Here is a 52,896-nt window from a genome sequence, read left to right as displayed (position 1 = left end):
GCCGGCTCGCCGGCGGCCGGGCTCAGGGTCATCGCGACGACGCCGCCGGGCAGCGCACGCGCGGTGGTGGCGAACGTCGAGGGTGCCGACCCGGCCGGGACCAGTAGCCACCGAGCAGGCCGTAGCTCGTACGGCCGAAAAGAAAGGCCCCGGCCTCGCGGAACCACCCCTCGACGACCTCGCTGGTGTGCGCCGAGGCGAACGGGACGACCCACCCGCCGCGGTCGAAGCCGTCCGAACGGTCCTCGTCCGGGTTTCCCGGTCCTTGCATGACGCCGTCGAGGCTGACGAAGACGTTGACGCTGAGCAGCACGAGGTCCTCCGGATGGCTGACGTGGCGATCGGAGGCTAGTGAAGGGGTGAGCCTGGTGGAAGTGTACGAAGCGGTGAGCAGCCGCCGGACGGTGCGGGCGTTCAGCGATCGGCCGGTGCCCCGCGAGGTGCTCGAACGGGTGCTGGCCGCGGCGGCGCGGGCGCCGTCGAGCGGAAACCTTCAACCCTGGCACCTGTACGTGGTGACCGGCGCTCCCCTGGCCGAGCTGAAGCGGCGGGCGACGGCGCGGGCACTGGCGCGGGATCCGGGTGACGAGCGGGAGTACCCGATGTACCCGGCGGAGCTGGTGCCGCCGTACCTGGATCGTTTCTCCGCCGCCGCCACGCAGCGCTACGCCGCACTCGGCATCGACCGCGACGACCCGGACCGGCCCATGCGGATCGCCGCCCTGAACACGGGCGCGTTCGGTGCCCCGGCCGTCCTGTTCTGTTACCTCGACCGGAGCATGGGGCCCGGCCAGTGGGCCGACGCGGGGATGTACCTGCAGACGGTCATGCTGCTGCTCCGGGCGGAAGGCTTGCACAGCTGCCCTCAGGTGATGTGGACCATGTACCGCCGGACCGTCAGCGAGGCGGTCGGGGCCGGCGACGACCGGGTGCTGCTCTGCGGCGTCTCGGTGGGTTACGAGCGGGCGGGCGCGCCGGCGGTGCGCACCGGCCGGGCGGACCTGGCCGAGACGGTCACCTTCATCGAGGCGTGACGCGGGTGTCGACCGGGGTGCCGAGTTCGACCGTACGCGAGACGGTGCAGAGCCGGTCGTGCGACATCTTCGCGGCGCGGGGCAGGGCTTCGCGCGCCGCGTCGCCGGCGGCACCCTCGGGGAACGCCACGTCCAGCTCGATGGCCAGGTCGACCAGGCGGTTGGCGCCCCGCTCGTCGCGGAACTTCTCGCCGCTCACCTCGACGGTGAAGCTGTCCGGCTCGGCCCGCTTGCTGGTGATGTAGTCGACGTCGGCGCCCGTGCAGCCGCCGAGCGCGGCGAGCAGCAACTCCACCGGAGTGAAGTCGGCGCCGTCCCCGGTGCCGATGGTGATCGTGCCTCCGCGCGCGTTGCGCACCTCGTACCGGCCCAGGCTCGTGCGCCGCAGGGTCACCGAACGCAGGTTCTCATCCGCCATGCCGGCAAACCTATCCCAGGCTGATCACATGCCACGCGGGTGCCGTGTTCTAGCCTTTCGCTCGATGACTGACATGCATACCGACAAGGCCTGGGCCAGATTGGCACCGGCCGACGGCCTCGACCGGCGACTGGCCCTCGCCTGGCTTTTCGGGCTCGGATTCAACCGCTCGGCGCCCGAAGACGTGCTTCTCGGCCTGTTGGACGCCGGCGAGACCAGCCTTCTTCACCGGCAGGACGTTCCGGCCGGGGTCCTGGACGCCGCGATCGTCCACGACGCGGCGCAGGTGCGGGCCGCCGCCGCGGAGTCCGCCCATCTGTCGGCTGAGCAGTGGGACAGACTCGTCGCCGGCACGCCGGATCCGCGCCAGCGAGACATGTTCGCGGAGCTGGCGGCCGAACAACTGGCCGCTCGGCGGCGCTCCCGCGGTGGCCGGGGCGTCGGCCTCGCCCCGCACCCTGACGCCGCACCACCCGGGACGCCGCGGGAGATCGAGGCGATGGCAGCCGAGGTCCCCGACATCGACCCCGCTGACGTCACGACCGCGCTCTGGTGGATCGGCGCCCTCCACGGGAACGCGGAGGCCATGCGCCAGCTCGCCGCCTCGCCGAAACTGCTGGTCCGGCGCAGCGTCGCCCGGGCGCCCCGGCTGCCCGCCGATGTGGTGGCGGCGCTCTCCCGCGACGAGGACCGAATCGTGCGGCTCTTCCTCGCCGAGTCGTGCGACGACGCTCCGCCGGACATGCTCCTGGAGGTGGCCGCGTGGTGGGAGGGAAGCCTGTCTTTTCCCGGCCGGCCGCACACCCATCCCCGCTTCCCGCGGGACGGGCTGCTGCGCTACGCGGACGATCCGAACCCCCGGATGCGGATCCTCGCCCTCGCCGACCCGGCCTCCACCAGCGCGGTCGTGGAGGAGTTCAGCCACGACCCCGACCCGATCGTGCGCCGGGCCGCGGCCGCTGACCACCGTCTCTCGCCGGGGTCACTGCGCAGGCTCGCCGCCGACACCGATCAGCGGGTCCGCCTGCGCGCCTGGCTCAACCCGTCGCTGTCGGCCGGCACCCTGGTGACGCTGCTGCTCAACGCGGGCAGCGCCAAACACGCCGCCCGCAATCCCGGCATCCCGGTCCCCGTCCTGCGCCAGATGGTCACCACCGCGAGGCTGTCACGGCAATAGCAGCGACCCACGCTGCTGGACGGCGCGGGCGCCCACCTCGACGGCGGCGGTGACCGCGTCCGGGAGGGGGCGGTTGCGGGTCAGGGCGAGGGTGAGGGCGGCCAGGAAGGCGTCGCCCGCGCCGCTCGTGTCGACGGCCCGGACGTGGGGTGCGCTCACCGTGCCGGTTCCGGTGCTTCGGCCGTACGCGGCGCCGCGCGGGCCGGCGGTGACGACGACGGCCGGGATGCCCAGGTCGAGCAGGCCGTCCACGGCCTCGGCGGCGTCCACGCGGGTCGTGTCCAGGACGGCCGCCGCCTCGTGCTCGTTGACCACGTACAGGTCCAGGGTCGCCAGGAAGGCGCGGTCGAGGCCGGGGCCGGGGACGAGGTTGCCGATCAGCAGCGGCGGCCGGGGCAGCGCCCGTACCGCCGCGGCGGGGATGTCGAGCTGGGTGACCACGGTCTCGGCGCGGATCCCGGCCGCGTCCGCCGCGGTCGGGTCGGTCTCCGGTGAACGGGCGAACGTCACGTACGACTCGCCGTCCGGGGTCACCTCGATGATGGCGGCGCCGGTCGGCGTGGCGGGCAGCAGGCGGAAACCCGTACCGTCCACCCCGAACCCGGCCAGGGTGCGGGCCAGCATGCGGCCCCAGTCGTCGTCGCCGGCGTTCGCCACCAGGGCCGCCCGGCCGCCCAGCCGGGCCACCGCGCAGGCCTGGTTGAACGCCTTGCCGCCGGGGGTCACGGCCAGCGGCGAGCCGAACGCGGTGCGGCCCACCGACGCCCGGTGCGGGACCCGGACGGTCAGGTCGGCGTTGGCGCGGCCGAGGACCGCTATCTGTTCCGTCATGGCCTTCCCTCGGAGAGCTCGATGTAGCGCTTGCGCAACCCGGCGGCCTCCGGGCCGGTCAGCGCCAGGGTGTCATGGCCGACGCCGAGCGACGCCGGCAGGATCCAGGTGAGCAACCGCTGACCGCAGGCCTCGGCGATGCGCCGGGGCACGGTGACGGCGGCCACCGGGTCGACCACGCCGTCGGTCTCGCTGATCGCGACCGCGATCGAGCGCAGGCGGGTGCGCCGCGGCGGATCGGGCAGGCGGTGCACGATCGTCAGGTAGCGCGTGACCGCGGCCAGCGAATAGCCGCGCGACGTGATGCGGTCGGGCAGCAGTCCACGCCCGTACAGGAAAGTGAGAGGCCGGACCGCCCAGGCCGGCACGGACGAGGGGCCGAAGAACGGCGAGAGCAGCAGCAGACGGCGGACGGTGTCGCCGCGGTTCTGAGCCAGCCAGGCGGCCAGGACCGCGCCGCCGGAGATGCCGGCCACTGTCACCTCCTCACCCAGGCCGGCCACGACGTCAAGGGCTTGCGAGGCGTACGCCACGAGGGAAGCGGCTGTGACGCGATGATGCGCCAGCGGGTCGGTCGTGCCGTGGAACGGCGCGCGCGGCACCCAGACGTTGTAGCCGCGCTCGAAGTAGTCGCGGGCGAGGTCGTCGTACTGGCCGGGGCCGAGGGTGTAGCCGTGCAGCAGCAGGACGGCGCGGGGGGTGCGGCGGCCGTGGCTCAGCAGGCGGCTACGCGCCCCGGGCCGCACGGTCGCGTCGAGAAGCTCCATATCTCCCTACGAACGGACCCGGCGGCGCGGTGTTCATGTCGGCTGCCTCACACGGGCCCGCGCCGCCCACCGGCCGTCCTCGTGGGCCACGCTGATCGGGTGGCCGAAGGCGGCCGAGACGTGCTCGGTCGTGATGGTGGCCGCGGCCGAGCCGGCGGCGACCACGCTGCCGCCGCGCAGCAGCAGGGCGTGGCTGGTCGCGGTCGGCAGTTCCTCGAGGTGGTGGGTGACCACGACCGAGGCGAGCTCGGGCCGCACCGCGAAGAGCACGTCCAGGGTCTCGAGAAGTTGCTCGCGGGCGGCCACGTCGAGGCCGGTCGACGGCTCGTCGAGCAGCAGCAGGCGCGGCTGGGCGACCAGCGCCCGGGCGATCAGGGCCCGGCCGCGCTCGCCCTGCGACAGGGTCGGCCAGCGTTCCCCGGCGACCCCGGCCAGGCCCAGGTCGGCGATCAGCCCGTCGGCCCGGGCCTGTTCGGAGGGGCTGGGGCGCCACCGGTTGGGCGATTCGACCGAGCCGGTGAGGCCGGTCAGCACGACCTCGCGCACGGTCAGCGGGGAGCGCAGCGGGTGGCGCGGGTCGACGTGCCCGATGCCGCGGCGCAGGGTCTGCAGGTCCACGCGGCCGAGCCGGTGGCCGAGGATCTCCACCGTGCCCGAGGTCGGGTGGGTCTGCGCGCCGCAGAAGCCGAGGATCGTGCTCTTGCCGGCGCCGTTCGGGCCGAGAAGCGCCCAGTGCTCGCCGGCGCGGACCGTCAGGTCGATCCCGTGCAGGATCTCCTTGCCCTGCCGGCGGAACCGCACCTCCCGCAACTTCACGATGTCGATCACGCCTGAACGCTACTCACCGGCGTGGGCGGCCGGCCGGGCGGCCGCCGCGCGGGCGCTCGTTGTCCGGGCCGGCCATCGAGCGGCGCAGCGACTGCAGGGCGTAGAAGGCGCGCGACTTGACCGTGCCGACCGGCACGCCCAGGCGCTGGGCGGTCTCCCGGGTGGAGCGGCCCTCGAAGTAGAGCTCGGTGAGGATGCGCTGGTGCATCAGGCTCAGCGAGCCGAGCGCCGAGCGCAGCGACTCCATCGCCACCACCATCTCGGTGATGTCGTCCATACCGGCCGACGGGAACGCGTCGACCAGTTCGACGCCGACCGGGCGGACCCGGGTGCGGCGGATGGCGTCGATGCCGACGTTGCGGGCCACGATGAACAGCCAGCGCCGGGCGTGCTCGGGTTCGGCCGGCAGGTCGTCCAGGTGCCGCCAGACCCGGATCATCGTCTCCTGCAGGAGGTCCTCCGCGCTCTGCCGGCTCGCGGCGGTGAATCCGTTCAGATAGCCGAGCAGGACCTGACCGTACTCGCGGTGAATGTCACCGAGCCGCTGCGCCGGTGTTGCCGCTTCCATGATCGTCGATGCCACGTCAAGCCCCCAATGCGATTGATTGCCTCGGTATCCACCGTCGCTGTCCAGGGGGCCCGGGCGAACCCGTGCGGCACCCTGGTCGGCGTACTGGTGGCCCCGGGGTGTGCCCCGGTGCCCCGGGCCACAGGGAGTGGGCTTGCGGGTCCATTTTCGCGGCGTCACGGTTGCGCCATGAATCACTACTACCTGCTCGGCCGCTCCGGACTCCGCGTCAGCCGCCTGGCCCGCTGTCGACGCGGACCGCGCGGCCGCCGGCCTGATCGCCGGCGTCCAGGGCGGCGTCCTGCTGCTGAGCAACACCGGCCGTACGGATATCTCGGATCCGCCCTCGACCTCGGGGTCGACGCCCTCAGGCGGGCCGCCTGAACGTTCCGTACCACTGAAGCCGGGCCAGCTCCCGCGCGACAGCGCCGTCCTCCTCGGGCGCGCCGGCGGCGACCTGGTGGGCGATGGCCTGCATCCCGCCGTAGATCATGAGCCGGCTCGCCGCGGCCGGCTCGAGGCCGGCCGTCGTGCGCCCGGCCGCCTGCTCGGCCGCGAGGAGCCGGGCGGCCAGCCCGGCGAACTGGTCGAGCTGACCGGCCCACGCGTCACGCACGGCCTCGTCGTAGGCCGTCACCTCGAGCACGGCGGCCAGGGCGGCCGGCCGCTCGCGATAGAACCTGATCACCTCGGCCATCGTGCGCTCGAACGCCGCCAGCGCGTCCGGCGCACCCGGATCCCACTTCTCCATGATCGCGAAAGCCGCGCCCGCGAGGCCACCGGCCAGGCTCAGGGCGAGCTCGCTCTTGTCGCGGAAGTGCAGGTAGAACGTCGAGCGCGCCACCCCGGCCTCGGCCGCGATGCGCTGCACCCCGAGCTCGGTGAAGGTCGCTCCGCCGGCCAGCAGCCGCTCGGTGGCGGCCACGATCCGCGCCTGCACGGCGGCGCGCCGGCCGGGCCCGCCCGAGGGGCGGCGTGTGGTGGACGGCATAACCCGATCCTAGATCGCCGGATGTACGGTTCTCCGCGTCGGACACCGTGTCCGACACAGTGTCTCCGAAAGAGGACCCCATGACGACGGTGATGCTCGTCCACGGCGCCTGGCACCAGCCCAGCACCTGGCGCGAACTCGAGGAAGAGCTGCGCGGGCGGGGGTACGAGACGGTGACGCCGGCCCTGCCCAGCGCCGGCGCCGACCCCACCGGCGACGCGCACGACGACGCGGCCGTCATCCGCGCGGCGCTCGACGCGATCGACGGCGAGGTCGTCGTCGTGGCGCACTCCTACGGGGGCATCCCGGTCACCGAGGCCGCGGCCGGCGTCGAGCGTGTCATCTACCTGGCGGCCTTCGTGCCCGACGTGGGCGAGTCGATGTACACGATGCTCGGCATGCCCCAGCCGGCCGACGGCTCGGGGCTCTTCCCGCTGCCGGAGGACCCCCGGAACGCCCTCTACGCCGACGTCGCGGACGCGGACGCGGCCGTGGCGGATCTCGTCGGCCAGACCCACGCGTCGTTCGCCACCCAGGTCACCCGGGCGGTCTGGCACGACGTCCCGTCCACCTACGTCGTCACGGACCTCGACCGCTCACTCTCGGTCGAGGTGCAGAAAGAGCTCACCAAGCGGGCACAGGACGTACGCCACCTGGCGAGCTCACACTCGCCGCACCTGTCGATGCCCGCCGAGCTGGCGAAGCTCATCGACGAGATCGTCAGTGCGGACTGACCTTGAGCTGGATGTCGCCGAACCACGCGGCCTCGCGGAGGGTGGCCAGCAGCCGCTCGCGCCCGGCCGCGTCCTGACGATCGATGAACAGGACGCCGTCGAGGTGGTCGGTCTCGTGCTGGACGCAGCGCGCCAGCAGACCCGTCCCCACGATCTGCACCGGGTCACCGTGCTCGGTGAAGCCCTTGGCCGCCACGTTCATGCGGCGCTTGGTGTCGAGGTAGACGCCGGGGATCGACAGGCAGCCCTCGGGGCCGTCCTGTTCCTCCTCGTCGGGAAACTCGAGCACCGGGTTGATCAGGTGGTCGAGTCCGGCGTCGTTGCCCGGCAGGTCGGGGTTGATGGCGAAGACGCGCAGTCCCACCCCGATCTGCGGTGCGGCCAGGCCGGCGCCGCGCGAGCCGGCCAGGGTCTCGTTGAGGTCGCGGACGAGCTTGCGCAGCTCGGCGTCGAAACTGGTGACGGGGTCGGCGACCCGGCGCAGCACCGGATCGCCGACCTTCCGAATGGACACAACGGTCATGGAAGAAACGTACCTCTGTCCTGCGAAGGTCATTCGGGAAAGTACTTGCCAAGCAGGAAAGTACTGGCCGATACTTCAAACCATGGATCCCATCGACGCCGAACTCGCCCTGGCCGAGGTCCGCATCCGCCGCGACCAGGTCGTCACCTCCACCCTGGTTCCCACCTGGTTCTGGCCCACCGTCGGCGCCCTCATGCTGCTGTTCGTGGCCGCCGTCGAGAGCGGGGTCCCATGGCTGATCGCCACCGGTTCGGCCCTCTACGGCGCCGGCCTGTCCGCCGTCATCGGCGTGGTCGCCTTCCGCTCCCGCGTCCAGGTCCGCAACGCCCTCCTGGGCCCACGCGGCGCTCTCGCCATCGCCGGGTTCGCCCTCACCCTGGTCGCCCTCGGCCTCGGCCTGGCCTTCACCCTCCAGGCTCTAGGCCTCCCCCACCCGGCCACGATCGCCGCGGTTCCGGTAGCCCTGGGCATGGCCTTCGGCGGCCCGCGCCTGATGGCGTACCTGCGCCGCCTCATGCTCTCCCGCCCACTGGCCGGCGCCCGGTGACCGGCGTCGAGCCGCGCTTCGACGACCTCATCCACGCGCCCACCCGTCTGGCCCTGGTGAGCCTGCTGACCGCCGCCGAGTGGGCCGACTTCAAGTTCCTCCGCGAGCAGACCGGCCTCTCCGACTCGGCCTTGTCGAAGCAACTGACCACCTTGGAGGACGCGGGCTACATCGACATCCGCAAGTCCTTCGTCGGCAAACGCCCGCGCACCTCAGCCCGCCTGACCCCGACCGGCCGCGAGGCGTTCGCCGCCCATGTCGCGGCTCTGCAGGAGATCGTCTCGCGGGCGGGACTCGAGATAACCCCTTAGCGGGTGTTTTCGAGGGGTGCAGCTCGGGCTTGTCGCATGGTGCGGCGTTGCTGTCGCGCGACGGCCGCCCGGCGGCCATCCCGCAGCGCGGAAGATCACCGTGGACACACCCAACAAAAACAGTCACCTAGAGGTACGCCTTCTCGGCCCCCCAACCGCACTGTGGCCAACCCGGGGGCGCGGCGCGACCTCACCGCCGGTCGAGGCCGTGGGGCGTCTTTCGCGTGTATCGGTGGTTTGGGAAGACCGGTCGTCACGCCGTGATCGGCAGCGTGGCGGCGATCGGCCATGCCACCAGCAGCGAGCCGGCCAGCGCGATCGCCCAGCTGGGGGCGGCCAGGCGGTTGAGCAGGGCGCTCCAGCCCGCCTGCAGTACCAGCAGCACGGCCAGCAGGGGGACGACCAGCAGGAGGAACCCGTTGGTCAGGCCCAGTACCGCCGCCGCGGTGAGGGCGGCGACCGTGGCCGCCGCGACCGCGAGGACGCCGAGCGTGCTGCCCCGGGTGAGGCGCTCGGCGGCGTAGGACAGCAGAGCGAAACCCGCCCACACCACCGGCAGCAGCCACCACCGGGCGCCGGCCGGCCAGACGTTCGTGAAGCCCAGCTGCAGCGGGATGACGATCGTCGCCGCCGCGTAGAGCACGAGCGCCACCGCCGCGAGCACGCTTCCCCGTGGCGTCGCCGGGCCTCGGCGCGCCACGATGAGCAGGAGCGTGCCGAGCAGGAACGTGAAGGCGACCGCGTAGTCGCCCGAGTCGAGCGGGAACCACGACGTCGGCAGCACGGCCGCCACCAGGGCCGCCACGACCGCGCCGCCCGCGATGGGCAGCAGCAGGATCGGCCGGAAGCGAGCCCGCGGGGTTGAGCCGCGGAAGAGCAGGCGCGCCAGCGGATACAGGCCTACCAGGAACCCGGCGAACAGCAGGCCGGCGCCCGCCATCCGGTGCAGCGGCGACGGGATCGCCGCCCGTGTGATCGGACCGCCGAAGTGCTGGTCCAGCCAGTCGATGGTCTCCCGGTGCGTCCGGGGCGCGTACAGGATGGAGATGTGTTCCACGCCGGGGATCGTCACGGCCCGGCTGTCCGCGATCCGCGCGGCCGCCTCGGTGGCTGTCGTCCGGAAGCCCGGAAACTCGTTCCCGCCGACCAGCAACAGCAGATTCTTTGGTTGCCCGTCGGGTACCGCGGGCAGCGAGATGGCCGTGGTGGTCACGATTTCCGGATGTGCGGCCGCGTATTCGGTGACCGCCGACGCGCCCATCGAGTGACCCACCAACGCGATCCGCGCGCCGTCCACGTCGGGCAGCCCGCGCAGGTGAGTCACCGCCACCTCGAGTTCCCGCTGCAGGGCCGCGTTACCGGTCCGCGCCGCCGGGTTGACTCCGTGGCCGGCGAAGTCGAGCAGGACCACCACGTATCCGCGGGCGGCCAGCGTGTCCGCGAACGGCATCATCAGCTTCGCCGACCCCGCGTACCCGTGGGCGACGACCACGCCGGGCCGCCGCTCCCCCGGTTTGAGGCCGGCCGGATGCGTCTCGTACAGCGGCACCCCCTCGACCACCTCCCGTCCCGGCGTCGCCGCACCACCGGCCGACGCCACCAGTCCCAGCCCGGTGGCGCCCAGGACCGCCGCGATCAACGCCACCATCAACATCCGCCTGCCTGAAAGCACAAGCGACGGTATCGATCCTCGCCCCTCGCGCACACTCCCGGAAACGTGCCGTCGGATTTTTTCATCAATGAGTCCAACTATTGCGGTCCTGTGAAGTCGCACGTCATGATGACCGTCGATCCGGTTCCCCATCCCCGTCCCCGGATCGCCTGGAGTCCCCATGCCGCTCACTCGTCGTGCCCTCTTGTCGGCGGCCGCCGCCGGCTCCGCCGCCACGCTGCTCACCGACCTCAGCCCCGCGCTCGCCGCCTCCCCCGCCGGCGACGTCGTCGGGAAGATCAGCGTCGGCTATCAGGGCTGGTTCTCCTGTCCGGGCGACGGCGCGCCGATCGGCGGCTGGTGGCACTGGAGCCGCGACCGTTTCCAGCCGCCGTCACCCAGCAACACCACGATCGTGTCCTGGCCCGACCTCCGGGACTTCACCCAGACGTACCCGACGGCCTATCCCCCTCTGGGGAACGGCAGCCCGGCGGCGCTGTTCTCCTCGTACGACCAGCAGACCGTCGACACCCACTTCGCGTGGATGCGCACCTACGGCATCGACACCGCGGCCCTGCAACGGTTCAACCCGGTCGGCGACGAGGGCCCCACCCGCGACGCCATGGCCCGCAAGGTGCGCGCGGCGGCCGAGGCGACCGGCCGCAAGTTCTACATCATGTACGACGTCACCGGCTGGACGAACATGCAGTCCGAGCTCAAGACGGACTGGACCACCAAGATGTCGGCGCACACCGCCTCCCCGGCCTACGCGCGGCAGAACGGCAAGCCGGTCGTCTGCGTCTGGGGTTTCGGCTTCGACGACGACGGCCGCCCGTTCACCCCGGCCGCCTGCCTCGACGTGGTCAACTGGCTCAAGGCCCAGGGCCTGTACGTGATCGGCGGCGTGCCCACCTACTGGCGTGAGGGCAAGAACGACAGCCGCACCGGCTTCCTCGACGTCTACCACGCGTTCCACATGCTGTCGCCGTGGATGGTCGGCCGCACCGGCACCCTCGACGGCCTCGACTGGTTCCTGGCCAACGTGAACACCGGCGACCAGGCCGACTGCAACGCCCACGGCATCGACTACCAGCCGTGCGTGCTGCCCGGCGACCTCTCCTCGGGCCACCGCCGGCACGGCGACTTCTACTGGCGCAGCATCTACAACATGGTGCGCCTGGGCGCCCAGGGCCTGTACGTGTCGATGTTCGACGAGTTCAACGAAGGCAACCAGATCGCCAAGACCGCCGAGACGGCCGCCTCCGTGCCGGCCGGTTCGGGGATCCGCGCGCTGGACGAGGACGGCACCTTCTGCTCGTCCGACTACTACCTGCGCATCACCACCGACGGCGGCCGCATGCTCAAGGGCCAGCTCGCCCTCACCGCCGTACGGCCGACCACGCCGACGCTGACCACCCCACCGCAACCCACCGGCGATCTCGCCGCCGGCAAGGCGGTGAACGCCAGCAGCACCAACGGTTCCTTCGCGGCCGCCAACGCCGTCGACGGCAGCGCCGCCACCTATTGGGAGAGCGGCGGCGCGTTCCCGCAATGGTTCGAAGTGGACCTGGGCGCCGCCTACGCCGTCACCCGCGTGGTGCTGCGCCTGCCGGCCGGCTGGGAACGCCGCACCCAGACCATCGCCGTCCAGGGCGGCGCCGCCACCACGTACACCTTCGATCCGGCGTCCGGAAACGCCGTCACCATCACGCTGTCCGGCGCCGCGGTCCGCAACCTCCGGCTCACCTTCAGCGGCAACTCCGGCTGGCCGGCGGCGCAGATCTCCCAATTGCAGGTGTACGCCGACAGCACGCCCCCGCCCGCGACCGACGTCGCCCGCGGGCGCGCGACCACGGCAAGCGCCTCCGTGCAGAACTACGCCTCCGGCCACGCGGTCGACGGCGACGCCGGCACGTACTGGGAGAGCGCCAACAATGCGTTCCCGCAATGGATACAGGTCGACCTGGGCGCCGCGACGACAGTTTCCCGCGTCGTCCTCAAGCTGCCGCCGTCGTGGGGCGCCCGCACCCAGACCGTGGCCCTCTCGGACGGCTCGACGACCCTGTCCGCCGCCGCCCCGCGCGTCTTCGATCCCGCCTCGGGCAACACGGTGTCCATCACGTGCCCGCCCACTCAGGCCCGCTCGGTCCGCGCGACTTTCACCGGCAACACCGGGTGGCCCGCCGGCCAGCTGTCGGCCTTGGAGGTCTATTCCTCCTGAGCCGCGTTCTTGAGACGGTCCAGGGCACCCGTCCAGTACGCCTCGTACCGCGCCACCCACGGCGCCATGGCCCGCGACATCGCCTCGCCGTCGATGGCATAGAACTGATGGCGTCCCTGCCGGGTGGCGGTCACCAGACCCGCCGCCCGCAGGGCCATCAGATGCTTGGAGATGCCGGAGGTGACCAGCCCCGGGAAGTGGGCGGCGAGCTCGCTGACGCTCAGCCTCCCGTGCTCGGCGAGCAGATCGAGGATGCGGCGCCGGGTCGGGTCGGCCATCGCCCGGAACAGTTCCTCCTCAGACACCGCCGCCCACCGCCGCCGACAGGCGCCGCAACACCTGATGCTTGTCGGCGCCACGCTCGTACGCCTCAAGCGTCCCCTGCCAGTCGGCCTTGCCGATCCCCGCGAACCCGTCGTGCACCAGATCGACCCGCGTCCCGTTCGGCACCGCCTCCAGCGCGACGACGAGCCGGCCCGGATGCGCCCAGCCCGCCCCTTCCTCGAGCCAGGACAGGACCAGCCGCCCCTCGGGGACCAGCTCGAGCACCACTCCGCTGATCCAGGTCTCCCCGTCCCCGCCCGGCATCCGGTAGGCCCCGCCGACCCGCAGGTCGATCTGCACCTCGGGCGAGAGCCACTCGCGCAGGCCGTCCGCTGTGGACAGCAGTCGCCACACCGCGCTCGGCGGACGCGAGATCTCGATGGAACGCACGACTTCCGGCATGTCAGCTCCTTCGTCTTACCGTCTGGTAATGCATTACCGTACGGTAAGACATCCACCGCATGCAACGCCTTCGCGCTCACCGCCCGCGAAGCGTCCTCAGGACTGGGGTGCGCGGCCGGGAGGCTGAAGCACGCAGAACTCGTTGCCGTCCGGATCGGCGAGCACGTGCCAGGTCCAGCCGTCCTCCCGAACCGGGTCGTCCGTGATGCGCCGGGCGCCGGGCGCCACCACTCTGGCCGTTTCCGCGGCGAAGTCGGGTACGCGCAGGTCCAGATGCACTCGGTTCTTGGCGACCTTGGACTCGGCCACCCGCTGGAGCAGCACCTCGGGGCCGGGGCCGTCCAGGGGCGTCAGCGACCGGTACCGGCCGGACGAGTTGGGCTCGGCCCGGTACCCGAGAACGCCGCACCAGAACGTGGCCGACCGATCGAGGTCGGAACAGTCGACAACCACCACCAGCTCCATCTCCAGCAGGCTAGTCCTGGAAGGCGACCAGATGCCGTTCGCGGGCTCGGGTCAGATGCCGGCGCATCGCCTCCTCGGCGGCGTCGGGGTCGGCGCTGTCGATGGCCGCGGCGATCCGCTGATGCTCGTCGTTGGTGACGGCCGTCTGGGCGTACGGGAAATAACGCCTGTGCAAATGCAGGTGGGCGTGCAGCCTGGTGATGCTCTCGCGCAGCAGAGGGCTGCCCGAGGCCTCCGCCACGAGGTCGTGCAGGCGGGCGTCGAGGGCCGTGAACGCCGCGTGCCACTTGCGGTCGTCGCCCGGCTCGATGGTTCTCGCCGCCTCGGCGACCAGCGCGGAGCACTGCTCCGGCGTCGCCCGGGAGGCGGCCCAGCGGGCGGCCGCGCACTCCAGCAGCAGCCGCAGGTCGAACATGTCGGTGAACTCGGCGCGGGTCAGCAGCGGGCTCACCGTGTAGCCGGCCAGGGGGCGCTTGCGGACCAGGCCCTCGGACTCCAGGCGGGCCAGCGCCTCTCGCACGGGCGTGGGTGAGACCTCGAGGTCGCGGGCCAGCGCGTCGATGTTGACCCGGTCGCCGGGCTTCATGACGTGCTCGAGGACGGCCGAGCGGAGCGAGTCGTAGACATCGTCGCCGAGAGTCGAGCGCTTGAGCCTTGGCAGCGTCATGGGAATATCCTATAGGATCTACGAAACCGCGTGCGAGCCGGTCGCGAGCGATTAGGGAGCCCCCGTGCCCGTCATCACCCACGCCGAGGCGTACCTCATCGACATCCCGGTCGAGACGTTACGTACCGACGCCCTTCAGACGTTCCTGGCGCAGGAGACCGTGTTCGTCGAGATCCGCACCGACGACGGCGGCGAGGGCACCGGCTACACGTACACGATCGGCACCGGCGGCACCGCCGTGCTCGCGCTGCTGCGCGACTATCTGCTGCCCCGGCTGCCCGGGCAGGACCCGCGGCGCGTGGAGGCGGTGTGGCGCGACCTGTTCCTGCACACGAAGGCGACCACCGTCGGCGCCATCACGTCCCTGGCGCTGGCCGCTGTCGACACCGCGCTGTGGGACCTGCGGTGCCGGGAGGCCGGGCAGCCGCTGTGGGTGCTGGCCGGCGGGGCCAAGGACCGCATTCCGCTGTACGACACCGAGGGCGGCTGGCTCCAGCTCACCACCGAGGAGCTGGTATCCGGCGCGCTCACCAGTAAGAAGGCGGGGTGGCCGGGCATCAAGATGAAGGTGGGCCGGTCACCCCGCGAGGACGCCGAGCGGGTCGGGGCCGTGCGGGCCGCGGTCGGCGACGACTTCGATGTCATGCTCGATGCCAACCAGGCGCTGACCGCGAGCGACGCCATCCGCCGGGCCAAGCTGCTGGAGCCGTACGACCCGTACTGGTTCGAGGAGCCACTGCCGGCCGAGGACGTCGCCGGGCACGAGGCCCTGTCCGGCAACACGACGATCCCGGTCGCGGTCGGTGAGTCCCTGTACGCGCCCGGCCAGTTCGCCGAGTACGTGCGCCGCGGCGCGGCCGGCGTCATCCAGGTCGACGTGGCCCGGATCGGCGGCATCACGCCGTGGCTGAAGGTGGCGCACCTGGCCGAGGCGGCGAACATCGTGGTCTGCCCGCACTTCCTGATGGAGTTGCACATCAGCCTGTGCTGCGCGGTGCCGAACAGCCGCTACCTCGAGCACATCCCACAGTTGCGGGCCATCACCCGCGACGAGATCGCCGTCGAGGACGGTAACGCCCTGGCCCCGTCGGCGCCCGGGCTCGGCATCGCCTGGGACCGCGACGCGATCGACGACCGGAGGAAGCGATGAACCCGATCGAACGGATCCCCATCGGCAGCACCGGGGTCGAGGTGACCCGGCTGGGACTCGGGCTGGCGCCGATCGGCGGTCTCTACTCGCCGGTGAGCGCGGAGCAGGCGTACGCGACCGTCGAACGCGGCTGGGATCTGGGGATCCGCTACTTCGACGTGGCGCCGCTCTACGGCAACGGGCTGACCGAGTCGCGAGCCGGTCACGTGCTCTCCCGCAAGAAGCGGTCCGACTTCGCGCTGTCCACGAAGGTCGGCCGGCTGCTGCGGCCGGGCGGCGGAGAGGATCAGGGCATCTGGGCCGAGGCGGCCGACGTCTCCCCGGTGTTCGACTTCAGCGCCTCGGGAGTTGTGACGTCGTACGAGGAAAGCCTGGCCCGTCTCGGCCTGGACAGCGCCGACATCGTGCATCTGCACGACCCGGACGACCACTGGGCGGCGGCGTCGGCGGAAGCCCTGCCACAGCTGGTGAAGATGCGGGCGGAGGGCCGGATCGGCGCCGTGTCGGCCGGCATGAACCAGGCCGCGATGCTGGCCGGCTTCGTCCGCACCGGGCAGCTCGACAGCGTGCTGCTGGCCGGCCGGTACACGCTGCTGGACCGCTCCGGCGCCGATGAACTGCTGCCGCTCTGCCTCTCCCGTGGCGTGTCGGTCATCGCGGCCGGCGTCTTCAACTCGGGACTGCTGGCCGACCCTTCCCCGGACGCCACGTTCGACTACGCGCCGGTGGATCGGGAGACCCTGGACCGGGCCCTCGCGATGCAGCGGATCTGCGCCGGGTACCGGGTTCCGCTGCGCGCGGCCGCTCTGCAGTTCCCGTTCCGTCATCCGGCCGTCACCTGCGTGCTCGTGGGCGTCCGTTCGCCGGACGAGGTCGAGGACGCGGTGAAGATGGCGACCCTGCCCATCCCGGAGGAGCTGTGGAAGGAACTCGACGCGTGATCATCGACGCCCACCACCACCTCTGGACCGCCGACTACGCCTGGCTCCAGGACCCTTCGCTGGCCCGGATCCGCCGCGACTACACGGTGGACGATCTGCGGGCGGCGCTCGCAACCGCCGGCGTCGACCGGACCGTGCTGGTCGAGGCCGGCCGGGGCGACGACGCCGAGACCACGGCGTTCCTGGCGATCGCCGACGCGACGCCGGAGATCGCGGGCGTCGTCGGCTGGGCCTCGCTCGCCTCGCCGCGGCTGGCCGCGACCATCGAAAGCCACCGGGCCGGCACCGGCGGGCACCTCCTGGCCGGCATCCGCGACCAGGTGCAGGGCCACGGACCGGAACACCTCGACGGGCTGCACGCCGGGCTGGCCGCGGTCGCCGCCGCCGGCCTGGTGAACGAACTGGTCGTCACCGCCGACCAGCTGCCGTCGGTGGCCCGGGCCGCGGCCGCCTTCCCGGACTCGGTGTTCGTCCTCGACCACCTGGGCAAGCCCGCCATCGCGACCGGCGGGCTCGCCGCCTGGCGCGACCTCATCGCGCCCGTGGCCGCGTGCCCGAACGTCGTGGCCAAGCTCTCCGGCCTGGTCACCGAGGCGGACCACCGGAACTGGACGGCCGGCGACCTCGGACCGTACGTGGAGACCGCCGTCGCCCTGTTCGGCACGGACCGGCTGATGTTCGGCTCGGACTGGCCGGTCTGCGAGCTGGCCGCCACCTACGCCGAGGTGAGGGCCGCCCTGGTGGAAATCCTCGGCGGGACGCCCGAGGACGTCTTCGGCGGCACCGCCGTCCGCACCTACCGCTTGGAGCACCAGCTGTGAAGATCGCCGCAATCGAGACGTACGACGTACGATTCCCCACCTCGCGCGAATTGGACGGCTCCGACGCGATGAACCCCGACCCCGACTACTCGGCCGCCTACGTGGTGCTGCGCACCGAATCGGGCGCCGAAGGCTACGGGTTCACCTTCACCATCGGCCGCGGCAACGAGGTGGTCCGGGCCGCGATCGACGCCCTGGCCCCGTTCGTGGTCGGGCAGGACGCGAGCGACCTCGGTGAGTTCTCCCGCCGGCTGACCCACGACTCGCAGATCCGCTGGCTCGGCCCGGAGAAGGGCGTCACCAGCCTGGCCACGGCCGCCCTCGTCAACGCGGCCTGGGACCTGGCCGCGCGGGCCGCCGGCCTTCCGCTGTGGCGTTACCTGGCCTCGCTGGAACCGGCGCGGATCGTCGACATGGTCGACTGGCGCTACCTCAGCGACGCCCTCACCCCCGCCGAAGCGCTGTCCATCCTCCAGAACGCCCGCGAGGGCCGGGACGACCGCATCGCCTACCTGCAGCGACACGGCTACCCCGCCTACACGACCTCCCCCGGCTGGCTCGGCTACGACGACGCCAAACTCGAACGCCTGGCCCGGGAGGCCGTAGCGGACGGCTACCAGCAGATCAAACTGAAGGTGGGCGCCGACCTCGCCGACGACGTACGGCGGATGCGGCTGGCCCGCTCGGTCGTGGGCGACAGCATCCGCATCGCGGTCGACGCCAACCAGCGCTGGGACGTGACCGAGGCGATCGACTGGATGGCCGCGCTGGCCCCGTACGACCCGTGGTGGATCGAGGAGCCGACCAGCCCCGACGACATCCTCGGGCACGCGGCGATCCGGCGCGGCGCCGGCGTGCCGGTGGCCACCGGCGAACACGTGCAGAACCGCATCGTCTTCAAACAGCTGCTGCAGGCCGAGGCGGTCGACTTCGTGCAGATCGACGCCTGCCGGGTGGCCGGCGTCAACGAGAACCTGGCCATCCTGTTGCTGGCGGCCAAGTTCGGCAAGCCGGTCTGCCCGCACGCCGGCGGCGTCGGCCTCTGCGAGGTCGTCCAGCACCTGTCGATGTTCGACTTCGTGGCCGTCTCGGGCCGCCTCGACAACCGGGTCATCGAGTACGTCGACCACCTCCACGAGCACTTCACCGACCCGGTGGTCATCCGCGACGGCGCCTACCAGGCCCCGTCCGCGCCGGGCTTCTCCGCGCAGATGCTCCCGTCGTCGATCGCCCGGTACTCGTTCCCCGACGGGCCCGAGTGGGCCTGAGCCATGACGCCCTTCGCCCTGCTGTTCGTGTCGTTCCTGGTGACGTTCGTGGCGACGCGCGCCATCACCCGGATGATCCGGGCCGGGGTGGGGCCGTTCCGCAACAACGTCTCGGGCGGCGTCCACATCCATCACGCGGTGCCCGGCATCGTCCTGACGCTGGCCGGCGCCTACCTGTCGGTGGCGGTGGGCGGGCGCCGGCCGTGGGCTGACGTGGCGGCCGTGCTCATCGGGTCCGGGTCGTCGCTGATCCTCGACGAGTTCGCGCTGATCCTGCACCTGCAGGACGTGTACTGGTCGCCGCAGGGGCAGCTGTCCGTACGGATCGTGGCGCTGACGCTGAGCGTGCTCGGCCTGGTGCTGCTCGGCTTGAACCCGCTCGCCGGCGGCACCGGCCACCTGGCGGTGGTACCGGCGGCGCTCGTGCACGTCGGGGCGCTGCTCATCTGCGTACGCAAGGGAAAGTATTCGACAGCGGTCCTGGGCGCCTTCCTGCCCCCGGTGGCCTGGATCGGCGCCGTCCGCCTGGCCCGCCCCACCTCGGCCTGGTCCCGCAAACGCTACGACGCGGCCCGCCGCGCCCGCGCCCAGGCCCGCGCCGACGGCCTGGACGCCCGCTTCGGCCACTGGGGCCTCGGCCTCGCCGACCTGGTCGCCGGCCGCCCCTCGGCCCCTAACCCACCAGCAACGCCGTCAGCGGCCCCCGAACATCGGCCGGGTGAAGGTTGAGCGCCGCAGGGCCGCTTCGGCGGCGCTCTCACCCGCCTCGACGTGGCCACCGGGCAGCACCGCGTAGTGGTGCCCCGGACAGTTCGGCCCTTGCCACCCGGCGTCCGCACACATGGGACAGTCGTCGTCGAGCCGCAGAAACCTTTTGATGACCAGCACCCGGCGCCCGTCGAGAACCACCGCGACCGCCCGGGGAACCCGCTCGCTCTTGTCCCGCACGCGGCCGCCCTTACCGTCGCGTCCGATCCCCGCCAGACCCCACCGCACGCGTCGGCCAGGCTGGGGTCATGGACGAAAAAGTGGCACTCGTGACGGGCGGCGGCCGCGGGATCGGCGCCGCCGTGGCACTGCGGCTGGCCGAGGGCGGTGCCGACATCGCGTTGACATACCACCATGATCAGGACAGTGCCGAAGCCGTGGCCGACCGTATCAAGGCCGTGGGACGGCGGGCCCTCGCCCTGCGAGCGGACAGCGCCGATCCCACAGCGGTGATCGGCGCCGTCGATCGGGCAGCCGGCGAGCTGGGGCGGCTCGACATCCTCGTCAACAACGCGGGCGCCTTCCGGCTGGGCCCGCTCGAAGAGCTGACCCCGGACGACCTCGAACAGACCATCGCGGTCAACATCCGGGCCCCGTTCCTGGCCTGCCAGGCGGCGGCCCGCCACCTGCCGCCCGGCGGCCGCGTCATCAACATCGGCAGCAACATGGCCGAACGCGCCGTCTTCCCCGGCTTCTCCCTCTACGCCATGAGCAAGACGGCCCTGACCGGCCTCACCAAGTCCCTCGGCCGCGAACTCGGCGGCCGCGCCATCACCGTCAACCTGGTCAACCCCGGCCCCACCGACACCGACCTCAACCCGGCCGGCGGCCCGAACGCCGCCGCCGTCACCGCTCTGACCGCCGTCGGCCACTACGCCACCCCACCCGACGTGGCCGCCGCCGTGGCCTTCCTGGCCAGCCCCGAGGCTCGTTACATCACCGGCGCCACCCTCAACGTGGACGGCGGCTTCACCGCCTGACCAGCCCGTCCCCTGTCCGTGCGGCTGCGGAGGGAACGCCATCGCCGGAGGGGTCGCGGTGAGCTCGGCCGAGGTCGCCGCGGTCAGCGAACGCCTCGGCGACCACGCCGAGCGGCCGGGCAGGCGCTCCTGGCCGCTCGGGCGGGAAAGGCCGACGCCCAAGCAGGCATGCTCGGTCTCCCCCGCATCGGCGCGTTCGGTGGTGGGAACGGCGCCACATCAGAGGCGGCGGTCAGGGCAGCAGCGGCGGGCCGACGATCTGGACGCCGTGGGTGGCGGCCAGGCGGGTCAGTTCGGCCGGGGTCGGGGGTGGGGTGGTGGCGCCGACCTCGGCCACGAAGCGGTCGAAGCCGGCCGGTGTGTGCAGGGTCAGGAAGCGGGCCTGCGGGGACGTCACCACGAAGCCGTGGGCGAGGCCGCGAGGGAGCAGGGCCAGGCCGCCCGCCCCGACGTGGTGAACGTCGGGGCCGACCTCGACGCGGAGCGTGCCCTCCAGGACCAGGAAGGTCTCCTCGTCGGCCTCGTGCAGGTGCAGCGGGGACATGTAGCCGCGCTCGCCGTTGTGTTCGAGGACGGCGAAGCCGCCGTCGGTGTCGGCCCAGGTCGCCCGCATGCTGATCAGGCCGCCGAGGAAGTTCACGGCCTCGCGGGTCTGCGGGTCGGTCACGACGGGCTTGGCGAAAGAGCCGGTTACGTAGGTCATGTCACCAGCGAACCTGTCCGGAGGGGCAGACGTCCAAGTCCGATTCGCGATCGGGCCATGCCGCGCCGGCATCGGCGCGGGTAGCTTCGGCGGGGTGACCTCAGACCTCGAACCCCGGCTGCTGCGGTCCTTCCTCGCGGTGGCCGCGGAGGGGCATTTCGGGCGCGCTTCGCAGCGGCTGCGCCTTGCTCAACCCGCCCTCAGCCGCCAGATCCAGCAATTGGAACGCCAGTTGGGGGTCCTTCTCTTCGACCGTACGCCGGCCGGCGCCACCCTGACCGCGGCCGGGCGGGCCGTGGTGCCGGAGGCTGAGCGGGCCCTCGCCCAGAACGAGCGGGTGGTGCGGACGGCGCGGGCGGCCGCCGTCGCCGGGAGCCGGAGCATCACGGTCGCCGCTCCCCTGCCGAGCCCGCCGGGCGGCCTGCTCGCCGAGGCGATCCGGCGGTTGAAGACGGCCCGGCCCGAGGTACGGGTCGTGGTGGTGGACGTGGACGACGACAAGCAGAGCGCCGCGCTGGCCGCCGGCACGATCGACGCGGCGCTCAGCTGGGGGCCGCCGGATTCGGCTGAGGTACGGGGTGAGGTTCTCGCCGACGAGCCGTCGGTGGCCGCGGTCGCGGCCGGGCACCCGTACGCGGAACGCGATCTGATCCCGCTCGGCGCGCTCGCCGGTGATCCGCTGTTGTTCCCGGTGCGGGAGCGGGCGCACTGCTGGGCCAAGCTCGACGCCGCCGCCCGGGCCGCCCTGGTCGAGCTGAGCCCGGTGCCGACCGCGCCGGCCGCCGTGCCCGATCTGGTCGCCGACGGCCTCGGCGTCTCGGTGGTGCCCGCCTCGTTCCGGCTGGGCCGCTACCCGGATCTGCGGTTCGTGCCGGTGCCGGGCGTGAGCGGGCGGATGAGCGTGCTGTGGCGCCGTGACGAGAGCGACCCGGCGGTCCTCGACTTCGTCGACGGCTGCCGGGCCGCGGCCCGTGTCCTGACCGGCCGGCACCCGGAGGTGTGGCGGGCTCAGATGTCGATGAGCACCCGCCCGGCGGCCTGACCGGCGGCCGTCTCGACGGCGGCCGCGGCCTCGGCCAGCGGGAACCGCGTGACCGGCAGCCCGGCCCCGGCGCCGGCCCGCAGCCGGTGCGCGGCCACGGCCGCGCTCACCGACGCCACCGCCTCGTCCCGCTGCTCCTCCGTCATGGACCCGGCCGCGGCCACGTCCACGACGATGTCCGGCGGCTCGGAAAGCCCGCCGCCGCCATCCGGTTCCGGAAGACGGACGTGGTCGGCGCCGGCGGCCCGCGCCAGCTCCGCCTCGGCCGGGGAGGCGACGGTGACCACGACGTGCGCCCCCGCCCACGAGGCGAGCTGGATGGCGGCGTTCTCCACCGCCCCGGCCGCCCCCGGCACCAGGACCACCCGGCCGGTGAGCGCTCCCGGCACCAGCCGCCGCGGCTCGTCGCCGGCCATGGTGAGCGCCCGGTGGGCGGTCAGCGCCGGAACACCGAGCGAGGCGCCCACGTCGAACGAGACGCCCGGGGGCAGCGGCACGACGTGGCGGCGTGGCAGGACCACGTACTCCTGTGCTGTCCCCTGCGCGCCCCAGACCCAGACGAGGTCACCCACCGCCGGCCCGGGCACGTCCGGGCCGACCGCGTCGACCACGCCCGCGCCGTCCTGCCCGGGCACGCCGGTGGTCCGCCCCGAGCCGGCGTCCGCCGGGATCACACCCACGACGTGCATCCGGACCCGGATCTCCCCGGCCCCCGGCATGGGAACGTCCCGTTCCACTACTGATCGCATGCTGAGATGCTTCCCCGCCCGGCGGCCGTTCGACCGGTGGGCGAGACGGAGGTCACGAGGGCCAGGCGGAGTTCTCGATCACGTCCACGAAGTCGATGTGCCGGTAGCCGGGGACGCGGTGTTCGAGGACGTCGCCGTTCACCGTGCCGAACGTGGTGTCCGGCCGGTGGCGGAAGCCCTCGGCGAAGGCGTCGACGATGGCCTTCTTGAAGCCCGGTCGCGGATGGGCCTCGACCACCGCCCGTACGGCCGCCGGGTCGAGCTCGCCCAGCCCGAGGCCCAGCACGTCGGTCTCCACGCCCGCGGTGACCAGGGCGACCTCCGGCTCCAGCCGGTACGGGATCTCGGGCGTGGTGTGCAGCGCCACCGCTTCCCAGACGACGCGGGCCTCGTCCGGCCCGATGCCGTGGGCGAGCAGGAACCGGCGGGCCTCGTCGGCGCCGTCCATCTCGAAACGCTGGTCGTCGCGCCGGTAGCGCGGGGTCAGGCCGAGGTCGTGGAACAGCGCGCCCACGTACAGCAACTCGGGTCGGGCCTGAAGCCCGAGCCGGATCCCCCGCAGCGACCCGAACAGGAAGACCCGGTGGGAGTGGTGGAAGAGCAGGTCGTCGGCGGCCTCGCGGACCAGCGCGGTGGCCTCGCGGGCGAGCGGGGAGTCGGGAATGGCGATTCCGGCGATGTTCATGTGCCCACTCTCACGCGGGGGACGGCCGCGCCGCCGTGTCCTTCCTGCCATGCTTGCCTCGGATCGGGACATGGGAGGCCGCATCGTGCACAGGGTCGTCGCGCTCGTCTTCGACGGCATGAAGATGCTCGACCTGGCCGGGCCGCTGGAGGTGTTCGCCGAGGCCGGCGGCTATGAGCTCGAGGTGCGCTCGCCCGACGGGCGTGACGTGGTGAGCTCGACGGGCGTGCGCGTGCCGGTCGACGGCCCCGCCCACGAGGCGAGGGACGTCGGCACCGCGCTCATCGTCGGCGGCGACGCCCTGCCCGTGACGCCGATCCCGCAACCGCTGATCGATGCCGCCCGGCTGCTCTCGGAAAGTGCGGGAAGAACGGCTTCCGTGTGTACGGGGGCCTTCCTGCTCGCGGCGGCGGGTCTGCTCGACGGCCGCCGCGCGACCACGCACTGGCGTCACGCGCGGCTGCTCGGCGCCGCCTATCCGGGCATCGCCGTCGAGCCGGACGCCCTGTTCGTCGCCGACGGCGCCGTCTACACCTCGGCCGGGGTCTCGGCCGGCATCGACCTGGCCCTCGCCCTGGTCGAGCGGGACAACGGCGAGCAGACCGCCCGTACGGTCGCGCGGGAACTGGTCGTCTTCCTCCAGCGCCCCGGCGGCCAGTCCCAGTTCTCGCCCTCGCTGGCGCTGCCCCGCCCGACCACCCCGAAACTGCGGGAGCTGACCGACGCCGTCGCCGCCGACCCGGCCGGCGACCACGCAATCCCCGCCCTGGCCGCGAGAATCAGTGTCAGCCGGCGTCACCTGTCCCGGCTGTTCCGCGGCGAGCTCGGCACCAGCCCGGCCCGGTACGTCGAATCGGTCCGGGTCGACGCCGCCCTGCGCCTGCTCACCGAGGGCCATTCCGTGACGGCCACCGCCCGGCGCACCGGCATCGGCAGCCCGGAGACGTTGCGGCGGGCCGTCATCGGCCGGATCGGCGTCTCGCCGCGCGCCTATCAACAGCGGTTCCGGTACGGTCGGCGCATGCCGGCGGAACTGCGGCCAGCCCGCGACGAGGACGTTCCCACGATCGCCCGGATCTGGGAATCGGGGTGGCGCGACGGGCACCGGGGTCACGTGCCCGAGGAGCTGATTCCGGTACGTACCGGCGAGTCCTTCCGCACCCGCGCCGCCGCGATGGTCTCCCGGACGACGGTGGCGGTGGCCGACGGCGCCACAGTGGGCTTCGTGACCGTGGACGGCGACGAGGTCGAGCAGGTCTACGTGGCCGCGGCCAGTCGCGGCAGCGGCGTGGCGGCCGACCTCCTCGACGAGGCGGAGCGGCAGGTCGCCGCGGGCGGCCACGCGACGGCCTGGCTCGCCGTGGTGGCCGGCAACGCGCGGGCCCGGCGCTTCTACGAGCGGCGCGGCTGGGCCGACGACGGCCCCTTCACCTACCAGGCCAGGTACCCGGGCGGCACGATCGGCGTGCCCTGCCACCGCTACGTCAAGCCGACTCCGTCCTCGGCCGGGCCCACGTCGTAGGGTCGGTTCATGCTCGAACTGCCCGGTCCCGTCGTCGTCGCGCCGATGGCGGGCGGGCCCACCACGGCGGACCTGGTCGTCGCGGCCGGGAAGGCCGGCGCACTCGGCTTCCTGGCCGCCGGATACAAGACGCCGGAGGCGGTCGAGGCGGAGTTGCGGGCCGTACGCCGCGCCGAAGTCCCGTACGGCCTCAATATCTTCGTTCCGACGCCGTCACCCGCGGACGCGGAACCGATCCGGCGCTACCGGGAGACGCTGGCGGCCGAGGCGGCCCGCTACGGGGTGGAGCTGCCGCCGCCGCGCCTCGCCGATGACGACCATTTCGGCGCCAAGCTGGCCCTCGCCGAGCGGTACGCGGTGCCGTTCGTCAGCTTCACGTTCGGGGTTCCGCCAACCGGGGCGATCGCCGCGCTACGGGACGCCGGGTCCCGGGTGCTGATCACGGTGACCGATCGCGACGAGGCCGCCCGCGCGCTGGCCGGCGAACCGGACGCGCTGATCGCCCAGGCCGGGACGGCCGGCGGGCACGCCTCCACCACCGATCCGGCCGCTTATCTCGGGCACACCACGGCGCCCGAGGTGCTGGCCGACGTGCTCGGGGTGAGCTCGCTGCCGGTCGTCGCGGCCGGTGGCACCGGCTCGGCGGCCGACGTGGCGGCCCTGCTCTCGGCCGGGGCGGCCGCGGTTCAGGCCGGCACCTTCTTCCTGCTGGCCGACGAGGCCGGCACCCGCCCGGCCCAGCAGGCGGCCATGCTCTCCGGCGACTACCGGGAGACGGCCGTGACCAGGGCGTTCACCGGCCACCCGGCCCGGGGGCTGCGTAATCGGTTCATCGACACCTACTCCGAGGTGGCGCCGATCGGCTATCCGGCCGTCCATCACCTCACCGCCCCGATCCGCGCCGCCGCCGCGGCGGCCGGTGACGCGGCGGCCTTGAACCTGTGGGCGGGCACCGGATTCGCGGCCGCCCACCCGGGCCCGGTCGCGGAGCTGATCAGAGCGCTCACGCCGTAACCGGGTCGCCCGGAAGGATTCGGCCGAACGGACCGAATGCCGGTTGTGGACCTTGCCGGGGGCGGGGACGGCCCGTACGGTCGCTGGTCATGGAAATGAGGCAGCGGGTGACCACGGCGGCCTGGCTGGCCCTGGCCCAGTGGTCCCAGCGGCTCGGCGCCGACGGCATGGAGGCCATGCGGTCACGGCCCGGCCTGGCCGCGGCCGTCGATCAGCACATCGCGCAGATCCGCGACACCATCGGGCACCCACAGCCGGAGGCGCTCGCCGCCTACGCCGACGGGGTCGCCGACACGGTCATGGCCAAAGGCTGGTCGGCCGACGAGACCGCGAACGGGTGGGAGGGCGCCTCCTGGCCCTCGCTGCACCTGCTCGCGGTCTGCGTCCTGGCCGCCCGCCTCAGCTGAACCGGCGGTTGTCGCCCTCGCCCGGCAGGTCGGCCTCGATGCGCTCCTTGCGCACCTCGCCGCTGACGGTCTCCTCGTCGGTCACGGTCTCCTTGTTCAGGCGGACCCGCTCGACCGGCACCGTCTCGGTCTCCACGACCGGGCGCTCGGCGTGCAGGGTGACCTCGTGCTCCGACTCGGTGAGGTCGGGGCCGGCGAACGCGGCGTCCCGGTTGGCGTCGGTGATCGGCTCGCGCTCGAGGCGCACCTCCTCGCGCTCGACCGGGATGGTGGCCTGCTGCTGCTCGGTCACCACGTACTTGCGCAGGCGGGCCCGGCCGGCCTCCTCGCGCCGCGTCCCGGCCTCGAGGCGCTCCTCGGAGCGGGTCATCGCCCCGTCGTCGTGCCGGGCCGTGTAGTTGTCGTAGTTGTCGTCCGCACGCACCGTCGCGCCGGTGTAGTTGGCGTTTCCGGCGGCCGCGCCGGCCTCGTACGCCCGGTTGCTGTCCTGCCAGCTGAGCCCGTAGTACTCGTACAGCCGCTCGACGTCGTCGTTGGTCAGCGGCTCGTCGTGCGACGCGTCCACGTTGGGGGCGTCCTTCACCTTGGCCTTGTCGAACGGCAGCACCAGCCGGTCACCCTGAAGGTCGGCCTGGCTCAGCGGCACGAACGACTCCTTGAGGCCGAACAGCCCGGTCTTGACGCTCGCCCACGTGGGCTGCCCGGAGCCGTCCTCCCACACCTGCCCGACACTGCCGATCTTGTCGCCGTCGGGGCCGTACACGTCGTGTCCGCTCAGGGCGCGAACCTGGTCCAGAGTAATCATCAGGGGGTCCTCCTTGGAGCTGGGTATGCCCCAATCCGTACCCGCCGCCTTTGCCGCCATGCATGCGATTTCTAAAGTGTTTTACGCGGTCTCGTGGGTATCACCCGATAATGGCGATCTCACGGGAAGATCTTGACAACCTGAGCGGCGCCGAGGTCTACGACAATGCGGACCGGCGCCTCGGCCCGGTCGGCCAGATCTACCTCGACCCGCACGGCGGCGAGCCACTGTGGGTGACCGTCCGCACCGGAGCGCTGACGTTCCAGGAGTCTTTCGTGCCCCTGCGCGGCGCCCGCCTCGACGCCGGGCGACTGCGGGTGGCGGTCGGCGAAGCCCTGGTCCGGGCCGCGCCCATGGTGGACACCGACGGGCCTTTGGAGTACGCCGACGCGGACCGCCTCCAGGCGCACTACGGCTCCCCGACCAGCGACGACGCCATGACCCGCTCGGAGGAACGGCTGGTCACCGGCGTACGGGAAGAGCCCGTGACCAAGGTCCGTCTCCGCAAGTACGTGGTCACCGAGGAACGTCAGGTGACCGTCCCGGTGACCCGCGAGGAGGTACGGCTGGAGCGCGTGCCGGTCGACGCCCCCGACGCTCCGGCCACCGACACGACCCTCTACGCCGAACGCCCCGTGGTCACCACCGAGAAGGTGCCGGTCGAGCGGGTCCGCCTGCGCAAAGAGACCGTGACCGACGAGGAGACCATTTCCGCTCCGGTCCACAAAGAACAGATCGAATACGAGCCGCCGGCCTGATAAATGATTATCGCAGTTTATTGAGCGCGTCCCCGTAAAGGCGCGCGGGCACGGCTTCCGGATCGATCAGATGTTGCAGCGCCACCCCGATATCGAGCGCCAGCATCAATGCCGCCAACCGCTCGGCCGGCAACGCCTGCACCCGGGCCGGCTGCGCGCCGCCGCCGAATCGCCATCGAGCGCCGTCACCTGAGCCGCGTGGCTCTCCCGGATGGTCCGCAGCCAGCGCGCGACGACGGCCCGGCTCGCCTCGTCGCGCATGCCGTGCAGCCAGAACTCGGCGAACGCCTGAATGAAGCGGCGGTTCTCCGGCTCGTCGATGGTCGCCTCGTACCGCGCCCCCAGAGCCTCGAGCCAGCTCGTCAGCGGCCCGGCCGCCGGCTCCGGGTCGCCGTCACCGGCCAGCTTGCGCTCGAGGATGGCCGCGACCAGGTCGTTCTTGCCGGCGAAGTTGGCGTAGATGGCGCCCTTGGTCAGCCCCGCGTGCCGGGCCACCTCGTCCAGCGACGTGCGATGAATGCCGCGTTCGCCGAAGAGCGTCCTGCTTTCGTACGAGCTGAGCCGTTCCTGCGGGCGACGACCGTCCTCGGCGGCATGGCCAACACCATCGGCGCCGCGACCGTGCTTCTCGCGATCCTGCTCGCGCGGGAGGGCGGTGCCTCGGCCACGAGTATCGGCGTGCTCTCGGCGATGATCGGTGCGGGAGGCCTCGCCGGGGCCGCGCTGACGCCGTACCTACTGCGACGCCTCCCGATGCGGTATGTCTTCGCCGGGGTCGGGTGGTACTGGACGGCAGTGCTTCCGGCGATGGCCCTCACCACGGACCCGTACCTGCTGGGCGCTCTCGGGGCTGTGCTGACCCTGCCGTTCCCGGCCTGGAACGCCGCCGTCCTGGCCAGGACCGTCGCCATCACCCCCGAGCACCTGTTCGGCCGCGTGCAGAGCGTGCGCCAGCTGGTCTCCCGGCTCGCCACCCCGTGCGGCCCGCTGCTCGCCGGCCTCGCCTACGAGTCGTTCGGCGGGCACGCGACCGTCCTCATCCTGCTCGCCGGCGCCCCGCTGACGGCCGTCACCGGCAGCACCCTGCGCGAGCCTCGTCACCGGATCCGCCAGTCAATCGACTGATCCACCCCGATGGTCCTCCGGCGAGCCTGGAGGTGGCAGAAACCACCGATGGAAGGACCACGATGCCGCTCAACCTCTTCGGTATCGCCTTCGGGCTCGCCGGGCTGGCCGGCACCTGGACGGCCTCGGCCGCCGCCGGCCTCGTTCCCGCGGTCGTGGGCGACGTGCTCTGGTGGGCGGTGCTGGTCGTCTGGCTGGCCCTGCTGGCCCGCTACTTCACCAAGGCCTCGCCGGCCGACCTGCGCCATCCCATTCTGGGACCGTTCGCCGCGCTGGTGCCCACCACCGGCCTGCTGATGGGCGGCCGCCTGACCGGCGCCTGGCTCACCGGCGGGCGGGTCGTCATCGCCGTGATGCTGGTACTGGCCACGGTCTTCGCCGGCTGGTTCGTGGCCCACCTGCTCAGCGGCGGCCTCGACATCGACACCCTGCACGCCGGCTACCTGCTGCCGACGGTGGCCGCCTCGCTGGTCGGCGCCCAGTCGGCCGCGCTGGCCGGCTGGCACGCCGTCGCGGTCGGCGCGTTCGGCGTGGGCATCCTGTTCTGGTTCCTGATCGGCGCCCTGCTGCTGGGCCGGCTCGCCCTGCGGCCCGCCCTGCCCGGACCGCTGCTGCCCACGATGGCCATCTTCTCGGCCCCGCCGGCCGTCGCCGGCAACGCCTGGTACGCCATCAACGGCGGCACCCTGGACACCATCGACCTGCTGCTGCTCGGCACGATGGTGCCGCTGCTGCTGGTGCAGCTGTTCCTGACCCCGAACTACCTGCGCCAGCCGTTCGCCCACGGCTTCTGGGCCCTGACCTTCACCATCGCCGCCAGCGGCACCTACACCATCCACTGGCTGTCCGGCGAGCACGCGGCGGCCTGGCGCCCCCTGTCCTGGCTGGTCCTGGCCGTCGTCACGGTCCTGATCGGCCTGATCGCCCTCAAGTCGGCCACCCTGGCCCTGCGCAAGCAGTCCCGCCGCCACGCCGCGACGCCGGTCACGGTCGGCTAAAGACCGGGCGCGAGCAGCACGCAGAACTCGTTGCCGCCCGGGTCGGCCAGGGTCCACCACGGCTCGTCCGCGCTGGGCTCGGCCCGGGCGACGGCGCCCGCGGCGAGCAGGGCGGTCAGGTCGCGGTCGCGGGCTTCCAGGTGCCATCGGGTACGGCTGCGGTAGCGCTCGATTCCCGGAACCGGGTCGAAAACCATGTAGTCCCACGGGAACTCGGGGGCGCCGAGCACCGCCGCCGACTCGCCCTCCTCGACCACGCGGCCGCCGAGCACGCCGGCCCACCAGCGGGCCAAGCCGTGCGCGTCGGAGCATTTGACGACGAGCTCGAACATTCCGGCCGGCCGGTCGTCGACCGCCGGGAACGCGCAGAACTCGGTGCCCTCGGGGTCGGCCAGCACGAACCAGGGGTCGTCGCCGGGCGGCCGGACCATCCGGGCGCCGGCCGTCAGCAGGGGTTCCGGCGTCGCCCCGGCGAGGCGCAGGTCGACGTGCACCCGGGCGTCGTCGGCGGGCGCGACCGCCGGCCGCAACCGGAGGATTTCACGGGCGGGGCGTTCCGGTCCCGGCCGTACGATCGGATTGCCGCCGGCGTCGACGCCGGCCCGCCCGCCGAGGGCGCTCTGCCAGAACGCGGCGGCCTGCCCGGGGTCGGCGGTGTCGAGGACCAGACCGTCGAACTGGGCGATGGGATGCGTCACCTGGCGCAGAGTGTCGGGCAGCATGCCGCCGATTACCGCGCCTCGCCGCCGTTCAAACTCTAACGATCATCCTCGATGGAGTGAACCGTCAGCCGCGACCGTTCGCCGCCGAAGTCCCGCGCGAACGGGCCCGCGTTCCGCTCGTCGGCGAACCACCCGGCCCGGTCGACGTGGACGACCACCCGGTCGTGGCCGTCGACGACCTCGGAGATGCCGCCGCTTTCGACGGTGTCCTGCCAGGCGTCGAGGTTGCGCCCGGCCCAGTCGGGCAGCCCGGCCGGCCCGGCCAGCGCCGCCCAGAAGTCACGCGCCGTCGCGAACACGCGGCCACGCAGGTCGATGACGAGCTCGTTCATTCGTACGCCACGATGTTCACGGCGGCCAGGGCCGCCCCGATCAGCACCGGCCACAACACGACCCCGGTGAACGCCCCGACCGCGTTGTCGGCCCGGGCCCGCCGCTTGTGCCAGACGCCGAGCACCACACACCCGAGAAGCCCGGCGGTCATCGCGGTCAGGGCCACAGCGCTATTGCGTACGGACAAAGCGACGACCACAACCGCAACCCAGATCGCCGCCGTCTGCCCGAGCCCCACGCCCACCGTCCGCACGCACCCAGCCTAGGACCCGGTCTCCACGTCACATCTCCAGGTGGGGTCCGTGGCGATGGCGATGACCTCGTCGAGGCGTACCCGGGCCTCGGTCATCGCGGTGATCTCCGCCTCCAGCCGCTTCCGCTCGGCGTCCAGCAGGGCCCGCGAACGCGGCACGCACGCGGCCTCGAGCAGCGGCAGCAGCTCGGCGATCACCCGGCTGGACAGGCTCGCCGCGAACCCGCGCCGGATCAGCGCCACCCGGGCAACGGCCGCCTCGGCGTAGCGGCGGCGGCCCGCCGAGTCCCGCTCGGCCGTCAGCAGGCCCTGCTCCTCGTAGTAGCGCAGCGACCGCACGCTCGCACCGGTGCGGGCGGCCAGCTCCCCGATGCGCACCTATGACCACCACCACAACGCCGGGACCTCACATCAATGTCAGCTCCTAGCGTAGCCACCGCACCCGTTTCCCTCGCTCAGGAGCAGTCACATGACCGGAACGCTCGGCATCATCGGCAGCGGCACCATCGGCTCCGCCCTCGCCCGCAGCGCGGTCGGCGCCGGCCGGCACGTGGTGATCAGCAATTCGCGCGGGCCGGCGAGCCTCGGCGACCTGATCACCGAGCTCGGCCCGCTGGCCCGGGCCGCCACCCCGGCCGAGGCGGCGCGGGCGGGCGACCTCGTCGTCGCGACCATCCCGCTGGCCAACTACGAGCAACTGCCCCAGGAGGCGCTGGCCGGCAAGACGGTGATCGACACCATGAACTACGCACCGGCCGTGACCGGCTGGGCGCGCCCGGAGCTCGACGCCGACGAGCTGACCTCCAGTGAACTCGTGCAGCGGTTCCTGTCGCGCTCCTCGGTGGTCAAGGCGTTTCACGACGTGAACGGCAGACTGCTGCGCGAACTGGCCCGCCCGGCCGGCGCCCCGGACCGCACCGCCCTGCCCATCACGGGCGACGACGCCGCCGCCAAGGCGAGGGTCGCCGAACTGATCGACGACTTCGGTTTCGACACGGTCGACGTGGGCGGCCTCGCCGAAAGCTGGCGCATCGGGCCCAACACCCCGCTGTACTACGAGGTCTTCACCGGACCGGTTCCGCCCGGCCTGAGCCTGCCGGAGATCTACGCCTGGCTGGCCACCACGCCGCTGATCCCCATCTCGGCCGCCACGGTCGCCGAACTGGCCGCCACCACCGAACGCCAACCGGCCGGCTTCCGGATCACCCCCTCGGCCTGACGGATAGGGTCTGGCAGTGATCGACGAACGGGAATCCCGGGGACCGCTGCTGACCGCTGTCGTGATCGGACTCGGCGGGCTCCTGCTGGCGGCGGCCGCCCTGACGGTGGCCAGTCCGGCCATCACGGTCGGGCTGCTCCCGGACTGGCTCGCCGACCACGACGCCGCCCAGCTGACCATGCGCATCGCCGGCTGGGTGGTGATCGTGGTGGTCGTGCTGTGTCTCGTCGTGGCCGCCCGCTGGACCGCCTCCCACATCGCCGGCCGGATGCCCGCCCGCTCAACGGTGGTCAAGGGGCTCGCCGGCTCCGCCGTCGTGGCGTTCTGGCTGCTCTGCGTGGCGCTTCCCATGATCGCCGACAGGGATCCGGGGCTGCTGCGGGACGCCGCCCCGCAGACCTTCGGCGACTACTCGTCGATCGACCGGACCATGCTCCTCAGCGGCCTGCTGGCCCTGGGCCTGCCGCTGCTGGCCGCCCTGGTGGCCGGGGTTCGTTACCGGGCGCGCGGAACAGCCGGCGTACTCGTCGTCCTGGTCCTGGTGATCTTCTTCCCGGTCGTCACCTCGGTCCGGAACGGTGTCAACCACCTGCAGGACGAGCGCCGCCACCACCGAACCGAATGCGTCTACTTCGTCGGCGGTTACGACTGCCCGGGCGATTAGGGTACGCGGGCCACGAAACCGTTGCAGGCCACATCCTCCGCCGCCGGGCGGGGCTGCGGCTCGTCCGAGGCGTGCCAGTGGGCGACCGACGCCACGCCCGGGTCGACCAGTTCGAGGCCCTCGAACAGGCGCGCGAAATCCGCGCCGTCGCGGGCCTGGAAACGGCCGTCCGGGTTGGCCGCGGTCAGCTTGGCGATCGCCTCGGCCGGCAGGTATTCCCAGGTGGCGTGGGTCGCCGCGACGTAGCTGCCGGGCGGCAGGGCGTCGAGCAGCGTACGGATGACGCCGGTGACGTCCTCGTCGTCGCGGATGAAATGCAGCACCGCGATCAGCAGCAGCCCGACCGGCTCGCTCAGGTCGAGGGTGGCCTTGAGGTCGGCGTGGTCCAGGATGGACCGGGGATCGCGCAGGTCGGCGTCGAGGTACGCCACGGTGCCGGCCGGCGCGCTCGTCAGCAGCGCCCGGGCGTGGCTGAGCACGATCGGATCATTGTCGACGTACACGATCCGGCTGGCCGGGTCGACGGCCTGGACCACCTCGTGGGTGTTGCCGGGCGCCGGGATGCCGGTGCCGATGTCGAGGAACTGCCGCACCCCGCGGTCCGCGATGAGCCTGGCCGCACGGCCCAGGAAACGGCGATTTTCCAAGGCCATCGTACGGATCGACGGCATGGCCGCCTCGATCGCGTCACCGGAGGCCCGGTCGGCCGCGAAGTGGTCCTTGCCGCCCAGCCAATAGTTGTAGCGCCGCGCCGGATGAGCGACCGTGGTGTCCACCCTGTCCAAAGCCGACCCCCGCGTTTAATACATCGACAGTGCACACATCCTAGAGCGATCACAGCCCGGCTTGGTAGGCCAGGACCCCCCGGTTGACCAACTTGATCGCTTCGCGGGCCGTGTCGCGCACGTCGGCCGAGGCCGCCGACGCCTCCCGGATCTGGCCGAGCAGGTCGAGCACCTGACGGGCCCACCGCACGAAGTCGCCGGCCGGCATGTCGGCGTCGAAGTTGTGCCCGCTGGCCAGTACCCGGGCCAGCGGCTCACCCCGGGCCCACCGGTACATCGGCCAGACGAAACCGGGGTCGGGCTCGCGGGTCAGGCTGAGCCCGTGGCCGGACTCGTCGGCCGCGATCTCGCCCCACAACTTCGTGCACGCGTCGACCGCCGAGGTGACCGGCCCCTTCGGCACCGACGCCCGGTCGTCGCCCTCGCGGCGCGACTCGTAGAGCACCATGGACACCGCGGCCGCCAGCTCGTCGGGGGCCAGCCCGTCCCAGACGCCCTGCCGCAGGCACTCGGCGACCAGCAGGTCGGCCTCGGACCAGATACGGCCCAGCATCCGCCCGGCCTGGGTCACCTCGCCGTCCCCGCTCAGGTAGCCGCGCTCGGCCAGCACCGCGCAGACCTGGTCGAACGTGCGGGCGAGCGACCCCGTACGCCCGGCGACCTTGTCCCGCAGCGCCTCGGTGTCACGCTCGAGCCGGTGCCGCCGCTCGGCCCAGCGGGCGTGCTCCTCGCGATCGGGGCAGGCGTGACACGGATGCTGCCGCAGCCGCACCTTGAGCAGGGCGATCTCGGCGTCCTCACCCGGCTGGGCGCCCTTGTTGCGCCGGCGGCCGCTGCCGTGCCGGTCGAGGCCGGTGGCGGCGATCTGGGCGGCCAGGTCACGCCGGGCGCCCGGCGAGCGGTGGTTGAAGTGTTTCGGCACGCGCAGCCGCTCCAGCACCTCGGCCGGCCCGCCGAAGTCGGCCGGGCTGACCCGCCCGGCCCAGCGGTCCTGGGTGAGCACGAGCGGGCGCGGCTCGCCGAAGCCACCGGTCGGCGCCTCGAGCACGACGGCCAGCCCCGCCCGGCGGCCCTGCGGCACCCGGATCACGTCGCCCACCCGCAGTTTCTCCAGCGAGGAGGTCGCGGCCGCGCGGCGCTGCGAGGCGCCCTCGCGGGCCATGGCCCGCTCCCGGTCGGCGATGGCGACGCGAATGGCGAAGTACTCGTCGAAGTCACCGTGGTGGCAGGCGGCGTCATTGCCGTACGTCTGCATGGTGTCGACGTTGCGCTGCACCTGCCGCGCCAGCCCGACCACCGACCGGTCGGCCTGGAACTGCGCGAACGACGACTCGAGCAGCTCCCGCGATTTCTCGGCCCCGACGGTGCCGACGAGATTGACGGCCATGTTGTACGACGGACGGAACGACGACCGCAGCGGGTAGGTCCGCGTGGACGCGAGCCCGGCCACGTGCCGCGGGTCGACCTCGGGGCTCCACAGCACGACCGCGTGACCCTCGACGTCGATGCCCCGCCGGCCGGCCCGGCCGGTGAGCTGCGTGTACTCCCCCGGGGTCAGGTCGACGTGGGCCTCGCCGTTGAACTTGACCAGCCGCTCCAGCACGACACAGCGGGCCGGCATGTTGATGCCCAGCGCCAGCGTCTCAGTGGCGAACACGGCCTTGACCAGGCCCTGCACGAAGCACTCCTCGACCGCCTCCTTGAAGGCGGGCAGCATGCCGGCGTGGTGGGCGGCCAGGCCCCGCTCGAGACCGTCGAGCCACTCCCAGTAGCCCAGCACCGACAGGTCCTCGCGCGGGATGCTGGCCACCTTCGCCTCGGCGATGCGCCGGATCTCGGCCCGCTCCTCGGCGTCGGTGAGCCGCAGCCCCGCGCTCAGGCACTGCTGCACGGCGGCGTCACAGCCGGCCCGGCTGAAGATGAACAGGATCGCCGGAAGCAGGCCGGCCCGCTCCAGGCGGTCGACGACCTCGGCCCGCGGCGGCGGCTGCCACCGCTTCGAGCGGCCACCGCGAGGACCGTACGACCGATCGGTCAATTCGAGGCGGCGTTGCATCTCACGGGTGTAACGCAACAGCTCAGGGTGCACGTCGTGCTTCTTGGCGGCGTCGGCGTCGTGGAACAGGTCGAACATCCGGCGGCCGACCAGCATGTGCTGCCAGAGCGGCACGGGCCGGTGCTCACTGACCACGACCTCGGTCTGCCCGCGCACGGTGACCAGCCAGTCGGCGAACTCCTCGTAGTTGCTGACCGTCGCCGACAGGGAAACAAGAGTGACGGACGCCGGAAGGTGGATGATCACCTCTTCCCAGACGGCGCCCCGGAACCGGTCGGCCAGGTAGTGGACCTCGTCCATCACCACGTACGCCAGGTTCTTGAGCGCCGAGGAGCCCGAGTAGAGCATGTTGCGCAGCACCTCGGTGGTCATGACGACCACCGGCGCGTCCCCGTTGATGGCGTTGTCGCCGGTCAGCAGGCCCACCTTGTCCGGGCCGTACCGCTCGACGAGATCGTGGTACTTCTGGTTGGACAGCGCCTTGATCGGCGTGGTGTAGAAGCACTTGCGCTCGCCGGCCCGCAGAGCGAGGTGCACGGCGAACTCGCCCACCACGGTCTTGCCGGCACCGGTGGGCGCGCAGACCAGCACGCCACTGCCACGCTCGAGCGACTCACAAGCGGCACGCTGGAAGTCGTCGAGGTCGAAACCGACGTCGAGCATGAAATCGTCCAGCGCCGGAAACTCGGCCACCCGGGCCGCCCGCCGCTTCGATTCCGCATACCGTTCGGCGGGACTCGTCATGACCACAAGGCTAGTTCGTGGGTGTGACAACTTGCAGCACGGGCACGATAGGTATGGTGCTCCCGTGCCGGATGTTGAATCGACCGATCACCCTCCCCATCGGCCGCACCGTCAGGTCGACGCCGTGCTGTTCGACTTCCACGGCACGTTGGCGCAGGTAGAGGACCCGGTAACCTGGGTTCTGGCCGCGGCCGCGGCATGCGGTCACAGCCTCGACCGAGGCAAGGCCACCGTCCTGGCCGACCGCCTGGTCATGGCCGGCCGCGCCGGCGGCCCGCTTCCCACCCGCGTACCCCCACACCTGGCCGAACACTGGTCCGACCGCGACCTGTACGCCCACAGCCACCGAGCCGCCTACACCGGCCTGGCCGCCACGGTGGCCACGGACGTGGAGGGTCTGGCCGACGCCCTGTACGACCGTCTGCTGGGCCCCGACGGCTGGCTCCCCTACGCGGACACGGCGTCCACACTGCGCACCCTGCACGAGGCGGGCATCAAGGTGGCGGTGGTGAGCAACATAGGTTTCGACATCCGCCCCCACTTCGACGCGTGGGGCATGTCGCCCTTGGTGGACGCGTTCGCCCTGAGCTACGAGCTGGGCCGCACAAAGCCCGACCCGGCCATCTTCCTGCGCGCGTGCGGCATGGTCGGCGCCGACCCGGAACGCACCCTGATGGTCGGCGACACACCGGCCGACGCGGGCGCGGTCAAGGCGGGCTGCGCGGCCCTGGTCCTCCCCGCAGCCGAACCGGGCCGCCCCAACGGCTTGGCCGCCACGCTGGCACTGGCAGGGTGCGCGGCTTAGCGGTCTGGTCACTTTTGGGCGGTTCGCCGCTTTCGGCGGTACGGAGGTGTGGGGTCGCGCTTCAAAGCCCGCCTCACCTCTCCACTTACCCGCTACCGCGGCTCTCTCGCCTCTCGAGTTACCGGCTTCCACGCCCGGCCTCGCGCCTCCGCTCACCCGCTTCCACGCCGGCTCGCCGTCCGCTTCCACGCCCGCCTCACCGCTCCGCCCCTCGCCTTCCACGCCCGCCTCGCCCCTCCCCTTCCACGCCCACCTCGCCCCTGCGCCCCTCCCCCCATGCCGGCCTCGCCGCTCGGCTCGCCCACTTCCAGGCCGGCCGAGCCCTGCTCCCTCCCCTTCGACGGCTGCCTCGCCGCTCCGCTCGCCCGCCTACCCCTCACTCACCTGCTTCCACGCCCGCCTCGCCGCTCCGCCCAGCCGATTCGACCTCGCCGGCGGCGCCCCCGTCGGCCACAGCGCGAGGCGCCGGGCCGCTCCGATACCCGCCTCACCCCGGCGGCCGGTCGCGCTCCACTTCCACGGAACGGGCGTGCCTGGGCCCACTGCAACACCGACCTCACCCGCAGCGACCGATTGCGCCCACTTCCCATGGCGCCGGCTTCGCCTTTGGAGGGGCGGTTTGTTCGGCTCTCCACGGCACTGGGTGCCGAGTCGCATGGTGGCCCGACTTGCGCTTCGTGCGCTCCGGGCCTCGCGCACCTCGGTCCGCCTTTTTCCATGATTTGATTCATGTAATACCAGGCGCAGAGTGCCGGCACAAGTTGGCATGATCGAGCACCGATTCCGGATGGCCCGCCCTCGCCGATCGCGAGATAATTGGCCATGCGTTACCAGCAGATCGGCCTATTCTCGCGCAAGCAGATGTCCGCGATGAGCGATCGAACACTGTCCCGCAAATGGTCACCCGGAAACGACGCCGAGCGACGCGAACTGGATCGCCGCCGAAAATGGGGCCTAGCTCAGCGTCACGGAATCAAGCTTTTCCGTTTACGAATGGAGGAAAGCCACCACCAGGCCGAGCAAGAAGCCAAGGCGCAACCACAAGCGGCAGCACCGCCCTCACCCCCGCAGCCGCCGGCACCCACGTCGGTTCCACAATCGCCGACATCCGTTCCACAGCCGTCAGCAACAGCCCCAGTTCCAGAGCCATCAACAGCCAGGCCCAGCCCTCAGCCGCAGGCGATCCCACCAACCCCCACGCCCAGCGCTCAGCCGCAGGTGATCCCACCAACCCGCACGCCCAGCCCTCAGCCGCAAGCGATCCCACCAACCCGCACGCCCAGCCCTCAGCCGCAAGCGATCCCACCAACTCCGACACTTGCCCCTCCACCGCCGATGGCCCTTGCGACGCGACCGACTCCCACGCCGAGCCCACGCCCGCCAGCGATCACTGCGCCGACGCCACCGATGACGAATTCTGCCGCAGCCTCAATGCCAGCGAGTTCCGTCCCACATTCGCGTGCCACGATTGCGGTAACGCGGTCGCGACCGACCATGACCAGTCGGAGCTCGCCGAATCAGGCCAGGACAAAAGCTCACGGACACTTCACCACGCCTGCGTTCGAACGGGAGATCCGGTCGCCGCTTGCCGCACTCATCGGCGCAAGCCAACGAAAGCGTGCACTCTGTCGCACTCGCGCAAATATAGTCGATATCCGCAACTCAACGCCGAGAGAACGTCCGCCAAAGACTATACCGCCGAAGTGCACCACGCATACCGGCGGAATGCAGGAACTCGGCCATTCTCGCGAGGCGTGCGGCCGCAATAGTTCGGCATTAACGAGAGGCCGTCGGACCGTCACGCGGCCGCCTTGGTCGACGTCGGACGGAGGGAAGGTCAATCCGAGGAAACACGCCAGCCGCGAGCGACCGTCATCGGGCCGTCGTGCCGCACGCCCAAAACGTGGGCCGCCGTCGAGCCGATTCTGACCATCAGCGCACGTCTGCGACGGCCCATGCAGTCGACCGCGGCAAGACCGCGATCAAGGAAGGGGCCGTAGCCACCTGCGATCAGGGAAGGGGGCGTAGCCACCCAGGTGGTCTTGAGGGAGGGTCACGAGAAGGCACCCAAGGCGAGAACCTCAGCGAACCCCGAACGGCTCGGGCTCGCTGCCGCAACCTCGCGGGTGGGTCACGCGTAAGCGTCCAACGCGTGCCGTGGCGAACCTTGGCCAGTTCTAGCCTGGTACTCACAGCCTCGCGAGAAGGTCATGAGTAGGCGGCACGACCCTGGCCGGACCTTGAACGGCTCGGGCTCGCTGCCGCGACCTCGCGGATGGGTCAGGCGTAGGCGTCGAGGGCGAGGCCCTGGCGGACCTTGAGTGGCTTGGGGTCGGTGGCGGCGGCCTGGCGGTCGGCCACGGCCTGCTCGATTGCGCCTAGGGTCGGCTTCTCGGCCGCGACGGTGGGCTTCGTGGCGTCGGTGGGAGTGGCACCGCCGGGCTTCGTGGAGCTGGAAGACTTCGCGGTGTCGGAGGACTGCGCGGTGTCGGAGGACTGCGCGGTGTCGGAGGACTTAGCGCGGGCGGCGTTGGCCTTCTCGGACTGGGCGGCAGCGGCCTCGGCCATGTCCTTCAGGGTGCTGCGGGCGCTGTTGAAGGCGGCGGACGCGAGCGAACTGAGCGAGGTCATCTGCATGCCTTCACGTTCGGCCGTGGGCCGCGATTCTGACCGTGTGGCTAGCGGAGCAACCGGACTGCACCCGGCACACACGTAATGTCGAGCTCCAAAGGGCCGACCCGCTCGCCGTCGGCGTAGCCGATGATGCCGGGCGAGCGGAGGCGCACCTGTTTTGCGCGGAATGTCTGGACACGCCGGTCATGGATGTGTGTGCCGCGATTGAGGCGTGGTTTGAGGCGGGCCAGGGCCAGGCGGCCGAAGGGTACGGCGACAACAACATCGAGCAGGCCGTCGTACGGGTCGGCGACCGGCAAGATGCGCATGCCGCCGCCGTAGCTGGCACAGTTGCCTACCGCCACCAGCATGCCGGTGAAGCCGTGGTCGGCGCCGTCGATCTCCAGCTCGTAGACGCGCGGGCGCAGGCGGGCCAGCTCGAGCAGGATGGCCAGGTCGTAGCGGCGAGGCCCGCGCGGCCAGCGCATCCGGTTGGCCCGCTCGTTCACCAAGGCGTCGAAACCCCCGGCAAGTACCGCCCCGAACCAGCGGACCTGCCCCTCGGCCGCGACATCCCGATCCGCAGCCGGACCGACACCCCCGCCGGCGGCTGCGCCAAGGTCAGCGACCCCACCGCCAGCGGCCGACCCGAGGTCGACGACGGCACCGCGGTCGGCGCCCGGAGAGGCCAAGCCGAGGTCAACGACATCACCGCGGTCGGCGCCCGGAGAGGCCAAGCCGAGGTCAACGACATCACCGCGGTCGACGGCCGGAGAGGCCAAGCCGAGGTCAACGACGGCACCGCGGTCGGCGGCCGGGGAGGCCGAGCCGAGGCCGTCGGTGGCCGGGCCAAAGTTGAAGACGGCACCGCGATCGGTGGCCGAGCCGGAATCGGCGGTGGGAGCGCGATCGGCGGCTTGAGAAAGGTCGATGCCAGAACTGCGATCAGCAGCGGCGGCGAGGGCGGTCGGAGCAAGGCGAGTCATGCGGGCCAGGTCGACGCCGACCGTCCGGTTTGCGGCGATGGCGCGGGTGATGACCGTGGCGGCTTCGGAGGGGTCGGTGGGGAGGCCTACGCCGGCTGCGAAGTCGTTGCCTGTGCCGGCGGGGATCACGCCGAACGGGATCTGGGTGCCCGCCACCGCCTGCAGAGCGCGATGCACGGTTCCGTCGCCGCCCACGGCGACCAAGGCCAGCGGGCCCGACGAGACGGCCTCGCGGCATGCTCGTTCGGCGTCGGGGCCGCTGTGGGCTTCCAGGACGCGTACGGCACCCGCCTGAGACAGGGTCTTCAGAGCCGCCGACAGCAGATCGCGGTGCCGGCCTCGCCCCGCGGAGGGGTTGGCCAGCACCGCGATCTCATTGCTCGTCACAGCCGAGGAGCGTAGACCCTACGAGATGTCGTCGAATCGTCCGTCCAGCGGGCGTGGCTTGGACACCGGGCTCGGGGCCTCGATCGGTGTCGGCGCCTCGATCGGGTCGGACGCGCCGACCGGCACCCGGTCGTCGGCCAGCGGTGAGATCTCGTCGTCGCTCAGGTCGGCGTAGAGCTCCTTGCCGCGGCCCTTGCGTTTGTCGTTCAGGAAGGCGACGCCGACCGCGATCCAGTACAGCAGGATCATGCAGGCGGCCAGCAGCGTCATGCCGAACGGGCCCGGGTCGGGGGTGGCGATCGCCGCGAAGGCGAACGACAGGAAGACCACGATCCGCCACCAGCCCGCCAGCCGGCGGGCCGAGACCACGCCGGTGAAGTTGAGCATGAGCAGGATCAACGGGAACTCGAAGGCCGCCCCGAAGATCAACAACATGTTGGTCACGAAGCCGACGTACGACGACACTTCTAGTTTGGTGCTCTCCCCCAGGACACCGGCCTCCATGATGAAGGCGAGGCTGTGGCCGACCACCAGGTAGGCCAGCACGGCGCCGGCCACGAACAGCGGCACGGAGATCGCGACGAAGACGTACGCCCACTTGCGCTCGTGGCGGTGCAGGCCGGGCGCGATGAACGCCCACAGCTGGTAGAGCCAGACCGGCGCGCCGACGATCAGGCCGACCCACAGGGCGATCTTGAGGCGGAGCAGGAGCTGGTCACCGACGCCGAGCACGATCCAGTCGCAGTACTGAGTGCCGTCGGCGCGGCGCGCTTGCGAGCTCGGCAGCCGGCAGTACGGCTCCTCGAGCAGGTGGAACACCCACTTCGAGAGGATGAAGCCGACGATCAGGCCCACCACCAGGCCGAGCGAGGCGATGAACAGCCGGTTGCGCAACTCCCTGATGTGGTCGATCAGGGTCATCGAGCCGTCGGCCGCCTGCTCGAACTTGCTAGGCCCTCTGTTGCGGCGAAGGGTCAGCTGCATGGCCGAGGGTCAGCGGTCGTTGGTGCGCTGCACCGGGTCGACGTACGGCTGCGCCGGCGGCTGCTGCGGCTGCTGGTACGCCGACGCCGGCGGTGGCGGAGCCTGCTGGTACGCCGCGGAGGGCGGCGGCGGAGCCTGCTGGTAACCGCCGGGCTGCTGCACCTCGCCCTGCAGGGGCTGCCGGCCGTACTGCGGCTCGGCCTTCTCGGCGACGTCGTTGTTGTCGTCGACCAGGCCCTTGGTCTCGGCCTTGATGATCCGCAGCGACCGGCCCAGGGAACGAGCCGCGTCGGGAAGACGCTTCGCGCCGAAGAGCAGCACGAGGACCACCACGAAAACGATGATGTGCCATGGCTTGAGGGCGCCCATGGGTTTACTCCAGTCGGTCGGATCAGTTGTGCGGGGTCCATCGTACGTGTCAATTCTGGGGAGTTGACCCCGTGGACCCACTGGTTTTGGCACTATCTCCCGAAGTCTTGGACAACGGGGAAGGAACGCGGACGCTACCGTCGCGTCAAAGATCTGTAAAGACTATTGCCGGAGCTGCGGAAGCGATTCGGCCTTGCGCTGCAGCGCTTCGACCTCTTTCTGCAGCTCGAGCACCTCGGCCTGGCGGCGCTGCAGCTTCACGACGGCACGGCGAAGCCCGCCCAGCGGGCCGAGGAGCCGTCCGCCGGCGAAGCCGAGAATGACCAGCGCGACCACCACGACGGCGATCCAGATCCACATCAGCACCGGGCCACCCTACCGGCCGGGCGTGCTGTACTGATCCAGCGCGGCCGTGGCCTGGTCGTGAATCCGGGTCAGCAGCTCGGGCGGGCCGAGCACGGTGACGTCCGGCCCGAGGCCGAGCAGCAGCCGCTGAGCCCAGCCCAGGTCGGTGACCCGCATGGTCACGACCCATTCGTCGCCGCTGCGCGTCACCTCCTCCACCGGGTAGTACTCGGTGATCCACCGGCTGCCCCGGCCCACCCGCAGCGTCACCAGCTGCAGTTCCGGGCCCGGCCGGAAGACGCCCTCGCTCACGTCGTGCGGCACGGCCTCCTCCGGAGGCAGGGACGGTTCTTCGAGTTCCTCGTACGCGTCGACGCGGTCCACACGGAACAGCCGGGTCCCTTCGGCCCGGCGGCACCAAGCCTCCAGATAGGCCCGTCCGTCGACCATGACCATCCGCATCGGGTCGACGACCCGCTCGGTGGTCTCGTCGCGGGCCGCCGTGTAGTACGTCATCCGCAGCGCGTGCCCGCGCTCGACCACGGCCCGGAACTCGTCGAGCCGCTTCTCGTTGCCCGGCAGCCGCACCTCCACCGGCGCGTCGGCCTGGTCGCCGGCCGCCGTCTCGATCTTGGCGAGAGCGCGCTCGATGACGTCGCGGTTGCCCGTGCCGGGCGTCTCGGCCAGCATCCGCAGCGCCACCACCAGGGCCAGGGCCTCGTCCTGGGTCAGGCGCAGCGGCCGGTCGATGCCGGCGTCGTGGCTGATCGTCACCGTCGAGTCATCCAGCGCCATGTCGATCAGGTCGCCGGGCCCGTAGCCGGGCAGCCCGCACACCCAGAGCAGTTCGAGGTCCTCGCGCAGCGTCTTCTCGCTGACCCCGAAGTCGGCCGCGGCCTCCGAGACGAGGATCCCGGGCCGGGCCAGCAGGTACGGGACGAGGTTGAGCAGCCGGCCGAGGCGATCACCGGTGGGACGGGGTCCGGTCATGAGCGGGCCACCACTTCCTTGAGACGCTGGATCACGGCGTCGCGCACCTCCGGCGGTCCCTCGACCCGGACGTCCGGCCCGTAGCCCACGATCTTGGACGCCAGGTAGTCGGCGTCGCCGTACGACAGGGTCAGCCGGTCGCCGTCCGGCCCGGGCACCGTGTCGGTGGCCCAGCGGCGCAGCATGGCGCCGCGCCCCGGCTTGACGATGACGGTGGCCCGGCCGTTGTGGGCCACCGGTCCCGACCACTTGGCGACGTGGCTGATCAGGTCGGGGTTCTCGGGCGGGGTGAACGCGTCGGGGCGGCCCACCGGCTTGACCGCGCCGACGATGCGCGAGAGCCGGAAGCAGCGGGTGGCGTCGCGGTCGCGGTCGTGCCCGACCACGTACCACCGGCCCCGCCAGCACACCACGCCCCACGGCTCCAGCCGGCGGGTGGCCGGGTCGTCGACCTCGGGCACCCGGTACGAGAACGTCACCGCCCGGCGGTCGCGCGCCGCCGCCGCCAGCGGACCGAACGCCGGGTCGACCGTGACGACCGGCTCGACGCCGAGGGTGGCCTGCGGGTCGACCTCGACGCCGGCCGCGCGCAGCTTGGCCAGCCCGGAGGACGCGGCGGCGGCCAGGCCCGCGTGCTGCCAGAGCCGGGCGGCGATGCCGACCGCGGCCGCCTCGTCGGGCTCCAGCAGGATGTCCGGCAGCGCGTACTCGCGGTGCGCGATGCGGTAGCCCGGCTCCTGGTCGAAGACGCTGGCCGTGCCGGTCTCCAGCGGCACGCCGAGCTCGCGCAGCTCGGCCTTGTCGCGCTCGAACTTGCGCTGGAAGGCCTCGTGGTCGCGCGGGTCCTCGGGGTCGTGCTCGTAACCGGGCACGGTCAGGGCGATCTGCGCGGCGGTGAGGAACCGTCGCGTGGACAGAAGGCAGATCACCAGGTTCACCAGGCGCTCGGTGCGGGTGCGCGACACGATTGGCAACGCTAGCAGCAAGGACGCCGGGGTGACGTACGCGCTACTCCCCGGCGGTTTCCGGTGGCCTCCGCCAGGAAAGGATGCCCGGGTGAGTCCCGCACAGACCCCAGACGAGCAGTTCCCGGTCGGCCTGGCCGCCGCCGAACCACTCAATCCGTTCGATTCGCCCCAACAGTCCGAAGAACCGGAGAATGAGAGCGTCGGCACCGTCGTGGTCGCCGGCGCCGCCAACCTGGGCATCGCCGCCGCCAAGCTGGTCGCCGGCCTGATCTCCGGGTCGGCCGCCATGATCTCCGAGGCCGCCCACTCGCTGGCCGACACGATCACCGAGGTGTTCCTCTTCGTCGCGCTGCGCCGCGGCGCCCAGCCGGCCGACGAGGAACACCCGTTCGGGTACGGCAAGGAGGGCTACGTCTGGGCCTTCATCGCCGCGATCTTCACCTTCGTGGGCGGCGCCGGCTTCTCGATCTACCACGGCGTCATGACGATCATCGACGGCGAGCACAGCGGCAACTACCTGTGGTCGTACATCGTCCTGGTCGTCTCCTTCGTCGCCGAGGGCATCTCGTTCCTGCGCGCGCGCCGGCAGGTGGCCGGCGAGTCGATGCGCTGGGGCATCAGCCCGTGGCGGTTCCTGCGGCTCACCCCCGACACCACGGTCAAGGCCGTCTACTTCGAGGACTCGGCCGCCCTGATCGGCCTGATCCTGGCCGGCGCCGGCCTCGGCCTGTCCCAGCTGACCGGCGACGAGCGGTGGGACGGCGCGGCCTCGGTGGCCATCGGCGTGCTGCTGTTCCTGGTCGCGATGATCCTGGCCAAGAGCAACGCGTCGCTGCTGGTCGGCCGGGCGGTGCCGCGCCAGGTGCACAACCTGATCGCCCAGGACCTGAACTCGATCCCGATCGTGGTGGCCGTGCCGACCCTGCTGACCATGCAGCTCGGCCCGGGCGACATCCTGGTCGCGGCCAAGGTCGACTTCGTCGACGAGTGCACGGGCGCCGACATCGAGGCCGCCTCCGACGAGGCCGAACGCCGGCTGCGGGCCCGTTTCCCCGGCATCCGGTACGTCTTCCTCGACCCGACCCGGGGCATGGCCGGACGCAACCACATCGACGGCGGCATCGACGGATAGGGTCTGACGCCATGGTGCGGTGGCGGTCGGGGACGGTTCAGGCGGTACGGCGTCGGTGGCGAGGCGCCGTCGAACTGGACGTCGTCACTTCCGACGGCCCCCTCCGGGCGCTCGCCTACCCGGCGCTGGTCGGCTCGCCGGCCGAGGGCGACCGCGTGCTGCTCAACGTGGGCGCCCTGGTGATGGGCCTCGGCACCGGCGGCTACGCCCTGGTGGTGGCCCTGCCCGACCGGCTGCCGGCCGATCCCGTGGACGACGGCACCACCCGCGACGCCGGGCATCTGGTCAAGGCGCGCTACACGCCGTCGCAGGTCATCGGGCTCGGCGTCGACGAGGAGGCCTCACCGCACCGCGCGGTCATGGAGGCGGCGACGTCGCTGGACGGCATGCCGGTGGTCACGGCCGATCTCCACTCGGCCCTGCCGGCCATCCTGGCCGGGGTTCTGGCCACGGAGCCGGGCGCCCGGGTCGCCTATGTGATGACCGACGGCGGGGCATTACCGGCGTGGTTCTCCCGTACGCTCGACGGGCTCGCCGGCCACTTGGCCGGCACCGTCACCACGGGTCAGGCCTTCGGCGGCGACCTCGAGGCCAGCACCGTGCACACGGGTCTGCTGGCCGCCCGCCACGTCCTCGGCGCCGACGTCGCGATCGTCGCCCAGGGCCCCGGCAACCTGGGCACCGGCACCCCGTGGGGCTTCTCCGGGGTGGCCCTGGGCGAGGCCGTCAACGCGATCGGCACCCTCGGCGGCCGCCCGGTCGGCTCCCTGCGCCTGTCCACCGGCGACGCCCGGGCCCGGCACCAGGGCCTCTCCCATCACAGCCTGACCGCGTACGGGAAAGTGGCCCTGCTACCGGCCGACCTGCCGGTCCCCGCCGGCCTCGAGGCGTCCCTGCGGGCCGAGATCGAGCCGCTCGCGGCGAGGCACCGCATCGTCACCGTCCCGGTCGACGGCCTGGACGAGGCGCTGCGGGCCTCCCCGGTCACCCTGTCGACGATGGGCCGCAAACTCGACGAGGACCACACGTACTTTATGGCCGCCGCGGCCGCCGGACGGCACGCGGCAAGCCTGCTCAGCTGAGCTTGCGGACCAGCGTCACGCCGTCGCGAACGGGCAGCAGGACCGACTCGACCCGGTCGTCGGTGACGATGCGGTCGTTGAGGGTGCTCACCACGACGTCGGACTCGTTGCCGGGGTTCAGGACCCGGCCGTCGCGCAGGGTGTTGTCCAGCACGAGCAAGCCACCGGGGCGCAGGCGCGGGATCAGCTCGTCGTAGTACTCCGGGTAGCCGGTCTTGTCGGCGTCGACGAACGCGAAGTCGACCTCCGGCGCCGAGGGCAGCGTCCGCAGCGTGTCGCCGGCCGGGCCCAGGCGCAGCTCGATCCGGTCGTCGACGCCGGCGCGCTGCCAGAAGCGGCGGGCCACCGCCGTGTACTCCTGCGAGACGTCGCAGCACAGCAGCCGGCCGTCCTTCGGAAGTCCCCGCGCGATGCACAGACCCGAATAGCCGGTGAAGACGCCGACCTCGACGGCATTGCGGGCGCCGGTCAACCGGACGAGCATGGTGAGCAGCTCGCCCTCGTCGTGCGAGATCTGCATGCCGGCCGCGTCCGGGAACAGGCGCCGGGTCTCGGCGGCCAGGTCCCGCAGGACGTCGTCCTGGGGCGTGCAGTGGGCCAGGAGGTAGTCGCTGATCGTGTCGCTGAGGATTTCCGCCATGCCCTCCACCGTTGACCCTTCGCGTCCCGCCCGCAAGACCGGGAGCCGACGGCACCCCCGGCGCATCGCGCTTGTCGCCGTGCTCGCGCTGGCCGCGTGCTCGGACACGGCGGCCGAACCGCCCGAGGTGCTGAGGCTGGCGTCACCGGGGACGGTCGTCGACTGTGGAACGTTCCGCCTGGAGGACCGGCAACTGCCCCAGGAGGCGGGGCTGTGCCTGCTCGGGGCGGCGCGGCAGGGGCAGATCGCCCGCCTCGAGGTGACCGCGCCGACGACCGAGGGCGACCCCATCACCACCGTGTACGCGACGAGGCCGGACGGCGGCGTCGAGGTGGTCGAGGACAACCGGCGGGATTCGCGGGGCTCGCGGGAGGTCACGCGCGAGGTCTGCACGGGTCCGGCCATCGGGGAGTACGGGCTGCTGCAGTTCAGCCAGTGCGGTAAGCCCCCGGAGTAGTGCCCAGGACGGCCCGGAACGCCCGCCGCAGCTGAGTCTCCCCGCCGAAGCCGCAGGCGGTCGCGAGGCCGGCCACCGCCCGGTGCGGGTGCAGCCGCAGCAGCCGCGCCGCCTCGGCCACCCGCAGCCGGCGCAGTTCCCCGGCCCACGACAGCGGCTCCCCCGCGAAGCTCCGGAACAACGCCCGCCGCGACAGGTGGCAGGCCCGCGCCACGGCATCGGCGTCGAGGCCCGGATCCCGGTAGGCCTTACCCAGATACTCCAGCACCCGCTCGCGGGCGCTCGCCGCCGGCGATCCGGCAGCGCCCGCGAGCGCCAGCGCCTCTCCCAGCAGTCCGATGCCATAAGGGGCGAAACGGGCGGAGACATGCGGCGTCAGCGAGCGGAAGAACGCCACCACCGGGTCGGCCCCCTCGACCGGGACGGCGGTCGCGCGGGGCGACGGCCAGGACGGCAGCAGGTGGGCGGGGACCTGGACGACGATCTGCTCGAACGGGGCCGGGAAGGTGAACGCGAACGGCCGGGTGCTGTCGCAGAAGACCAGGTCACCCGGTTTCAGCCGGGACGTACGGCCGTCCTGCGACACCTCGCTGTGGCCGCTCACCTGGATGGTGGCCAGCGCGTACGCCTCGGCCCGGTCGTCGGTGCGCCGCACCCGGTGCGGGGACGCGGCCACGGTGGTGATCCGCAGGTCGCCGTCGCCCGCGGGCCGCAGCCGGGCCTCGAACGGGGCCGGGCCGAGCGGCTGGGCGGTCAGCGGGACGAACGTCCGGCTGATCGCCGCCCGGTAGTCGCTGAACTCCATGCCCCGATCATGGATCAGCCGAGCGCCTCCTTGGTTGCGGCCACAACTTCCGCCGGCGACGGCAGCGACGGCCCCCGCGCCGTCCGCACCGGATCGACGACCCGGTATCCGTCCTGGCGGAGCCGCTCGATGGTGCGCCCGACGGCGGCCTTGGCCAGCATCGGCGGGCTCATCATCGGAAAGAACACGACGGGCACGGCCGCGGCCAGGATCACACCGCCGAGCAGGTTCGGCGCCGCCCCCGACGCCGCCACCGACAGCATGTTGGCGGTGGCCGGCAGAATCAGAACCGCGTCATGCGACCCCGCCAGCGCCGCCTGGTTGTCACTCGGCCACCGGCGGGGATCCTCCCCGGTCACCACCCGGTCGGCGTGCAGCGCCACAGTCTGCTCAGGCAGAAACAGCCGAGCCGACCGCGTCATCACCACAGTGACGGTCGCGCCGAGATCAATTCGCAGAGCATCGAGGTACGCGGGCAGCCCCGCCACAGAAGCAGAGCCCGAGGCCCCCACAAGCAGTTTGGTCATGCCGCCAACGGTGGTCCCGGCCGAGCCCACCCCCGCACACCATGAGTGCCAGCCAACGGTCAAGAAGTGACAAGAGCGCGACCACTCACGCACGTCGCCGTGGCGGGCCGAGCGTCCTGGGCGCGCCAGCGCCCAGCTCGGCTCGTCGCGGCCCTCGGCGGGAGCGACGGTCCGCACCCCCACCCCGCTACGACATCAAGCCTTTGATCTTAAGAAGTTAAGATCAAATACGCCCAGCCCAGCAGGATCACGCCGAGGACGGCCGCCAATACCCAGGTGGGGAGGCGATGGCCGCCGGCGCGGTTGCGCTGGATCTCGGCGCGGATGCGTTCGCGCTTGCGGTCGACGCGGGAGGACGGCTGGTCGGGCTCGTTCATGGCCCGACCAGCCTAACGACAGTTCGTCACATGCTGGCGATCAGCCGCTCCACGCGTTCGTCGTAGGCCCGGAACGGGTCCTTGCAGAGCACGGTGCGCTGGGCCTGGTCGTTGAGCTTGAGGTGGACCCAGTCGACGGTGAAGTCGCGGCGTTTCTCCTGGGCGTGGCGGATGAACTCGCCGCGCAGGCGGGCCCGCGTGGTCTGCGGCGGGGTCTCCTTGGCCTCGAAGATCTCCAGGTCGTTGGAGATGCGGTCGACCTGCTTGCGCTTCTCCATCAGCGCGTAAAGGCCGCGGCCCCGGCGCACGTCGTGGTAGGCCAGGTCGAGCTGGGCGATGCGCGGGTGCGACATCGGGATCTCGTGTTTGGCCTGGTAGCGCTCGATCAGCTTGTACTTCGAGACCCAGTCGATCTCGCGCGAGACCGGGTCGAGGTCGCCCGACTCGATCGCGTTGAGGACCCGGCCCCACAGTTCGACGACGCGCTTGGCGGTCTGGTCGCCGCCGCGGCGCTCGACGAACTCGGTCGCCTTGGCCAGGTATTCCTGCTGGATCTCGAGGGCGCTGACCTCCTTGTTGTTGGCCAGGCGGATCTTGCGGCGGCCGGTGACGTCGTGGCTGACCTCGCGGATGGCCCGGATCGGGTTCTCCAGCGACAGGTCGCGCATCACCACGCCGGCCTCGATCATCCGCAGCACGATGTCGGCGCTGCCCACCTTGAGCAGGGTGGTGACCTCGTTCATGTTCGAGTCGCCGACGATCACGTGCAGGCGGCGGTAGCGCTCCGCGTCCGCGTGCGGCTCGTCGCGGGTGTTGATGATCGGCCGGGACCGGGTGGTGGCGCTGGAGACGCCCTCCCAGATGTGCTCGGCGCGCTGCGACAGGCAGAACACGGCCCCGCGCGGCGTCTGGAGCACCTTGCCGGCGCCGCAGATCAGCTGGCGGGTGACGAGGAACGGGATCAGGACGTCGGCGAGCCGGCCGAACTCGCCGTGCCGCGACACGAGGTAGTTCTCGTGGCAGCCGTACGAGTTGCCGGCGGAGTCGGTGTTGTTCTTGAACAGGTAGATCTCGCCCGCGATGCCCTCGTCGTGCAGCCGTTTCTCGGCGTCGACGAGCAGGCCTTCCAGGATCCGCTCGCCGGCCCGGTCGTGGGCGACCAGGTCGGTGACGGAGTCACACTCGGGCGTCGCGTACTCGGGGTGGGATCCGACATCCAGGTAGAGGCGGGCGCCGTTACGGAGAAAGACGTTGCTGCTGCGTCCCCAGGACACCACTCGGCGGAACAGGTAGCGAGCCACTTCGTCCGGAGACAGCCGCCGCTGCCCCCGGTAGGTGCACGTGACTCCGTACTCGGTCTCGAGGCCGAAAATTCGCCGTTCCATGACGAAACATTAGCCTCATCGGCCACCCGATGGCAGCCACTAAACTGCTGGCAGGATGAACGTTCTGGTCACCGGTGGCGCGGGCTTCGTCGGGTCGCACTTCGTGCGGGCCGTCCTCGGCGACCGGCTGCCGGGCCTGCGAGGCGCGTCGGTCACGGTTCTGGACAAGCTTGTGTACGCCGGCGCGGCGTTCGCCAACCTCAACGAGGTCACCCACGCCAAGCGGCTCGACTTCCACCCGGGCGACGCGGCCGACGCGGCGCTCGTGAGCCTGGCCCTGCGGGGCTGCGACACGGTCGTGAACTGCGCGTACTCCCCCGGCCCGGAGCACGTGCTGGCGACTTCGACACTCCTGGAAGCGGCCCAACATCACGGGATCGCCCGATTTGTACACATGTCGCGCGATTCGGTGTACGGTTCTGTCGCCGAGGACGCGCTCACCGAGGCCACACCGTTGTCCCCCACCAGCCCGGCCGCCGCCTGCGTCGCCGGCGCCGACCTGCTCGCGACGGCCTTCCATCGCACGCACGGCCTGCCCGTCGTGATCGTCCGTGCCGCCACGACGTACGGAAGCCATCAGCCACCCACCGCCGTGCTGCCCCGGGCCGTGACGGCGCTGCTGGACGGCCGCACGGCACCCATGTGCCCCGGCCGGGTGCGGGACTGGCTGCACGTCGACGACCTCTGCCGGGCGATGGCCCTGGCGGCCACCGCGGGCGAGCCCGGCGCCACCTACCACGTGGGCGGATCGGTGGAGCTCAGCGAACGCGCACTCCTGGAACTGGTGCTGGCCGAGTTCGGCGCCGGCTGGGACCGGGTGACGACCGAGCCACCGTCAGGCGATCTCCGGTACGCCCTGAACGACGACAAGATCCGCGAGCACCTGGACTGGCACCCCCGGGTGGAGTTCACCTCGGGCCTGGCCCACACGAGCCGCTGGTACCGCGACAACCCCGGCTGGTGGCGCCCGCAGCTCTACTAGGGCGTGTCCTGCCGATCAGCGAAGCCAGATCAGAGCGGCGATGAGCAGCACCGATGACCGGTAGAGGGCGGCGCGTTTGGCGTAGCGGGTG

62 protein-coding genes and 2 pseudogenes are annotated in these 52,896 nt (G+C 71.9%); 26 read left to right on the top strand and 38 right to left on the bottom strand.

The window, feature by feature from the left end; genetic code table 11:
• Nucleotides 1-28: 28 nt before the first annotated feature.
• Nucleotides 29-313 (bottom strand): hypothetical protein, encoded by a 285-nt coding sequence (locus ACGFJ7_RS33595; RefSeq protein WP_360254669.1) that lies wholly within the window; start codon nt 311-313, stop codon nt 29-31.
• 55 nt (nt 314-368) lie between these two features.
• Between ACGFJ7_RS33595 and ACGFJ7_RS33590 the strand changes: the two genes are divergently transcribed.
• Nucleotides 369-1,034, top strand: a complete 666-nt coding sequence (locus ACGFJ7_RS33590) for a nitroreductase (protein WP_360254667.1) — start codon at nt 369-371, stop codon at nt 1,032-1,034.
• On the opposite strand, the gene ACGFJ7_RS33585 is transcribed toward ACGFJ7_RS33590, so the two are convergent.
• Nucleotides 1,021-1,452 carry an OsmC family protein gene (locus ACGFJ7_RS33585; protein ID WP_360254665.1) on the bottom strand — a complete coding sequence of 144 codons (432 nt, stop codon included), beginning with the start codon at nt 1,450-1,452 and terminating at the stop codon, nt 1,021-1,023. The genes ACGFJ7_RS33590 and ACGFJ7_RS33585 overlap by 14 nt on opposite strands.
• A 64-nt stretch (nt 1,453-1,516) precedes the next feature.
• Between ACGFJ7_RS33585 and ACGFJ7_RS33580 the strand changes: the two genes are divergently transcribed.
• Nucleotides 1,517-2,629: a hypothetical protein gene (locus ACGFJ7_RS33580; RefSeq protein WP_392645773.1), complete on the top strand. Its 1,113-nt coding sequence runs from the start codon at nt 1,517-1,519 to the stop codon at nt 2,627-2,629.
• On the opposite strand, the gene ACGFJ7_RS33575 is transcribed toward ACGFJ7_RS33580, so the two are convergent.
• The 5 genes from ACGFJ7_RS33575 to ACGFJ7_RS33555 all read right to left on the bottom strand — a co-directional run bounded on the left by ACGFJ7_RS33575 (nt 2,618) and on the right by ACGFJ7_RS33555 (nt 6,614).
• The gene (locus ACGFJ7_RS33575; protein WP_360254662.1) at nt 2,618-3,460 is read right to left on the bottom strand and encodes a PfkB family carbohydrate kinase; all 843 of its coding nucleotides are present in this window, start codon (nt 3,458-3,460) and stop codon (nt 2,618-2,620) included. The genes ACGFJ7_RS33580 and ACGFJ7_RS33575 overlap by 12 nt on opposite strands.
• Nucleotides 3,457-4,227 carry an alpha/beta fold hydrolase gene (locus ACGFJ7_RS33570; protein WP_360254660.1) on the bottom strand — a complete coding sequence of 257 codons (771 nt, stop codon included), beginning with the start codon at nt 4,225-4,227 and terminating at the stop codon, nt 3,457-3,459. Before ACGFJ7_RS33570 ends, ACGFJ7_RS33575 begins: the two co-directional genes overlap by 4 nt.
• A gap of 33 nt (nt 4,228-4,260) precedes the next feature.
• Complete coding sequence (locus ACGFJ7_RS33565) at nt 4,261-5,055, bottom strand: ABC transporter ATP-binding protein (protein WP_392645771.1); 795 nt, start codon at nt 5,053-5,055, stop codon at nt 4,261-4,263.
• A 13-nt stretch (nt 5,056-5,068) separates the two neighbouring features.
• Entirely contained in the window at nt 5,069-5,638 is a 570-nt protein-coding gene (locus ACGFJ7_RS33560; protein WP_360254656.1) for a sigma-70 family RNA polymerase sigma factor, read from the bottom strand.
• A gap of 352 nt (nt 5,639-5,990) precedes the next feature.
• Nucleotides 5,991-6,614: a TetR/AcrR family transcriptional regulator gene (locus ACGFJ7_RS33555; protein ID WP_392645769.1), complete on the bottom strand. Its 624-nt coding sequence runs from the start codon at nt 6,612-6,614 to the stop codon at nt 5,991-5,993.
• Nucleotides 6,615-6,694: 80 nt separating this feature from the next.
• On the opposite strand from ACGFJ7_RS33555, the gene ACGFJ7_RS33550 reads away from it, so the two are divergent.
• Nucleotides 6,695-7,348, top strand: coding sequence for an alpha/beta fold hydrolase (locus ACGFJ7_RS33550; protein WP_392645767.1), 654 nt, complete (start codon nt 6,695-6,697; stop codon nt 7,346-7,348).
• Here the strand turns inward: ACGFJ7_RS33550 and def are convergent.
• Complete coding sequence (def, locus tag ACGFJ7_RS33545; RefSeq protein ID WP_392645765.1) at nt 7,335-7,871, bottom strand: peptide deformylase; 537 nt, start codon at nt 7,869-7,871, stop codon at nt 7,335-7,337. The genes ACGFJ7_RS33550 and def overlap by 14 nt on opposite strands.
• 82 nt (nt 7,872-7,953) lie before the next feature.
• On the opposite strand from def, the gene ACGFJ7_RS33540 reads away from it, so the two are divergent.
• Together ACGFJ7_RS33540 and ACGFJ7_RS33535 are read left to right on the top strand one after the other, a co-directional pair.
• The gene (locus ACGFJ7_RS33540) at nt 7,954-8,418 is read left to right on the top strand and encodes a hypothetical protein (RefSeq protein ID WP_392645763.1); all 465 of its coding nucleotides are present in this window, start codon (nt 7,954-7,956) and stop codon (nt 8,416-8,418) included.
• Nucleotides 8,415-8,729: a transcriptional regulator gene (locus ACGFJ7_RS33535; RefSeq protein ID WP_360254646.1), complete on the top strand. Its 315-nt coding sequence runs from the start codon at nt 8,415-8,417 to the stop codon at nt 8,727-8,729. Before ACGFJ7_RS33540 ends, ACGFJ7_RS33535 begins: the two co-directional genes overlap by 4 nt.
• A 253-nt stretch (nt 8,730-8,982) precedes the next feature.
• Here the strand turns inward: ACGFJ7_RS33535 and ACGFJ7_RS33530 are convergent, their stop codons facing one another.
• Entirely contained in the window at nt 8,983-10,377 is a 1,395-nt protein-coding gene (locus tag ACGFJ7_RS33530; RefSeq protein ID WP_392645761.1) for an alpha/beta hydrolase family protein, read from the bottom strand.
• A gap of 184 nt (nt 10,378-10,561) precedes the next feature.
• On the opposite strand from ACGFJ7_RS33530, the gene ACGFJ7_RS33525 reads away from it, so the two are divergent.
• Nucleotides 10,562-12,601, top strand: coding sequence for a discoidin domain-containing protein (locus tag ACGFJ7_RS33525; RefSeq protein ID WP_392645760.1), 2,040 nt, complete (start codon nt 10,562-10,564; stop codon nt 12,599-12,601).
• Here the strand turns inward: ACGFJ7_RS33525 and ACGFJ7_RS33520 are convergent.
• The 4 genes from ACGFJ7_RS33520 to ACGFJ7_RS33505 form a co-directional block, all read right to left on the bottom strand.
• Nucleotides 12,589-12,906 carry an ArsR/SmtB family transcription factor gene (locus ACGFJ7_RS33520; protein ID WP_392645758.1) on the bottom strand — a complete coding sequence of 106 codons (318 nt, stop codon included), beginning with the start codon at nt 12,904-12,906 and terminating at the stop codon, nt 12,589-12,591. The genes ACGFJ7_RS33525 and ACGFJ7_RS33520 overlap by 13 nt on opposite strands.
• Nucleotides 12,899-13,327: an SRPBCC domain-containing protein gene (locus ACGFJ7_RS33515; RefSeq protein ID WP_360254638.1), complete on the bottom strand. Its 429-nt coding sequence runs from the start codon at nt 13,325-13,327 to the stop codon at nt 12,899-12,901. Before ACGFJ7_RS33515 ends, ACGFJ7_RS33520 begins: the two co-directional genes overlap by 8 nt.
• A gap of 96 nt (nt 13,328-13,423) precedes the next feature.
• Nucleotides 13,424-13,792 carry a VOC family protein gene (locus ACGFJ7_RS33510; protein ID WP_392645756.1) on the bottom strand — a complete coding sequence of 123 codons (369 nt, stop codon included), beginning with the start codon at nt 13,790-13,792 and terminating at the stop codon, nt 13,424-13,426.
• Between the two features lie 10 nt (nt 13,793-13,802).
• Nucleotides 13,803-14,459: a GntR family transcriptional regulator gene (locus ACGFJ7_RS33505; protein ID WP_392645754.1), complete on the bottom strand. Its 657-nt coding sequence runs from the start codon at nt 14,457-14,459 to the stop codon at nt 13,803-13,805.
• A 64-nt stretch (nt 14,460-14,523) separates the two neighbouring features.
• Between ACGFJ7_RS33505 and ACGFJ7_RS33500 the strand changes: the two genes are divergently transcribed.
• The 5 genes from ACGFJ7_RS33500 to ACGFJ7_RS33480 are packed head-to-tail and all read left to right on the top strand — an operon-like array spanning nt 14,524 to nt 19,368.
• Nucleotides 14,524-15,609: a mandelate racemase/muconate lactonizing enzyme family protein gene (locus ACGFJ7_RS33500; RefSeq protein WP_360254632.1), complete on the top strand. Its 1,086-nt coding sequence runs from the start codon at nt 14,524-14,526 to the stop codon at nt 15,607-15,609.
• Nucleotides 15,606-16,550: an aldo/keto reductase gene (locus ACGFJ7_RS33495; protein WP_392645752.1), complete on the top strand. Its 945-nt coding sequence runs from the start codon at nt 15,606-15,608 to the stop codon at nt 16,548-16,550. The genes ACGFJ7_RS33500 and ACGFJ7_RS33495 overlap by 4 nt, the downstream gene beginning before the upstream one ends.
• Nucleotides 16,547-17,371 (top strand): amidohydrolase family protein, encoded by an 825-nt coding sequence (locus ACGFJ7_RS33490; protein WP_360254628.1) that lies wholly within the window; start codon nt 16,547-16,549, stop codon nt 17,369-17,371. Before ACGFJ7_RS33495 ends, ACGFJ7_RS33490 begins: the two co-directional genes overlap by 4 nt.
• Nucleotides 17,368-18,639, top strand: a complete 1,272-nt coding sequence (locus tag ACGFJ7_RS33485) for an enolase C-terminal domain-like protein (protein ID WP_392645751.1) — start codon at nt 17,368-17,370, stop codon at nt 18,637-18,639. Before ACGFJ7_RS33490 ends, ACGFJ7_RS33485 begins: the two co-directional genes overlap by 4 nt.
• Before the next feature lie 3 nt (nt 18,640-18,642).
• Entirely contained in the window at nt 18,643-19,368 is a 726-nt protein-coding gene (locus tag ACGFJ7_RS33480; RefSeq protein WP_392645750.1) for a hypothetical protein, read from the top strand.
• Here the strand turns inward: ACGFJ7_RS33480 and ACGFJ7_RS33475 are convergent.
• Entirely contained in the window at nt 19,333-19,587 is a 255-nt protein-coding gene (locus ACGFJ7_RS33475; RefSeq protein WP_392645749.1) for an NUDIX domain-containing protein, read from the bottom strand. The genes ACGFJ7_RS33480 and ACGFJ7_RS33475 overlap by 36 nt on opposite strands.
• 68 nt (nt 19,588-19,655) lie before the next feature.
• Here ACGFJ7_RS33475 and ACGFJ7_RS33470 point away from each other — a divergent pair, with 68 nt between their 5' ends.
• Complete coding sequence (locus ACGFJ7_RS33470) at nt 19,656-20,387, top strand: SDR family NAD(P)-dependent oxidoreductase (RefSeq protein WP_392645747.1); 732 nt, start codon at nt 19,656-19,658, stop codon at nt 20,385-20,387.
• A gap of 232 nt (nt 20,388-20,619) precedes the next feature.
• On the opposite strand, the gene ACGFJ7_RS33465 is transcribed toward ACGFJ7_RS33470, so the two are convergent.
• Entirely contained in the window at nt 20,620-21,090 is a 471-nt protein-coding gene (locus tag ACGFJ7_RS33465; protein ID WP_392645745.1) for a cupin domain-containing protein, read from the bottom strand.
• Between the two features lie 94 nt (nt 21,091-21,184).
• Here ACGFJ7_RS33465 and ACGFJ7_RS33460 point away from each other — a divergent pair, with 94 nt between their 5' ends.
• Nucleotides 21,185-22,132: a LysR family transcriptional regulator gene (locus tag ACGFJ7_RS33460; RefSeq protein ID WP_360254618.1), complete on the top strand. Its 948-nt coding sequence runs from the start codon at nt 21,185-21,187 to the stop codon at nt 22,130-22,132.
• Here the strand turns inward: ACGFJ7_RS33460 and ACGFJ7_RS33455 are convergent.
• Both ACGFJ7_RS33455 and ACGFJ7_RS33450 read right to left on the bottom strand, forming a co-directional pair.
• A complete protein-coding gene (locus ACGFJ7_RS33455; RefSeq protein ID WP_360254616.1) occupies nt 22,099-22,881 on the bottom strand; it encodes an alcohol dehydrogenase catalytic domain-containing protein in 783 nt (260 codons plus the stop codon). The genes ACGFJ7_RS33460 and ACGFJ7_RS33455 overlap by 34 nt on opposite strands.
• A 52-nt stretch (nt 22,882-22,933) precedes the next feature.
• A complete protein-coding gene (locus tag ACGFJ7_RS33450; protein ID WP_360254614.1) occupies nt 22,934-23,566 on the bottom strand; it encodes an HD domain-containing protein in 633 nt (210 codons plus the stop codon).
• A 70-nt stretch (nt 23,567-23,636) separates the two neighbouring features.
• On the opposite strand from ACGFJ7_RS33450, the gene ACGFJ7_RS33445 reads away from it, so the two are divergent.
• The 3 genes from ACGFJ7_RS33445 to ACGFJ7_RS33435 all read left to right on the top strand — a co-directional run bounded on the left by ACGFJ7_RS33445 (nt 23,637) and on the right by ACGFJ7_RS33435 (nt 26,509).
• On the top strand, nt 23,637-25,088 hold the full coding sequence (locus tag ACGFJ7_RS33445) for a GNAT family N-acetyltransferase (RefSeq protein WP_392645743.1): 1,452 nt from the start codon (nt 23,637-23,639) through the stop codon (nt 25,086-25,088).
• A 9-nt stretch (nt 25,089-25,097) separates the two neighbouring features.
• Nucleotides 25,098-26,102, top strand: a complete 1,005-nt coding sequence (locus ACGFJ7_RS33440; protein WP_392645741.1) for a nitronate monooxygenase — start codon at nt 25,098-25,100, stop codon at nt 26,100-26,102.
• 89 nt (nt 26,103-26,191) lie between these two features.
• On the top strand, nt 26,192-26,509 hold the full coding sequence (locus ACGFJ7_RS33435) for a DUF6401 family natural product biosynthesis protein (RefSeq protein WP_392645739.1): 318 nt from the start codon (nt 26,192-26,194) through the stop codon (nt 26,507-26,509).
• On the opposite strand, the gene ACGFJ7_RS33430 is transcribed toward ACGFJ7_RS33435, so the two are convergent.
• Complete coding sequence (locus ACGFJ7_RS33430; protein WP_392645738.1) at nt 26,502-27,314, bottom strand: DUF2382 domain-containing protein; 813 nt, start codon at nt 27,312-27,314, stop codon at nt 26,502-26,504. The genes ACGFJ7_RS33435 and ACGFJ7_RS33430 overlap by 8 nt on opposite strands.
• A 110-nt stretch (nt 27,315-27,424) precedes the next feature.
• Between ACGFJ7_RS33430 and ACGFJ7_RS33425 the strand changes: the two genes are divergently transcribed.
• The gene (locus ACGFJ7_RS33425; RefSeq protein ID WP_360254604.1) at nt 27,425-28,072 is read left to right on the top strand and encodes a PRC and DUF2382 domain-containing protein; all 648 of its coding nucleotides are present in this window, start codon (nt 27,425-27,427) and stop codon (nt 28,070-28,072) included.
• Nucleotides 28,073-28,177: 105 nt separating this feature from the next.
• On the opposite strand, the gene ACGFJ7_RS33420 is transcribed toward ACGFJ7_RS33425, so the two are convergent.
• Nucleotides 28,178-28,567, bottom strand: coding sequence for a TetR/AcrR family transcriptional regulator (locus tag ACGFJ7_RS33420; protein ID WP_392645737.1), 390 nt, complete (start codon nt 28,565-28,567; stop codon nt 28,178-28,180).
• An 18-nt stretch (nt 28,568-28,585) separates the two neighbouring features.
• On the opposite strand from ACGFJ7_RS33420, the gene ACGFJ7_RS33415 reads away from it, so the two are divergent.
• Both ACGFJ7_RS33415 and ACGFJ7_RS33410 read left to right on the top strand, forming a co-directional pair.
• On the top strand, nt 28,586-29,197 hold the full coding sequence (locus ACGFJ7_RS33415; RefSeq protein WP_392645735.1) for a hypothetical protein: 612 nt from the start codon (nt 28,586-28,588) through the stop codon (nt 29,195-29,197).
• A 62-nt stretch (nt 29,198-29,259) separates the two neighbouring features.
• Nucleotides 29,260-30,195: a transporter gene (locus tag ACGFJ7_RS33410; RefSeq protein WP_360254598.1), complete on the top strand. Its 936-nt coding sequence runs from the start codon at nt 29,260-29,262 to the stop codon at nt 30,193-30,195.
• Here ACGFJ7_RS33410 and ACGFJ7_RS33405 read toward each other — a convergent pair.
• From ACGFJ7_RS33405 to ACGFJ7_RS33390, 4 genes are read right to left on the bottom strand one after another with little or no spacing between them, the layout of a single operon-like run.
• The gene (locus tag ACGFJ7_RS33405) at nt 30,192-30,917 is read right to left on the bottom strand and encodes a VOC family protein (RefSeq protein ID WP_392645733.1); all 726 of its coding nucleotides are present in this window, start codon (nt 30,915-30,917) and stop codon (nt 30,192-30,194) included. The genes ACGFJ7_RS33410 and ACGFJ7_RS33405 overlap by 4 nt on opposite strands.
• A 35-nt stretch (nt 30,918-30,952) precedes the next feature.
• Nucleotides 30,953-31,249 carry a barstar family protein gene (locus tag ACGFJ7_RS33400; RefSeq protein WP_360254594.1) on the bottom strand — a complete coding sequence of 99 codons (297 nt, stop codon included), beginning with the start codon at nt 31,247-31,249 and terminating at the stop codon, nt 30,953-30,955.
• Nucleotides 31,246-31,503 (bottom strand): hypothetical protein, encoded by a 258-nt coding sequence (locus ACGFJ7_RS33395; RefSeq protein WP_360254592.1) that lies wholly within the window; start codon nt 31,501-31,503, stop codon nt 31,246-31,248. Before ACGFJ7_RS33395 ends, ACGFJ7_RS33400 begins: the two co-directional genes overlap by 4 nt.
• A gap of 9 nt (nt 31,504-31,512) precedes the next feature.
• Nucleotides 31,513-31,881 (bottom strand): MerR family transcriptional regulator, encoded by a 369-nt coding sequence (locus ACGFJ7_RS33390; RefSeq protein WP_360254590.1) that lies wholly within the window; start codon nt 31,879-31,881, stop codon nt 31,513-31,515.
• Between the two features lie 91 nt (nt 31,882-31,972).
• On the opposite strand from ACGFJ7_RS33390, the gene ACGFJ7_RS33385 reads away from it, so the two are divergent.
• Nucleotides 31,973-32,722, top strand: a complete 750-nt coding sequence (locus ACGFJ7_RS33385; RefSeq protein ID WP_392645731.1) for an NADPH-dependent F420 reductase — start codon at nt 31,973-31,975, stop codon at nt 32,720-32,722.
• Nucleotides 32,723-32,738: 16 nt separating this feature from the next.
• On the top strand, nt 32,739-33,386 hold the full coding sequence (locus ACGFJ7_RS33380; RefSeq protein WP_360254586.1) for a hypothetical protein: 648 nt from the start codon (nt 32,739-32,741) through the stop codon (nt 33,384-33,386).
• Here the strand turns inward: ACGFJ7_RS33380 and ACGFJ7_RS33375 are convergent.
• Nucleotides 33,383-34,171 (bottom strand): SAM-dependent methyltransferase, encoded by a 789-nt coding sequence (locus ACGFJ7_RS33375; protein ID WP_360254584.1) that lies wholly within the window; start codon nt 34,169-34,171, stop codon nt 33,383-33,385. The two genes, ACGFJ7_RS33380 and ACGFJ7_RS33375, sit on opposite strands and share 4 nt — an antisense overlap.
• Before the next feature lie 49 nt (nt 34,172-34,220).
• On the bottom strand, nt 34,221-36,971 hold the full coding sequence (locus ACGFJ7_RS33370; protein ID WP_360254582.1) for a DEAD/DEAH box helicase: 2,751 nt from the start codon (nt 36,969-36,971) through the stop codon (nt 34,221-34,223).
• Nucleotides 36,972-37,035: 64 nt separating this feature from the next.
• On the opposite strand from ACGFJ7_RS33370, the gene ACGFJ7_RS33365 reads away from it, so the two are divergent.
• A complete protein-coding gene (locus ACGFJ7_RS33365; protein WP_360254580.1) occupies nt 37,036-37,776 on the top strand; it encodes an HAD-IA family hydrolase in 741 nt (246 codons plus the stop codon).
• 2,280 nt (nt 37,777-40,056) lie between these two features.
• Here ACGFJ7_RS33365 and ACGFJ7_RS33360 read toward each other — a convergent pair.
• The 8 genes and pseudogenes from ACGFJ7_RS33360 to ACGFJ7_RS33325 form a co-directional block, all read right to left on the bottom strand.
• Nucleotides 40,057-40,413, bottom strand: a complete 357-nt coding sequence (locus ACGFJ7_RS33360; RefSeq protein WP_392645728.1) for a hypothetical protein — start codon at nt 40,411-40,413, stop codon at nt 40,057-40,059.
• 41 nt (nt 40,414-40,454) lie between these two features.
• Nucleotides 40,455-40,958: pseudogene (locus ACGFJ7_RS33355) on the bottom strand (sphingosine kinase); the annotation flags it as partial.
• Nucleotides 40,959-41,423: 465 nt separating this feature from the next.
• Nucleotides 41,424-41,741 (bottom strand): annotated as a pseudogene (locus ACGFJ7_RS33350) (diacylglycerol/lipid kinase family protein); the annotation flags it as partial.
• A gap of 39 nt (nt 41,742-41,780) precedes the next feature.
• Nucleotides 41,781-42,746, bottom strand: a complete 966-nt coding sequence (gene tatC, locus ACGFJ7_RS33345) for a twin-arginine translocase subunit TatC (protein ID WP_360254576.1) — start codon at nt 42,744-42,746, stop codon at nt 41,781-41,783.
• A 9-nt stretch (nt 42,747-42,755) separates the two neighbouring features.
• Nucleotides 42,756-43,115: a Sec-independent protein translocase subunit TatA gene (tatA, locus tag ACGFJ7_RS33340; protein ID WP_360254574.1), complete on the bottom strand. Its 360-nt coding sequence runs from the start codon at nt 43,113-43,115 to the stop codon at nt 42,756-42,758.
• Between the two features lie 162 nt (nt 43,116-43,277).
• Entirely contained in the window at nt 43,278-43,475 is a 198-nt protein-coding gene (locus ACGFJ7_RS33335) for a hypothetical protein (protein WP_360254796.1), read from the bottom strand.
• Between the two features lie 15 nt (nt 43,476-43,490).
• Nucleotides 43,491-44,450 carry a YafY family protein gene (locus ACGFJ7_RS33330; RefSeq protein WP_360254572.1) on the bottom strand — a complete coding sequence of 320 codons (960 nt, stop codon included), beginning with the start codon at nt 44,448-44,450 and terminating at the stop codon, nt 43,491-43,493.
• The gene (locus tag ACGFJ7_RS33325; RefSeq protein ID WP_360254570.1) at nt 44,447-45,415 is read right to left on the bottom strand and encodes a WYL domain-containing protein; all 969 of its coding nucleotides are present in this window, start codon (nt 45,413-45,415) and stop codon (nt 44,447-44,449) included. Before ACGFJ7_RS33325 ends, ACGFJ7_RS33330 begins: the two co-directional genes overlap by 4 nt.
• Before the next feature lie 133 nt (nt 45,416-45,548).
• Between ACGFJ7_RS33325 and ACGFJ7_RS33320 the strand changes: the two genes are divergently transcribed.
• Together ACGFJ7_RS33320 and ACGFJ7_RS33315 are read left to right on the top strand one after the other, a co-directional pair.
• On the top strand, nt 45,549-46,550 hold the full coding sequence (locus ACGFJ7_RS33320; RefSeq protein ID WP_360254794.1) for a cation diffusion facilitator family transporter: 1,002 nt from the start codon (nt 45,549-45,551) through the stop codon (nt 46,548-46,550).
• A gap of 11 nt (nt 46,551-46,561) precedes the next feature.
• Nucleotides 46,562-47,632: a DUF3866 family protein gene (locus ACGFJ7_RS33315; RefSeq protein WP_360254568.1), complete on the top strand. Its 1,071-nt coding sequence runs from the start codon at nt 46,562-46,564 to the stop codon at nt 47,630-47,632.
• On the opposite strand, the gene ACGFJ7_RS33310 is transcribed toward ACGFJ7_RS33315, so the two are convergent.
• Nucleotides 47,625-48,272, bottom strand: a complete 648-nt coding sequence (locus tag ACGFJ7_RS33310) for a class I SAM-dependent methyltransferase (RefSeq protein WP_360254566.1) — start codon at nt 48,270-48,272, stop codon at nt 47,625-47,627. The two genes, ACGFJ7_RS33315 and ACGFJ7_RS33310, sit on opposite strands and share 8 nt — an antisense overlap.
• Here ACGFJ7_RS33310 and ACGFJ7_RS33305 point away from each other — a divergent pair.
• Nucleotides 48,271-48,729: a DUF4362 domain-containing protein gene (locus ACGFJ7_RS33305; protein WP_392645726.1), complete on the top strand. Its 459-nt coding sequence runs from the start codon at nt 48,271-48,273 to the stop codon at nt 48,727-48,729. The genes ACGFJ7_RS33310 and ACGFJ7_RS33305 overlap by 2 nt on opposite strands.
• On the opposite strand, the gene ACGFJ7_RS33300 is transcribed toward ACGFJ7_RS33305, so the two are convergent.
• From ACGFJ7_RS33300 to pafA, 4 genes are all read right to left on the bottom strand, one after another.
• Nucleotides 48,701-49,534, bottom strand: a complete 834-nt coding sequence (locus ACGFJ7_RS33300; RefSeq protein WP_360254562.1) for a helix-turn-helix domain-containing protein — start codon at nt 49,532-49,534, stop codon at nt 48,701-48,703. The two genes, ACGFJ7_RS33305 and ACGFJ7_RS33300, sit on opposite strands and share 29 nt — an antisense overlap.
• A 14-nt stretch (nt 49,535-49,548) precedes the next feature.
• A complete protein-coding gene (locus ACGFJ7_RS33295) occupies nt 49,549-50,091 on the bottom strand; it encodes a flavoprotein (protein WP_360254560.1) in 543 nt (180 codons plus the stop codon).
• Nucleotides 50,092-50,270: 179 nt separating this feature from the next.
• Complete coding sequence (locus tag ACGFJ7_RS33290; protein WP_360254558.1) at nt 50,271-50,438, bottom strand: hypothetical protein; 168 nt, start codon at nt 50,436-50,438, stop codon at nt 50,271-50,273.
• A 26-nt stretch (nt 50,439-50,464) separates the two neighbouring features.
• Nucleotides 50,465-51,823 (bottom strand): Pup--protein ligase, encoded by a 1,359-nt coding sequence (gene pafA, locus ACGFJ7_RS33285; protein WP_203379869.1) that lies wholly within the window; start codon nt 51,821-51,823, stop codon nt 50,465-50,467.
• Between the two features lie 55 nt (nt 51,824-51,878).
• Here pafA and ACGFJ7_RS33280 point away from each other — a divergent pair, with 55 nt between their 5' ends.
• On the top strand, nt 51,879-52,805 hold the full coding sequence (locus tag ACGFJ7_RS33280; protein ID WP_392645723.1) for a dTDP-glucose 4,6-dehydratase: 927 nt from the start codon (nt 51,879-51,881) through the stop codon (nt 52,803-52,805).
• The last annotated feature ends 91 nt before the right edge of the window (nt 52,806-52,896 follow it).

Source organism: Actinoplanes sp. NPDC048988 (assembly GCF_043197815.1).
Lineage (GTDB): Bacteria > Actinomycetota > Actinomycetes > Mycobacteriales > Micromonosporaceae > Actinoplanes.
Note: the sequence above shows the minus strand (reverse complement) of the source record. Positions and strands in the feature narration are given on the sequence as shown.

Excerpts from the sequence above, each read along its gene's own strand:
- ACGFJ7_RS33505 (WP_392645754.1), bottom strand. The coding sequence starts at position 14,459 with ATGACGCTGCCAAGGCTCAAGCGCTCGACTCTCGGCGACGATGTCTAC.
- ACGFJ7_RS33290 (WP_360254558.1), bottom strand. The coding sequence starts at position 50,438 with ATGAACGAGCCCGACCAGCCGTCCTCCCGCGTCGACCGCAAGCGCGAA.
- ACGFJ7_RS33580 (WP_392645773.1), top strand. The coding sequence starts at position 1,517 with ATGACTGACATGCATACCGACAAGGCCTGGGCCAGATTGGCACCGGCC.
- ACGFJ7_RS33330 (WP_360254572.1), bottom strand. The coding sequence starts at position 44,450 with ATGACCGGACCCCGTCCCACCGGTGATCGCCTCGGCCGGCTGCTCAAC.
- ACGFJ7_RS33300 (WP_360254562.1), bottom strand. The coding sequence starts at position 49,534 with ATGGAGTTCAGCGACTACCGGGCGGCGATCAGCCGGACGTTCGTCCCG.
- ACGFJ7_RS33410 (WP_360254598.1), top strand. The coding sequence starts at position 29,260 with ATGCCGCTCAACCTCTTCGGTATCGCCTTCGGGCTCGCCGGGCTGGCC.
- ACGFJ7_RS33445 (WP_392645743.1), top strand. The coding sequence starts at position 23,637 with ATGGGAGGCCGCATCGTGCACAGGGTCGTCGCGCTCGTCTTCGACGGC.
- ACGFJ7_RS33430 (WP_392645738.1), bottom strand. The coding sequence starts at position 27,314 with ATGATTACTCTGGACCAGGTTCGCGCCCTGAGCGGACACGACGTGTAC.
- ACGFJ7_RS33495 (WP_392645752.1), top strand. The coding sequence starts at position 15,606 with ATGAACCCGATCGAACGGATCCCCATCGGCAGCACCGGGGTCGAGGTG.
- ACGFJ7_RS33305 (WP_392645726.1), top strand. The coding sequence starts at position 48,271 with ATGCCCTCCACCGTTGACCCTTCGCGTCCCGCCCGCAAGACCGGGAGC.
- ACGFJ7_RS33575 (WP_360254662.1), bottom strand. The coding sequence starts at position 3,460 with ATGACGGAACAGATAGCGGTCCTCGGCCGCGCCAACGCCGACCTGACC.
- tatC (WP_360254576.1), bottom strand. The coding sequence starts at position 42,746 with ATGCAGCTGACCCTTCGCCGCAACAGAGGGCCTAGCAAGTTCGAGCAG.
- tatA (WP_360254574.1), bottom strand. The coding sequence starts at position 43,115 with ATGGGCGCCCTCAAGCCATGGCACATCATCGTTTTCGTGGTGGTCCTC.
- ACGFJ7_RS33415 (WP_392645735.1), top strand. The coding sequence starts at position 28,586 with ATGAATGCCGCGTTCGCCGAAGAGCGTCCTGCTTTCGTACGAGCTGAG.
- ACGFJ7_RS33315 (WP_360254568.1), top strand. The coding sequence starts at position 46,562 with ATGGTGCGGTGGCGGTCGGGGACGGTTCAGGCGGTACGGCGTCGGTGG.
- ACGFJ7_RS33530 (WP_392645761.1), bottom strand. The coding sequence starts at position 10,377 with ATGGTGGCGTTGATCGCGGCGGTCCTGGGCGCCACCGGGCTGGGACTG.
- ACGFJ7_RS33555 (WP_392645769.1), bottom strand. The coding sequence starts at position 6,614 with ATGCCGTCCACCACACGCCGCCCCTCGGGCGGGCCCGGCCGGCGCGCC.
- ACGFJ7_RS33455 (WP_360254616.1), bottom strand. The coding sequence starts at position 22,881 with ATGCGATCAGTAGTGGAACGGGACGTTCCCATGCCGGGGGCCGGGGAG.
- ACGFJ7_RS33310 (WP_360254566.1), bottom strand. The coding sequence starts at position 48,272 with ATGGCGGAAATCCTCAGCGACACGATCAGCGACTACCTCCTGGCCCAC.
- ACGFJ7_RS33515 (WP_360254638.1), bottom strand. The coding sequence starts at position 13,327 with ATGCCGGAAGTCGTGCGTTCCATCGAGATCTCGCGTCCGCCGAGCGCG.
- ACGFJ7_RS33405 (WP_392645733.1), bottom strand. The coding sequence starts at position 30,917 with ATGCTGCCCGACACTCTGCGCCAGGTGACGCATCCCATCGCCCAGTTC.
- ACGFJ7_RS33550 (WP_392645767.1), top strand. The coding sequence starts at position 6,695 with ATGACGACGGTGATGCTCGTCCACGGCGCCTGGCACCAGCCCAGCACC.
- ACGFJ7_RS33440 (WP_392645741.1), top strand. The coding sequence starts at position 25,098 with ATGCTCGAACTGCCCGGTCCCGTCGTCGTCGCGCCGATGGCGGGCGGG.
- pafA (WP_203379869.1), bottom strand. The coding sequence starts at position 51,823 with ATGGAACGGCGAATTTTCGGCCTCGAGACCGAGTACGGAGTCACGTGC.
- ACGFJ7_RS33585 (WP_360254665.1), bottom strand. The coding sequence starts at position 1,452 with ATGGCGGATGAGAACCTGCGTTCGGTGACCCTGCGGCGCACGAGCCTG.
- ACGFJ7_RS33400 (WP_360254594.1), bottom strand. The coding sequence starts at position 31,249 with ATGAACGAGCTCGTCATCGACCTGCGTGGCCGCGTGTTCGCGACGGCG.
- ACGFJ7_RS33425 (WP_360254604.1), top strand. The coding sequence starts at position 27,425 with ATGGCGATCTCACGGGAAGATCTTGACAACCTGAGCGGCGCCGAGGTC.
- ACGFJ7_RS33480 (WP_392645750.1), top strand. The coding sequence starts at position 18,643 with ATGACGCCCTTCGCCCTGCTGTTCGTGTCGTTCCTGGTGACGTTCGTG.
- ACGFJ7_RS33450 (WP_360254614.1), bottom strand. The coding sequence starts at position 23,566 with ATGAACATCGCCGGAATCGCCATTCCCGACTCCCCGCTCGCCCGCGAG.
- ACGFJ7_RS33280 (WP_392645723.1), top strand. The coding sequence starts at position 51,879 with ATGAACGTTCTGGTCACCGGTGGCGCGGGCTTCGTCGGGTCGCACTTC.
- ACGFJ7_RS33435 (WP_392645739.1), top strand. The coding sequence starts at position 26,192 with ATGGAAATGAGGCAGCGGGTGACCACGGCGGCCTGGCTGGCCCTGGCC.
- ACGFJ7_RS33540 (WP_392645763.1), top strand. The coding sequence starts at position 7,954 with ATGGATCCCATCGACGCCGAACTCGCCCTGGCCGAGGTCCGCATCCGC.
- ACGFJ7_RS33570 (WP_360254660.1), bottom strand. The coding sequence starts at position 4,227 with ATGGAGCTTCTCGACGCGACCGTGCGGCCCGGGGCGCGTAGCCGCCTG.
- ACGFJ7_RS33510 (WP_392645756.1), bottom strand. The coding sequence starts at position 13,792 with ATGGAGCTGGTGGTGGTTGTCGACTGTTCCGACCTCGATCGGTCGGCC.
- ACGFJ7_RS33465 (WP_392645745.1), bottom strand. The coding sequence starts at position 21,090 with ATGACCTACGTAACCGGCTCTTTCGCCAAGCCCGTCGTGACCGACCCG.
- ACGFJ7_RS33370 (WP_360254582.1), bottom strand. The coding sequence starts at position 36,971 with ATGACGAGTCCCGCCGAACGGTATGCGGAATCGAAGCGGCGGGCGGCC.
- ACGFJ7_RS33360 (WP_392645728.1), bottom strand. The coding sequence starts at position 40,413 with ATGCAGATGACCTCGCTCAGTTCGCTCGCGTCCGCCGCCTTCAACAGC.
- def (WP_392645765.1), bottom strand. The coding sequence starts at position 7,871 with ATGACCGTTGTGTCCATTCGGAAGGTCGGCGATCCGGTGCTGCGCCGG.
- ACGFJ7_RS33385 (WP_392645731.1), top strand. The coding sequence starts at position 31,973 with ATGACCGGAACGCTCGGCATCATCGGCAGCGGCACCATCGGCTCCGCC.
- ACGFJ7_RS33470 (WP_392645747.1), top strand. The coding sequence starts at position 19,656 with ATGGACGAAAAAGTGGCACTCGTGACGGGCGGCGGCCGCGGGATCGGC.
- ACGFJ7_RS33335 (WP_360254796.1), bottom strand. The coding sequence starts at position 43,475 with ATGTGGATCTGGATCGCCGTCGTGGTGGTCGCGCTGGTCATTCTCGGC.
- ACGFJ7_RS33525 (WP_392645760.1), top strand. The coding sequence starts at position 10,562 with ATGCCGCTCACTCGTCGTGCCCTCTTGTCGGCGGCCGCCGCCGGCTCC.